Below are 57,671 nucleotides of genomic sequence, written 5' to 3' on the forward strand. Positions count from 1 at the left end.
CGATAAAAGCTTTCCAGAACACCACAAAGCCAACCCGCCAACCTCATCCGCCACCGGAAATCCAATCCCGTTACACTACCCCTCTAAACCATCAGCCCGCCTCGCTACCTCCCCGAGATCTTCCCTCCTTCAGGCTCATACCTGAAATGGAAAATACTCCTTCTTACCAGGCAACAGCGCTTCGATCCGCGAAAACTGATCGTCCCTCAACCACATTCGTGCCATCCTGACTCTGCCCAAAAGCCAGGATATGACCATAAATCAACCTCTGTGAACAGCCCCTTTGTAAGTGATTGATGGTGAACGATTTTTGAGTCCATTTGTTGACAATGGCATTCCAGGGACAGGCGGAACGTCAACGCGCTCTAGCACGACCACGCTCTCGCAGCAGAGCTCCAGCTTTCAAGGCTCAATGCGAGCACTACGCCCCGCCAAGCTCTCACCCCGCTGAAAGCGCACCGCCAATGAGTATCGCGCCCCAGGCGATCAGCAGCGCACCACCAGCGGGAGTCAGCCAGCGCGCGCCGGACCAGGTCTTTTCGATCAGGACGAAAACGGTCAGCGCGGCAATCCAGACCACGTTCATCACGCCGAGAACGAACAGCAACGCCATCAGCAGCCAGCAGCACGCGGTGCACAACACGCCGTGCCGCAGGCCAATGATCAGCGCGCCAGCGTTACCCGGGCGCCACTCGGTCATCAGGAACGAGAGTGGCGAGCGGCAGGCCGACAGGCAGGCGTGCTTGAGCGGCGTAAACTGAAAAATTCCGGCGGCAAGCAGCAAGGTGCCGCCGAATCCGGGACCGCGCACCTCCATCATCGGCGAGATCCAGCGGGCCTCGAGCAGTCCCCATTGAAGCAGCGTGGCGAGCAGACTGAAGCCGGCCCACACCAGCACATAGCCGATAACGAAGGCCACCACGGACCAGGCGCGGGGCTGCTCCGCAGACGGTCGCGAGCACGACGCGAAGGCGGACACCATCGGCAGCGCCGTCGGCAGCATCATGGCGACCATCATCACCACCCACATCAGGAAGACCAGCGCCAGGTCCACGGCGCCCCAATCGGTCATCCGCGGCATCAACAACATCTCGATGCCGACGTCCATATGCGCCATGCCCCAAGCCATGTACAGCAGGTATGTCCAGGCCAGGGCGATCACCCCGGCCAGCCCGAGCAGGACGGGCAAACGCTGCCCACCGTGCCGACGCTGCCCGGAGCGGCCGCCTGGACGGCCCGTGACGTCGATCAAGGCAGGCATCAGCTGGTGTACCGGAACGGTGAGTAGAAGCCGTTGCGATCAGAGACCTCGCGCTGATAGCCGTGATCGGCGTAACGAAAGCGGCTGGACTTGGCCACCACCGCAGGAAATCCGGGCACTGGCGTGAACGGGTGCCGCTCGATCGTTACGTCGCCGCCGCCCTGGCCGGGAATGGCTTCGATCTCGGCTTCCGCGATGCCGGCGATGCTCAGACTGCGACGCTTGCCGTCGGCGACGTATTCGATAGCCGCGGTGCTCACCCCCATGACTTCACCGATCAGCGGCGCCAGGGCCGCCAACGGCCCACCGGCCTGACCCGAGAAGACCTGCCCAAGGGCCTCCTGCTGCACCGACGTCGCGCGCTGATCCAGATACAGCGCCACCCGCCATTTGGTCTCCATCATGTGGCCAGGCGCGTGTGCGAAGAGAACGACATTCAGCCCGTCCAGCTTGACCGCGCCGAGCGCGCCCTGGTCGATATGCCAGGCAATGAGCGCGGCGCAATCTCCCTCCGTTGGTGCGCTGAGGCAGACGCAACTGCACGGTGCGAAACAGTTGCAACTCTCGAAGTACGTGCCTGAGACGTTCAATGCGTTTTCCATGATTGCTCCTTGAGCTTCGGTGCGTGGCAGCGCGGGATTGCGTCATGCCGACAACTCCACCGTACGCGTCCCCGAGCCGCTGCACATCACCGGAACCGACTATTTTTCCCTCACGATCAGCGCCTGCCCTGGTTCGCCATGCCGAAACAGCCTGACGACAGACTCGCCTGTTTCCAGACCAGCGAAGGCGATGGTCGACACCCCCGAGGACCGTCAGCCGTCGATGTTCTTGGTGTGATGGAAGAGCCTGTCAGGGTCGAAGCGCTTCTTCAGCTCGGCCAGCCGCTTGAGGTTGGTCTTGCCGTAGGCCGCCGCGATGCGCTCGGCGCCCTCTTCTTCGGTGAGGAAGTTGATGTACGCGCCCCCGGTCGAGAACGCCTGCATGGCCTCGAAGCAAGCACGCGCCCAGCGCATGTTGGCGGCGTCGTCGGCGGCGTTCTCCCACGACCCGGCGACGTTGAGCACCAGGGCGGCGTCGCGGTTGCCGGCCGGCGAGTGCTCGGCGGGCAGTTCGCCAAGCGCGCCATCCAGCTGGAACAGCAGGATGGCCGAGTGCGGCGAAACTATCCGTGCCGCGTGCTCGATCAGCACCTCGATGGCCTTGGCATCGACCCCCGGCAGGTAGTGCGACTTCCAGTAGTAGCGCCTGCCCTTCGGCTGCGTCGCGTCGAGCAGGCTCTGCATCTGGGTGTACGGACGGCGGGTGACGATGTCGGCCACCGGCTTACCGAAGGCACGCAAGGGCGCGACGATCTCCTCGCCCTCCTCGATGCCGCCGCTGTGGCAGACGAAGATGGCGACGATCGGCTGGCCATGGATCTCCCTGGGCAACCACGGTGCCGGCGGGGCGACGCGCAGCACCGCGACGCAGGTGGTCTCGCGCGGCGTCGCGGCGGTGAATTGGCGATAGAAGTCGAGGACCTCGCTGGCATCCTCGGCGCGCCAGGCAATGGCGCCGCCGAGGATCTCCGGACCGACCGGGAAGAGACGGTACTCGAAGGAGGTGACGATGCCGAAGTTGCCGCCGCCGCCGCGCAGCGCCCAGAACAGATCGGCGTTCTCGTCGGCCGCGGCGCGCACCGGCTCGCCGGCGGCGGTCACCACCTCCATCGATAGCACGGTGTCGCAAGTCCAGCCGTGCCGACGCGTCAGGTAGCCAAAGCCGCCGCCGACGGTCAGGCCAGCGATGCCGGTGGCCGAGACGAAGCCGAGCACCGCCGCGAGGCCATGCAGTTGCGTCTCGCGGTCGACGTCGCCAAGCGTACATCCGGCCTGCGCCCGTGCCGTACGCGCCGCCGGATCCACCCAGACGCCGGTCATCGGCGACAGGTCGATCATCAGACCGCCTTCACACACCGCCAGCCCGGCGATGTTGTGGCCACCGCCGCGGACCGAGAGCAGGAAGTGGTGCTGGCTGGCGAAACGTACCGCCCGCACGACGTCGGCGGTGCCCGAGCAACGGACGATCAGGCCGGGACGACGATCGATCATGGCGTTCCAGACTGTGCGTGCCGGCTCGTACCCATCGTCGTCGGGGCCGATGACCGACCCTGCGAAGCCAGCCTTGAATGCCTGCAGGATCTCGGGTGAGACCTGCACCGTGCCGCCGTCGGCGGCTTTCAGTTCGATGGTCATGGTCGCTACTCCTCGAAAGGTCTGGACGGCGTCGCACGGGCAGCAGCAAGGGCGGCTCACCGCCCACGCTGCCCGGCGTGGAGTCAAAAGGCGTCGCGCGGCGGCCGGAGAGCCGCACTTGCCTCAGGGCAGTCTGCGGCGTCGACGGCACTCCCGGCAATCGTCAGAACTGACTATTTCGGCGCCATCAGCCCGTGCCGAACGGCGAAAGCCGACGCTTCGGCCCGATTTGCCGCCTGCGTCTTGCCGAGGATGTTGCGCACATGGCTGGCGACCGTGTTCGGACTGCGAAACAACGCCGTGGCTATTTCCTGATTGGTCTTGCCGGCCGCCACCAGCCTCAGTACCTGCACCTCGCGGCTGGACAAGCCGGCCACCGGCGCCGCCCGCGCGTCGCCCGCTGCCGCTTGCCGTTGCAAAGCGACGAGCGTTTCCTCGAGGCCCCGCATGCCCAGTTTTCGAGCCTCGTCGAGGGCCGCATCGAGCAGCGGCTGCGCGCGCTCAAGGTCGTCGCCAAGCGCCCTGCGGATCAGCATCGTGGCGAACGCGCAGCGCGAATGCACCAGCCAGGGCCGACCGCCGGTCTGCTGGTCGAAAACAACTGCCTGCTCGAAATGGGCGCGCGCCACGTCCCAGCGCTCAAGCGTCGTCGCCAGCATCCCGAGCAGGCGGTCGGCGGCGCCGAAGGATGCCGTGTGCGCGCCGAATACGATATTGCGCCCGGCATGGGGCGCGAGCAGTTCGTAAAGGGTGGGTGCGCGCTCGCTGTCGTCCAGCCAGACGCACACCTCGGCGAGATAGGCGATGCTCGCGATACGGATCGCATCGTGCGCCAGGCCGGCAAAGCGGCTGACCGCGAGGGTCTCGAAGATTTCTTGCGCTTCGTCGTGCGAACCGAGTTCGCAGTGCAGAATCGCCAGGCCCGGGCGCCAGGTCGCGCCGCGCGAGTCCTGGTCGCGAAACTGCTTGAGCACCGGTGCCAGTTCGCGCAAGCGGCCCTGATGGCGCCGCAAGGTGAACATCTGAACGCCAAAAATGCCAGCCGCGTTGGCACGATCGAAACGCGTGCCACAACGCAGCGCCTGCACCGCCAGCGGCTCGGCATCGGCAAAACGGCCTTCGTGGGTGGCGATCATCGACAGCGCGGCCAGCGCCGCAGCCTCGTTGAAAGGCTCACGCTGGCGCTCCGCGGTACTCAGATGAAAGCGCGCGGTGGTCGTCGCCGCAACCGTGTCGCCGATCTCCATCAGGTCCCCGACGTGCCAGCCGGAGAGGTAGGCAGACTGGTGACTCGGGTGACCGGCATGGCCAGCGAGTTCGACCGCCTCGCGTGCAGCGTCGATGCGCAGCGCCAACTGTTCGGGGTACCAGCGCCCGGGCAGGATGGCGCACAACGCCCTGAACAGCACCAGTGAATCGCCAAGCTGGCGGGCGATGGCGACCGCCTCACGGAATGTCGTCTCGGCTTCAGCCGGCTGATTGGCGAACAGCAAGGCCTGGCACAAGGCGCTCAGCAGGGAGCTTCGTGCCAGGCTCTCCGCTGGCGCCAGCTGCGCCAGCGCCTCGCGGATCAGCAGCACCGCCTGCGAGCCGTCGACGCCGAGGCGCCACTGCGCGTCGGCAACGCCAATCGCCGCGTGCGTCAGCAAGGAAGAATCGCCCAGACGCCGGGCGCAGGCAGCAGCGTCGCCGAAGGTGGCCATTGCCAGCGCGCTCGCCCCGGCGCTGTTCTGCGCGTAACCCAGTCCGAGCAGCAGCCGGCATCGTTGTGCATCCGTACCGGGACCCGCCGGCAGCGCGCTGCAGGCGCGCAGGTAGTGGCGCGCGGCCTCCTCGTGCGCGTGCATCGCTTGCGCCCGCTCGGCAGCGCGGCTGGCGTATTCGATGGCCTTGGCTGCATCGCCGGCCGGTCCGGCGGCGTGATAGTGATGCGCCAGGGCGGACCAGCAAGCACTCAGGTCGCCCTGATAGTGCGCCTCGAACGCCGCGCCGACCTGCTGGTGCAGCGCCGCTCGCCGCCTGGCGGGCAGTTCGTCGTACAAGGCGTCGCGCACCAGCGCGTGCGCAAACTGGTAGCTGCCAGATTCCGCCGACTGGTCGATCAGGCTGGCCGTCCGAGCCTCTTCAATAGTCGCCATGACCGCGTCCTCGCTGACCGCACCAAGCACCCGGCAGAGCAGCTCGGAACTGAACTCGCGACCGAAGACCGCAGCAGTCTGCAGAACTTCGACGCAGCGCGGCGTCAGGCGGTTCACGCGCGCGCCGATGACTTCGCGCACCCCCCGCGGTACGACACTCCAACCGCTCCCGGGCTTCGCCGCACCGCTGCCGCTGGCCTGCCGAAGGTCGCGCGCCAGTTCCGCCAGGAACAGCGGATGGCCCGCCGTCTGGTCGTGCAAGGCCGCAGCCAGTTCGGGCGAGGCGGCCCCGGCCACCGAGGCGACGAAGCAGGTGGTCTCGGCGAGGCTGAAGCCACCCAGCAGAAAGCGTTGCACGGAGGCATTCCGGTGCAGTTCGGCAAGCGTATCGGACAGGGGGTGCTGACGACTCACTTCCGCGTCGCGGTAGGTGCCTAGGACCATCAGGCGACTGCCGTCAACGTTGGCCATCACGAACTCGAGCAGCCGCAAGGACGGCACGTCGGCGCGATGCAGGTCGTCGGTCACCAGCAACAGCGGCTGCCGCGCGGCGGCACGTCGCCAGAAACCGGCGACCGCATCGAACAAGCGAAAGCGGGATCTGGCCGGGTCGCTCTCGACAGGAAGTGGCGCGCAGTCGGGCAGCCGACCCGCCAGTTCCGGATCCAGCGCTGCAAGATGCGCCGCTGCCGGACCACTGGTCTCGGCCAACACTTGCCGACCGTGCAGTGCGACGTAACGCCGAAACAGCTGCAGCCACGGCCAGTAGGGCGGCGCGCCCGAATCTTCCGGACAGCGCCCCCACAGTGCCAGCACCTCGCGACGGCCAGCGTGCGCGGCAATTTCCTGCGCGGTGCGGGTCTTGCCGATTCCTGGCTCGCCGGCGAGCAGTACCACCCGCGGCTGCCCGGCAATCGCCGATTCCAGCGCCGAATACAGCGCGTCGATCTCCCGCTGCCGACCGATGAACATACGTTCGGGTTCCGGTTTCATGCCGGTCAGCCCTGCGGGCAGCGCTTCGCTCCCCGCCATCGCTTCCCGCCTGGACGGCGGCGACTCGCGTCCCCGACGTGCACGGCGCTCAGGTGAACGCTTCCGGCCGCAGTTCGGTGACCTCGACGATCACGTCGGCCGGGAGTTGGGCGAGCCGCGCGGCGGCACGGATCGCGTCGGCGTTGGGCGCCTCGTAAAGGCAATAGGTCTTCTTCTGGTCGGCCGACAGGAATGAGAACAACCAATGCACGCCGCTGGCGTCGTTCACTTCGGAGATCAAACGCGCGGCGTCGCTGGTGAGTTGCATCCGCTCGGCGAAATTACGTTCGATGACGAACATGGCCATACGCTTCTCTCCTCCAGTTTGCAGGAAACGTTCGAAGTGAACGCCTACCCTACACCAGGCGGGAGTACTTGCCCAGCGTGCCGCGATCATGGTGGCAGGCGGAGCGTCCGCAGCAGCGCGCTCCTGGCAGCGCGACGACACGGTTTGATTGCCGTTCGCTGGGAGTGGTCGACGGCTGATTGACAGCGGCTTGTCCGCACACTTAACCTACCGCGACTCCCCTGCCGGCAGGGGCGGCGTGTTGCTCCCGACCGCGTGGCGATCCTTTCCCTTCAGCAGACGACGATGCGTGTATTACTGGTCGAAGACGACCCGATGATCGGCAAGAGCGTTCAACAGGGCCTGCGGCAGGATGGCTACACGGTCGACTGGGTGCGCGATGGAAGGGCAGCCGAACTGGCCCTGGCGGCGGCACCCTACGAACTGCTGCTGCTTGACCTCGGCCTGCCCGGCAAGTCCGGTCTCGAGGTCCTCGCCCGGCTGCGCAGTTCCGCCAACAGCATTCCGGTGCTGGTGATCACCGCCCGCGATGCGATCGCCGACCGGATCAAGGGCCTGGACACCGGCGCCGACGACTACCTGCTGAAACCCTTCGACCTCGACGAACTTGCTGCTCGCATGCGCGCGCTGATGCGGCGGCACGCCGGCCGCGCCACCCCGATCATTGAGCACGGCGACTTGCGGATGAATCCGGCGACCCATGAGCTGACCCAGAACGGCAAGCCGGTACCGCTCTCGGCACGCGAGTTCGCGCTGCTGCGGGCGCTGCTCGAAGAAGCCGGAGCGCCACTGTCGCGCGCCAAACTCGAAGAACGGCTGTACGGCTGGGGCGAGGAAATCGAAAGCAACGCCGTCGAGGTCTACATCCACGCCTTGCGGCGAAAACTGGGAGCGGAGCGGATCAGAAACATCCGCGGCGTCGGTTACCTGGTACCGCCGGCCCGATGAACTCGATCCGCCGCCAGTTATTGCTGACCCTGCTGTCAGTGATCATCCTCACTACCCTGCTTGGCGCGCTGGCGACCTACCGGACGGCACGCGACGAGGCCGACGCGATGTTCGACTACCAGCTACGCCAGTTGGCCTTGTCGTTTCGCGATCAGGTCTTCCCGAGTGGTCGGCAGCACGACTTCGCCTTCGACGACGAAGCACAGGATTTCTCGATCCAGGTCTGGCGCCCGGACGGCACCCGGCTCTACCTCTCGCACCCGCGCAAGGGGCTCCCGGAGAAGACGCCGCTCGGTTTCGCAACGGTCGATACGGCGCGCGGCAAGTGGCGGGTGTTCGGCCTGCAGCAGGGCGGCCAGACGATCCAGGTGGCGCAGCCGATGCACTCGCGCGACCGGTTGGCGCTGGCCGCCGCCTTGCGCACCGTCGCCCCCTTCCTGCTGCTGCTGCCGATGCTCGGGATACTGATCTGGGTGGTCGTCGGGCGCGGCCTGCGACCGCTGGACGCCGTCGCCCGGGCGGTGACCACGCGCACCGCGGTGGCGCTGGACCCCTTGCCGGAAAATCGGGTACCGGCCGAAGTGGTGCCGCTGGTGCTGGCGCTCAACGATCTGCTCGACCGCCTCCAGCGGGCGCTGCAGGCGCAGCGCGAGTTCATTGCCGATGCCGCGCACGAACTGCGCACGCCGCTGGCCGCGCTGCACCTGCAGGTACAACTGGCCGAGCGCGCCACCGACCCGGCGGCACGCTCCGACGCCTTTGCCGAATTGAAGGGCGGACTGCGGCGCGCGACGCATTCGGTGCAGCAACTGCTGACCCTGGCCCGCCAGGAACCGGGCGGCGGCGAGATGGGAAGCGAGCCGGTAAACCTTGCCGACCTCGCGGCAACGGTGATCGCCGAGCAGCTGCCGCTGGCCGAAGCCCGGTCGGTCGATCTCGGCGCGACGCCAGCCGGCGGCGAAGTCGTCATGGGCGACCGCGATGCGCTGCAGATCCTGCTCAGCAACCTGGTCGGCAACGCACTGCGCTACACGCCGGCGGGCGGCAAGGTCGACGTCGCGGTCGGCGAGAACGACGACGGCACCTTCATCGAGGTCTGCGACAGCGGCCCGGGTATCCCGGCCGAAGACCGCGAGCGCGTCTTCGACCGCTTCTATCGCCGGGAACAGAGCGACCAGCCGGGCAGCGGCCTCGGACTGGCGATCGTCAAGACCATCGCCGAACGGCATCGGGCAGCGGTGCTGCTCGACGATGCCACGCTCGGTGGTCTGCGCGCCCGCGTCCAATTCAAGCGCTCGCCGCCGCCTTAAGTCAGCTTTAAGTGACGTTCCCCTATCGTACGCCGCACGGGAAGCCACGCGCTTCCAGTCTGGAACGAATCAGGAGACGATCATGCAAGCAATACCCTTCAAACGCAGTCTACTGGCCCTGGCACTGATCGCCGCGGTCGGCGCCGGCTACGCCAGACTCGGCGGGCAGGTGATCAATCCCGCCGACGCGGTCAGCGCGCCCGTCACCACACCGCTGGCCAGGACCGGCACCGGATTGCCCGATTTCACCCCGATCGTCGAACACAGCGGCCCGGCGGTGGTCAACATCAGCGCCAGCGGGCCGTCGAAAATGGCCTATTCCGGTGGCGACCGGAACGATCGCATGCCCGAGCTCTTCCGCCACTTCGGCATCCCCTTGCCCGACGACGGGGCGCCCGCGCGCGGCATGGGTTCCGGCTTCATCGTCCGCGCCGACGGGGTGATCCTGACCAACGCGCACGTCGTCAGCGGCGCCGACGAAGTCACCGTCAAGCTGACCGACAAGCGCGAATTCAAGGCCAAGGTGGTCGGCATCGACAAGCTGACCGACATCGCCGTGCTGCGCATCGACGCCAGCAATCTGCCCGTCGTGCGGCTGGGCAATCCGGGCAGCGCCCGGGTCGGCGAATGGGTGGTTGCCATCGGCTCGCCGTTCGGCTTCGAGAACAGCGTCACCGCCGGCATCGTCTCGGCGAAAGGGCGCTCGCTGGCCAGCGACAGCTACGTGCCGTTCATCCAGACCGACGTCGCGGTCAACCCCGGCAACTCGGGCGGACCGCTGATCAATCTGGATGGCGAAGTGATCGGCATCAACTCGCAGATCTACAGCCGCAACGGCGGCTATCAGGGCGTCTCCTTTGCGATCCCGATCGACGTCGCGATGAACATCGAGGAGCAGTTGCTGCAGCACGGCAAGGTCAGCCACGGCCGGATGGGGGTGACCATTCAGGAAGTGTCGCAATCGCTGGCCGAATCGTTCGGCCTGAAGGGTTCGGCCGGCGCGCTGGTCAGCTCGGTCGAAAAAGGCAGCCCGGCGGCGGCCGCCGGCCTCGAGCCAGGCGACGTCATCCTGAAGCTGAACGATACCGCGATCGCCAGCTCGTCCGAACTGCCGCCACTGATCGCGGCGCTCAAGCCCGGCACCCGGATCACGCTGCAGGTCTGGCGTAAAGGCGGCAGCCGCGAGATCGCGCTGGCGGTCGGTGAAATTCCGAGCCCCGCGCTGGCGGCCAACAAGTCCGGTGAAGGCGCCAATCCGCGCCTCGGTCTGTCCTTGCGTCCCTTGACGCCGCAGGAGCTGGCGCAAAGCGACTCGCGCGCTGGCCTGCTGGTCGAGAGCGTCAGCGGACCTGCCGCCAAGGCGGGCATACGGCCCGGTGACGTGGTCCTGTCGCTCAACGGTCAGCCGGTCGGGGACGTCGCGCAACTGCGGGCGCTGCTCGACAAGTCGGGGCGAACGATTGCGCTGCTGATCGAGCGCGACGACGCCAAGATCTTCGTGCCGGTTGATCTCGGTTGATCTCGGTTGATCACCGCCCAGCCACGTGCTCCAGGTGACCCCGGTGGCGGCGCCTGGAGAGCTTGGGCACCCGCCACGACGCGAAAATGGCCGACAAATGATTGACGCGCTGTTCGACCTTCTCGGCACCTTCTACCAGAGCGGCGACCTGACGCAGGCCGAGTGGATCGCCCGCAGCATCTTCCAGGCGATCCCCGACGACATCGTCTCGCTGCAGTTTCTCGGTCTGCTCTACTACCGGACCGCGCGCCGCAGCGAAGCGCTGCAGGCTTTCGGCGCGGCCGACCGGGAAGCAGCCTCCGTTGCAGGGTCGGACACCGAGCCTGGCGACCTGCTGGCTTCGGCGCAGTGCCTGCGTGCGGCGAGCGGCCGGGGATCGACCCTGGCCGGCGCGTGGTACGACCTGGGGCTGCTGCTGTTCCGCCTGGGGCGTTACCCGCAAGCGCTCAAGGCCCTGCACGCGGCGCAGTCGGCGCGCCCGGATTTCGTCGCGGCGCGACGCGCCATCGCGCGCGTGGCAGCGTTTGCGGCGCACCGCAGGGCTATCGCCCGGCAACCTCACACCCAACTGCCAGAAGTGCTGCCAGCGCAACGCGAGGACTAGACGACGCCGAGCAGTCGAGCGCCGGCTGCCCGGAGCCGCGCAGCGCTCGGCGATTCGCCCGCAGGAGCACGCCAGCAGGATACACTCCGGCCTTTGCGGCGCCCGGCCACGGACGCCGTCGCCACGCGAGACCCCGATGAGTGAACGCGGCATCAAGGTATTGGTCGTCGATGACTCGGCAACGCTGCGGCGCCTGCTTGCCCAGGCGCTGGCCGGCGACCCGGCCAGCGAAGTCATGACCGAGACCTGTGACGCCGTGCTCGCCCTTGGCCAGATGAGGAAGCGCTGGCCGGACGTGCTGCTGCTCGACATCGAGACCCGGCGCATGGACGCCATTGCCTTCCTGCGCCGGGTGATCGCCGAGCGGCCAACGCCAATCGTGATCTGTTCATCGGCGGCGAACCTGCGAGCGCCAACGACCCTGGCGGCGATCGCCGCCGGCGCCGTCAGCGTCGTCGCCAGACCCGCCAGCGGTCGGCAGTCTGCCATCGAACAGTCCGCGACAGAGATCGTGCGCACGCTTCGGGCCGCTGCCGCCGCATCCGCCCGGCCGGCAACACAAGCACCCGCAATACCGACCCCCGCAGCGCTGCGCCCAAAGAATTCGGCCGACGTGATGCTCGCTGCCGCTTTGCCCCGGAGCGTCGAGCGGACCAGCGAGCAGATCGTTGCCATCGGCGCCTCGGCCGGCGGCACGCAGGCGCTGGAGACCGTTCTGACCAGGCTGCCGGCTGCCTGCCACGGCCTGGTAATTGTCCAGCACATGCCGGAGCGCTTTACCGCGATGCTCGCCCAGCGCCTCGACGAGCTCTGCCGGATCGACGTCCGCGAGGCCAGCGACGGCGATCGCGTTCGTCCGGGCCAGGCCCTGATCGCGCCCGGCGGGAAACACCTGCTGCTCCAGCGCAGCGGCAGCCAATACCGGGTGGAAGTCGCCGATGGCCCGCTGGTCAACCGCCACAAACCGTCGGTGGATGTGCTGTTTCGCTCGGTGGCCCGGTTTGCCGGCGGCAACGCGCTGGGCATCATCCTGACCGGCATGGGCGACGATGGCGCGCGCGGCCTCCGGGAAATGCGCGACGCAGGAGCCATGACAGTCGCCCAGGACGAAGCCAGTTGCGTGGTCTTCGGCATGCCCAGGGAGGCGATCAGACTCGGCGCCGCCGAGCAGATCATGGCCCTGCAACAAATCCCCGGCGCGATCGTCGCCTTTGGCATGAGCCGCGCCCAGTCCGCCATTCCGTGGCGTAGCCCGGGCGGCGGCTGACGCCTCAACGCACGGGTCACGCTCAAACCGGCTTCCCGAGTTCGGTGGCATCGCGTATTCTCCGCGGATTGGCGCTGGTGCATCCGTGCACCAGCGCTCTGTCCTCGCTCCGGAAGATGATTCTGCCATATGTCTCAATCCAGCATTCGTGGCGTCATAGCGGCGTCTGACGCGCATACTGCCGAAGCCGGAGCACGCCTGTTGCGCCGCGGCGGCAATGCGGTCGATGCAGTTGTTGCCGCCAAGCTCGCCGCAACCGTTACCGAACTGCCGCTGACCTCGCTTTGCGGCGGCGGCGCCTGTGTCTGGGGCAACGCCGACGACGGCTACGAAGTCCTCGATTTCTTTGCCTCGACCCCGGGGCTCGGCCTCGCTACTCGGCCGCCGCTCGACTTTGCACCGGTGACCGTCGATTTCGGAGAGACCACCCAGACCTTCCACGTCGGCAAAGCCGCCGCCGCCGTTCCGGGCGAACTGGTCGGTCTGCTCGAACTGCACCGACGGGCCGGCCGGGTCCCGCTGCGTGAAGTCGTCGCCCCGGCGGTTGGCTGGGCGCGCGACGGCTTCGCCGTCAGTCCTCAGATCGCCGCGATCATCGGCCTGGTCGCACCGATCGCCCGCCGCTCGCCGGCCGTCGCGCGGCTGTTCTTCCCTGCTGGCGGTCTGCCGCACGCAGGCGATCGCCTGGCCAACCCCGATCTTGGCGACTTCCTGCACGCGCTCGGCGAAGGAGATCCAGCGACCCAGGTCGCCCGCTATTGGGCGTCTCTGGTCGACAACTTCGGGCCTGCGCAAGACGGGCTGATCACCGCGCGCGACGTCGCCGCTTACGCGCCGGTGGTCCGTGAGCCGCTGCGCGTCGGCATCGGCCCGTACACCGTGCTGACCAACCCGCCGCCGTCGGCCGGCGGCGGCCTGATCGGCGCCGGTCTGCGGATCGCCGAGCGGCTGGGTATTGGCGACGAGGAGTTCCTGTCGTCCGAGCACCAGCTGGCGATGGCGGCGCTGCTGGCAACGGTATCGGCGATCCGCCAGTCGGGCTACGACCAGCGGCTGCACGCTGACCCCGATTCGATTCGCGCGCTGGTGGCCGGTGACGGCATCCCGGCCTGGGTCGAACGAGCGCGAGCGCTGCTCACCGAGAACCAGCTCGGCGCCACCACCCACATCTCGGTAATCGATGCCGAGCGCATGGCGGTGGCGATGACCACCAGCAATGGCGAGGGCTGCGGGCAGGCGCTGCCCGGGCTGGGAATACACGTCAACAACTTCCTCGGCGAGGACGACATCAACCCGAACGGCTTTCATCAACTGCCGCCCGGAACCCGGATGAGCACCATGATGTCTCCGACCATCGTCGTCGCCGGCGACCGCCCCTGCTTCGCGCTCGGCAGCGGCGGTTCGAACCGGATCCGCAGCGTCATCCTGCAGGCGCTGCTCAACCTGCTGGCCTATCGCCGCCCGCTGGACGAGGCGGTGAACGCCGCCCGCCTGCACGTTGAAGGCGGCCAGCTGTGGTTCGAGAGCAGTGGTCTGGAGGCCAGCGCGATTGCCGCCCTGCAGGCCGCGTGGCCGGCGTCGACTCGATTTGACCAGGCCAGTGTCTTCTTCGGTGGCGTCAACTGCGTGGCCAGCGGCCATGACAACCTGTACGGCGCCGGCGACCGCCGACGTGGCGGCGTCGTGGTCGTCGCCCGATAAACCGGCGATGGGCAGGGGTCAGCAGTGGAGAGATTGATGAAAGCGATGCTTCTGAGCACCCCGGGAACAAGGTTGCAGCTGGTCGAGGTGCCGCGACCGACGCCGGGCGCTGAACAGATCCTGATCGAGGTACGAGCCTGCGGCGTCTGCCGGACCGATCTGCACGTACTCGACGGCGACTTGCCGCGACCCCGCCTGCCGCTGGTCCTCGGCCACGAGATCGTCGGCGTCGTCGTCGAAAAAGGCGCCCTGGTGCGCGGCTTCGCTCTCGGCCAGCGCGTCGGCGTGCCCTGGCTGGGACGCACCTGCGGCCATTGCCGCTACTGCGCGGGCGGCGCCGAGAACCTGTGCGACACCGCGGAGTTTACCGGCTACACCCTCGATGGCGGTTACGCCGAGTTCGCGCTGGCCGATCAGCACTACTGCTTTTCGCTGCCGGACGAATACGCCGACGCCGAAGCGGCGCCGCTGCTCTGTGCCGGCTTGATCGGCTACCGCTCGCTGGTCGCCACCGCCAGCGCCCGGCGTCTGGGGATCTACGGTTTCGGTGCTGCCGCGCACATCATCGCGCAGGTCGCCCGCTGGCAAGGACGCGAGGTATTCGCCTTCACCAAGCCCGGCGACACCGACGGGCAGGATTTTGCACGGCAGCTCGGCGCAGCCTGGGCGGGCGGTGCCGACCAGGCGCCGCCGCAGCCGATGGACGCCGCGATTCTCTTCGCGCCGGCCGGCGAACTGGTACCGCAGGCGCTACGGCACACGGTCAAGGGCGGCACGGTGGTCTGCGCCGGCATCCACATGAGCAACATTCCGGAGTTCCCGTACGCGCTGCTCTGGGGAGAACGCAGCGTCCGGTCGGTCGCCAACCTGACCCGACGCGACGGCGAAGAGTTCTTCACCATCGCCGCCCGCGCCGGCGTCAGGACGACGGTCGAGACCTTCCCTCTGGAATCGGCGAACGAGGCACTGCAGCAACTGCGCATCGGGCAGGTCCGCGGTGCGGCGGTGCTGATCCCCGGCGGCGCTGCCGCCGCTGGTCAGAAACTGTAGCGCAGTTCTGAATAGACCCGGTCGCTGGCATCGTAGCGACCGAAGAATCCCAGCGGCGGACCGTTGAAGATGTCGACTCCAACCGCCAGACCCCAGTTTTTCTCGAAGTTCCAGTTGACCCGCGGCCGCAGCATCCAGTCGCTGCTGTCGTTGAAACTGGCGATCCACAGCGCCTGCAGCTCGACCTTGTCGCCCAGCTTGTGGTTCACCAGCAGGCTGTAGCCGGTCTCGTTGGTCGCCGGAATGATATCCGGGTCATGGTCGAAGAAATGGCTCTGGAAGATCTGGGTGTTGATCCGCGTATCGGCGAACTGGGTGAAGTCCAGACCGAGCACCCAGGTGAGGGTGTTCTGCGGCACCACCCCGTTCGGGTCGGTCAGGTTGGTGACCTGATACTGCAGGCCGCGCGTATAGACCGCCTCGCCCTTGAGGACCACCGACCCGAAGTCCTTGGCCATGGTGCTGCCGAACTGGGTGATCCGGTCGTGTCGTGCCTGATACACCGCCGTCGGCTGCGCACCGGTGACCAGCTGCCGGTAGAAGGTCGGCGCGACGCTCATGCTGCTGTAGGCAAAGGCCGCCACGTCCCAACCGTTGCTGAGGACCGACAAGCGCAGGCCGTAATTGGTGTTCTCCAGGCTGTTCGACGGAATCTGCTCGTTGCGGAACGAGGTCGCGAAACCGGGCGGTGGCGGCAAGGTGTACGCGTAGAACTGCCCTCCCGGCTTGCCGATGTTGTCGTAGCTGGCGACCGGGATCCAGACCAGTTCGGCGTGAAAGTCGTCCTTGAAGTACTCGGCCCTGGCGGCCCACTGCGGGATCCGCAGGATCTCGAATTCCGGCAGGACGAAATGCCGCATGTCCTTGGCGGAAACCACGTCGCCGAACAGCAGGCCGACCATTTCGCCCCAGATGATATGCTGCCGGCCGAGACGGAAATCCCAGTCACCGGCGCCGATGTCGAGATAGTTCTCGCGCAACATGAAGTTCAGGGTCTGGTTGTTGTTCACCGCCTGCGGGTAGAAATCGCTCAGCGGATAGACCGCGTCAAAGTCCACCCGCGCGCCCAGTTTCCATTTGATTCCGCCACTGAGGTCGCCCTGCGCGCCGAGGTCGGCGCGCATCATCGCCTCCGACCAGTGCGAGGGATTCGGCGTGGTGTAGGCCATCACGTTCTCGACGAAACCCCGGATCCGGGCCGGGCGCTCGGGCGACGATGCGATCAGTGGTATCGCCGCTGGTGCCGCCTGTGGGATCGCCAGCGGCGCCGACGGCGGCGGCAGCGGCTGGTCATCGCCGAACAGTGATTCCCGGGTCGTCGGCGGGGCCGGTGCGCTGGTCGGCGCGGCGGCTGGCTCGTCGTCGCCGAACAGGGCGTCCCTGCTCAGCGGCAGTTCGCTGTCGGCCTTGGCCGCCAGAGCCGACGCCGGCAAGGCCGCCAAGAGGAATGCGAGACACGTGGCGAGACGCGTGCAGGGCTGCTTACCTTTGTTCTGCATTGCTGTTTTCCCCGGCTGGATCAGACGCCCCGGCGGGCGCAGTGGTCGTTGGCTCGTTGCTGGTGACTTCCGTCGGGCGATGGCGAGCGAAAGACCATCTCGATTGCGCACGGACACCGAGCAAGGAGATCTCGCCATCCTCGACACGCACCAGACGGTCGGCCTTGGCAATCACCCGCTTGTCGTGGGTAGAGAAGATGAAGGTCGTTTTCAGGGCGCGGTTGATCTTCTTCATCAGGAGAAGGATTTCCTCGCCGGTCTTGTGATCCAGGTTGGCCGTCGGTTCGTCGGCCAGGACGATCGCCGGCCGGATCACCAGCGCCCTGGCGATCGCCACCCGCTGCCGCTGGCCACCACTCAACTGATTCGGGCGGTGCGTGGCGAATTTCGACAAGCCGACGATATCCAGGAAATAGGCCACGCGCTTCTGACGCTCGGCGCTTGACATGTCCTTGCGGTGCAGCAGAGGATATTCGACATTTTCGGCCGCGGACAACACGGGCAATAGATTGAAGGTCTGAAAAATGAAGCCGATCGTTCTGGCACGCAGGTCAGCAAGCTGGTCCGGCGTCCGACCGCTGACGTCGCGATCGTTGATGTAGATCTTGCCACTGGTCGGCGTGTCGATGCAGCCGATCAAGTTCAGCAGGGTGGTCTTGCCGCTGCCCGAAGGACCGGCAATCGCCAGGAAGACGCCCCGGTCAAACGCCAGCGTAATGTCCTTCAGGGCTTGGACTTTCTGGTCGCCGAGCAGATAATCCTTGCAAACGTGTTCGATGCGGACAACGCTCATACGGTGGCACTTCCTGCCAACCGTCTAGACGATCAGCACAGTGGGGTGAAAATTTTGGAAAGCATGACGATCCGCCATTCTGGTGTCAAGACTCGCCTGGTTCTCCTTGCTGCCTGCTTCTTCGCCGCCGCTGGTTCGGCGTCGGCGGCGGAGAGCGTCCAGGCAGATCCCGCGGACGACGATGCCCAAGCCCGGCTGATCGTCGAAAAAGCCGATCACGTCCGCTTTCCGGCCGAAGGCTTTCAGGTGGACGTAACCATCACCACCACCGGTAGCGACCAGGAAAGCGAGGTGCGCAAATACCGCGTGCTGGCCAAGGGCAACACCAACAGCGTGGTGATGGTCCTGGAACCGGCTTCCGAGCGTGGGCAGATTCTATTGATGAAAGGCCGCGACCTGTGGGTTTTCATGCCTGAGGTTTCACAACCCATTCGGCTCGCTCTCTCGCAACGGCTGACCGGGCAGGTGGCCAATGGCGACCTGGCGCGCGCCAACTTCGCCGCCGACTACAACCCGAAGCTGCTGCGCACCGAAAAAATCGCTGGCGACGACTACCAGGTGCTCGAACTGACTGCGGCCGACCGGGGCGTCACCTATCAGCGGGTACTTTACTGGGTCCGCGAAAAGGACTCCTGGCCCTACCGGGCCGAATTCTATTCGCTCTCCAATCGTCTGCTGAAAACCTGCCGGTACGAGAACTTCAAGACCATGGAAGGCAGAAAACGGCCGACGCGACTGGTCATGGAAAACGCGCTTCGCGGCGGCGAACAGTCGGTCATGGAATATGGCAGCATGCGGCTGCGCGATCTGCCCGACAAGGTGTTCACCAAGGACTATCTGAAGAAACTCGACTAGCCAGGGTGTTGAGGCCAATGCCCGCACCACTTCGTAGTACCATGCGCAGGCTATATCGGCAGCGAGCGATCAGCATAAGGGCGGCAGATGTTTCTTTCGAACTTGACAGAACTGACCATGAGCCAGGGTTACCGGCGGTTCTTCAAGGTCGTGCCGGCGCTGACCGATGAGTTGCGGGCGGAGAACTACCGCATCCGGCACGAGGTGTACTGCCGCGAACTGGGCTACGAGCCACTGCGTCCCGAAGGCCTCGAGGCCGACGATTACGACGAGCGCTCGGTGCACTGCCTGGTGCAGTCGGTTTCGAGCGGGCAGTTCGTCGGCTGCGCCCGCCTCGTGCTGGTCGATAGGGAAAACCCCGAGCAGTCATGCCTGCCTTTCGAGATCTCCTGCGCGGCGACACTTGACCGGTCGATCATCGATCCGATGGCCATCGACCGCAGCCAGATCGCCGAGATCTCGCGTCTGGCGGTGGTCGGCAGCTACCGCCGCCGGCAGGGCGAGCAGGGCCAGCCGATCTCGATTTCGGAACAGGACTTCGGGACCGCCAGCAGGCCGCGTCAGCCGTACCTCGCCCTCGCCGTCTATCTTTGCCTGATCTCTCTGGCCCGTCACTACGGGGTCAGCACGCTTTTTGTCCTGACCGAACCGCGACTGGCGGCCAACCTGTCGCGCCTGGGCGTTCACGTCGAACGGATCGGCGGCGAAATTGAGCATCGGGGTACGCGGGTGCCGTCGATGCTGTCGGTGGATGAAATCATCGGCGGCATGAACTTCGTCGTCCGGGCACTCTTCGAAGTCGTCTCACGAGAAGTCAGGGAAAGCCTCGAAACGGCCGGGCAGCGCGCTGTTCGCGCCAAGCATCACCCTCTCTTATAGCGGCGCACGCGGCCATGCACGCTCCTTTCGCTTCATTGACCGCTGCCAGAACGGCATTCGGCGCCTGTCACGACCGCAATGTATAGCCTGCCGGAGCCGATCCGCCACGCCATCGAGTCCGGGCGCGCGCCTTCGCCGCCACAGGTCCTGCTGCGACTGCTGCAACTGGTGGACGACGACTGTACGACGATGGCCAGGCTGGCCACGCTCGTCGAGCAGGACCCGGGCTTGTGCACCCGGGTCCTGACCGCGGCAAACTCGCCCGCCATTCGACGTGGCAAGCAATTGCGCAGCATCGAAGGCTGCCTGATCGCGCTCGGCACGCGCCTGGTTCGCTCGATCGCGACCTGCCTGTCGGTCCAGAGCCTTTTTGACGAACGGACGGCCACCCGAGCGGTCGATCTGTCGGCGTTCTGGACGCATTCCCTGCTGGTCGCCGAGCTGTCCCGCAGCCTGGCCACGTCCAGCGGCTATCCGCGTCCCGACGAGGCCTACCTGGCCGGCCTGCTGCACGACGTGGGCGAGCTCATTCTGATCTCGGCACTTGGCGATCCATATCTGCAGCTGCTGGCCGGGAGCGCCAGCGAAGCCGAACTCGCCGATCGGGAAACCGAACAGCTCGGCGTGCACCATGGTCAGATCGGCACCTGGCTGGCCGACCAGTGGCAGCTCGATTCGCCGTTTGCCGACGGCATCCTGTTCCACCATCTGCCGGCCGAGCAGATCGTCACCGCGGCGCAGCTGCCGCAAGTAGTCTGGCTGGCACACGCGGCAGCGTCTGGCGACGCGGTGCCAGACGACCTCGAACGACTCGCCGAGAAGCTGTTCGGCGACCGCAGCGGTAGTCCGCTGGCTGCCCTGCGCGACGCCGCCGAGCAACGCATGCGGGTCTTTGCCGACGCGATCGGCATCGCGCCGCTGGAATCGGCTCCCTCTGGCAGCCCGACGGGTCTGCCACGCGTTCTCGGCCTGCGTCGTGGCGCCGCCGAGACCGGCGCCGACGCCGCCGCCGGCCAGCTGGCCGCGATGATCGGCGACAAAGCCCTGCTGCAACCCTTGCAGGAAGATCTGTGCACACTCGAAAGCGATGCCGCGTTGCTGCTCTCGCTGCGTGAATCGGCGCGCATCCTGTTTGACCTGAACCATCTCGCCTTCCTGCTTGCTGATCCGCTCGACGGACGGCTGGCAGGCCAGGGGATTGCAGGGCAGGAACCGATTTTCGGGCAGGTCAGCATCGTCCTCGAGGAGCAGCGCAGCCTCGCCGCGGCCGCCGTGCTCAGTGGCGCGATCCGCTCGTCGTATGACCAGGCGCCAGCGCCCGCGAAATCACTGATGGACATCCAGTTTGCCAGAGCCTTGTCGAGCAGCGGCCTGCTGTGCATTCCGATGCCTGGCCGAAACCGGACCGTCGGGGTCATCGTTGCTGGCCTGACCGCCGGCCAGCACAGCCGCCTGACCCACCGCCTGCCCGGCCTGGCCAACTTTAGCCGGATTGCCGGCGTCACCGTGGAGAACTGGCGCGAGGCACAGGACGCGCGCAAACAGACCGAAGACAACGCCGCGGCACACTTCGCTCGCCAGGCCAGACGAACCGTCCACGAGGCGGGGAACCCGCTGACGATCATCAAGGGCTACCTGAAGATCCTCGACTCGAAGCTGCCGCAGGGCGCTGGCGTGCACCACGAACTGAGCATCCTGACCGACGAAATCGAGCGTGTCGCTAGTATCGTGCGCCGGATGAGCGAAGTCCCGGCCGCCCGCGACAATGACCAGGCGGTCGATGTCTGCGATCTGGTTCGCGAACTGCTGCTGCTCTATCGCGAGGCGCTTTTTGATTCCAGAGGAATCGTCATCGAGACCGCCCTGCCGGCCAGGCCGATCCACGTCGCCTGTGATCGTGACAGCATCAAGCAGATCCTCCTCAATCTGTGGAAGAACGCCTCCGAAGCGCTCTCCCGAGGCGAACGCTTCCAGCTCTCACTGACCGACGACGTCCTGCATCAGGGGCGCCGCTTCGCCGAGCTGAAAATCCGGGACAACGGCCCCGGCATGAGCGAACAGGCGATGGGCGCGCTGCATCGCGCCGCCGATGGCCAGCTGGGCGCTGCGCGTGGCGGGCGCGGCCTGGGCCTGTCGATCGTCGGCACCCTTGCGCACCGCCTGGAGATTGCCGTCACCTGCCGCAGCAAGCCAGGCCACGGGACAATGATCGCACTGCTCTTGCCAGCGCCGGACCGGACTGAGCGCCGGGGCGGCAGCGAAGCCAAACCAAACTGAAGGACGATCTCGTCGCCGAACACGAGTCAGGAGTACCGATGAAGGCCATAGCGAACGTCGAATTCTTGCCGCAGAGACTGGAGCCACCGGGCAGCGTCAGGATCCTGATCGTCGACGACGAGGAACGAATCAGGGCCGCCTACCGGCAGCTGCTCGCGGCCGACGGGCGCTGCATCGAGGAGTGTGGTACCGGCATCGAAGCCCTCCGCCGGCTGGAGAGCCGCGATGTCGACATCGTGATCCTTGATCTCAATCTGCCCGACATCGACGGGCTCGAAATCATGGAATGGATGGTGCACAAGCATGTCCCGACGGCCGTAATCGTCTTCAGTGGCGACGAATCGATCGACTCGGCGATCCGTGCCCTGCGTCACGGCGCGTTCGAGTTCATTCGCAAGAACGGCAATCCGCAGGAACTGATCGATACCGTCGACCGCGTCGAGCGCCGCCGCCGGATCGAACGTGAACACGCGCTGATGACCGTTCAGCTCGAGCACTCGGAACGCTTGCACCGCTTCCTGGTGGAGCAGTCGCCAGACATCATCTATACCCTCGACAGAAACGGCTGTTTCATTTTCGTCAACAGCCGGGTCGAAGCGCTGCTCGGATACTTGCCGGATGAACTGCTCGGCAAGCACTATTCGCTGATCGTTCATCCCGACGACCTGGAGCACGCGCGCTTCGCTTTCAATGAACGCCGGATCGGCGACCGGGCGAGCACCAACGTCGAAATCCGCCTGGAGACGAAGACCCAGGGGGTCCGGCATTTCGAGAACCGGACGATCGTCACCATCCTCAGCTCGCAAGGCCTTTACGCCGCCAATGAAGGGCCCGCGACGCAGCACTTCATTGGCACCTCGGGCGTCGCCCGCGACATCACCGACCGCAAGAAGGCCGAGGAGACCATCGCCTTCCAGGCTTTTCACGATCTCCTCACCGGGCTGCCCAACCGTATCCTGTTCAAGGATCGACTGGGGATTGCCCTGAGGCAGGCGAAAAGGAACGGCAAGCGGCTGGCCGTGATGTTCATCGACATCGATCGCTTCAAGCTGGTCAATGACACCTACGGTCATCACGAAGGTGACGAACTGCTCAAAGGCTTCGCCGAGCGGACCCGTGCCTGCCTGCGCTCCGGCGACACGCTGGCTCGCCAGGGTGGCGACGAGTTCACCGTCCTGCTGCCCGACCTGAGCAGCGGTGACGATGCGGCCACCATCGCCGCCAAGATGCTCGGCGAGCTCAAGCAGCCGTTCAGGATCGCCGGACTCGATTTCTATACCACCGCCAGTGTCGGCATTTCGCTTTTCCCGGACGATGGCGACAGCCCGGAAATTCTCCTGCGCAACGCGGATATTGCGATGTACCAGATCAAGGGACGCGGCAAGAACGGCTATCTCCAATTCCATCCGGAGATGAACAACGGCCACAGCATGCGCATCACGCTCGAGAGCGATCTGCGCCTGGCGCTGGAAAGCGGCGACCAGTTCGAGCTCTACTATCAGCCGCAGATCAACCATCGGCAGGGACTGACGGTCGGGATGGAAGCGCTGGTCCGCTGGCACCACCCCCGGCACGGGCTGCTGGCGCCCGACGCCTTCGTCCCGCTCGCCGAAGAAACCGGAATGATCGTCGACCTCGGCGACTGGGTACTGCAACGGGCCCTCAGCCAGCTGGCAGAGTGGCGCAGCAAGGGCTTTACCAGCCTGCAACTGGCGATCAACCTCTCGCCAAAGGAGTTCGACCGCGCCGGACTGCCCGAACGACTGCTGCAGCTGATCGACTCGCATGCCCTCCCGGCCGATGCGATCGACATCGAGATTACCGAGAACCTGCTGATGAAAGATGCTGAAAAGAACATCGACATGGTCAGGCAACTGCGAAACGGCGGCCTGCGCGTGTCGATCGACGACTTTGGCACCCGCTACTCGTCGCTCAACTATCTGCGTCGTTTCCCGATCAACAGCATCAAGATCGACCAGTCATTCGTTCGCGACCTGAACCCGCACCACGACAGCTCGAACGCAATCATCCACGCCATTGCGTGCATCGCCCGCAGCTTCGGCCTGCGGGTTCTGGCCGAGGGCGTGGAGACCGAAGCGCAGCGGCAAATGCTCAGCGGCATGGCCTGTGACGACATGCAGGGCTTCCTGTTCAGCCGACCGCTGCCGGCCGCCGAATTCGAGGCTTTCCTGACCACCAGCGCCTTCCCCTGCCGCCCGCATTCGCCCGTCTGAGCGAACGCAGGATAGTCGCGCCGGGACTTTGCCGCGCACGGAAACGACTGGGCCACAGCTGGGAAAGCGAAGGATGCGCGCCATCAGCCGGGCTGGGCGGTGCCGTGGAAAGCAGCGAAATCACCACACCGGCACGCACCAGGCAAATGGCGAACCTGCCAGCAAGGGCGGATCGGAAAACGCTCCGCTCTGATCGCTGAACGTCCTACTGAACGAACCGGCGATTCTCCGTGACAACCCGATCGAGCACGGACTTGCTGGCGTCGACGACCTCCTGCCGCTCGTTCCTGGGCAGTCTCTTGTCCAGCGCATCGTAAACGTCGTACCGGAAGAACTCGCTGCCCGTGAAGGGGAAGACGAGCTTGCTGTCGCCGTTCTTGATTCCCAGATAGTTGTAGTTGCCGAGGACCAGGAAATCCTCGCTCTGGAAAAGATCCCCGGCCAGGGTATAGGCGTCCGCCGGAGTGGACGTGCCCAGATAGGTCATCAGCGTTTTCGGAATCTGCAGGTGCGAGGTCACGTGGTCGAAGGACTGCGCCCGGTAGCCGGGGATGCTCAGCACCAGCGGGACGCGAATCTGCTGTTCGGGGAAATAGTTGCCGTGTCCGTGCCCCCAATGACCGTTTTCCATGAACTCTTCGCCGTGGTCGCCGGTGAACAGGACGATGGTGCTGTCGAGCATGTGGTGCTCCTCGAGGTAGTCGAGGATCCGCCCGACCTGCCGGTCCACATGATGAGCGGCGTTGACGTAACGCCGGTGGATCGCGTCGGCGTCTTTCATCAGATCGAGTTTCGCGTAGTTCATCACCTGCTGATAGCCGGGCCGAATGACCGCCGACTCCGGAAAGGTGTACGGGGCGTGCGTCGACTCGAAGAACATGAACATGAATCGCGGCTTGCCGGCCTCGAAATGCGCCAGTTCGGCGAGCATGTGGTCGACGTTCTGCTGATCGCAGCGCCACGGCTCGCCCTCGTTCAGCGCCTGCATCAGGGTGCCTTCGGGCATCTCGGCAAATACGGTGTCGTTCAGTTCGGGATAGGTGAAGCTCTGGCTGGTGCGCAGCGAAAACTGGTAGCCCTTGTCGATCAGCAGGTCCATCAGCACCGGCCGCACGCGCTGCGTCTGAAACGCGTACCAATACGGCGCGTGCAGTCCGTAGAACATTGAGAACATCCCCATGCGCGTGCGGTTGCCGCCGCTATAGTGACGCTTGAAGCTCATCGCCTTGTTGGCGAAGGCCCACAGATTCGGCGTGACCTCGGCGCTGAACAGGTCCCAACGAAACGATTCAGCGGTCAGCCAGATAATGTTCGGGTACTTTTCCAGCGGCCTGGTGGTGATCGCCTGCAGCGGGTAGTTGACTTTTCCCTTGGCAAGGGAGAGAGCGTTGCTTTTTTCTGCCTGCACCACGCCCAGTCGGCGCAGCAGGCCAGTGGCGCTGGTATTCACATGAAAGGGCAGCACCGATGCCGCCTGCAGGTATTCCTCCTGGCCGGTGTAGGAGCTGAAGGCATAGACACCCTGGACCACGCCCAGAGACGTCAGCAGCAGGCCGACTACCGCCAGCCCCCTTCGCCGGGACACATGCCCCTGCCGCGATCGGGCCGCGAACCGGTGGATAACCCTCAGCATGGCCGCCAGCAGGATTGCCGCCAGCACGACCACGCCGGCGACGGTGTACGTCGTCTCATCGGTTGCACCAAGCGCCGCCAGGCCACCCGGCGTGGTCAGCAGGTTCCAGACGAAGGCGTTGAAGTGGTATTCGTACAGCTTGAACAACTGCAAGTCGGTGTACCCCACCAGCACGACGATCAGGCTGACCAGCCAGACGCCCCCGTAGACCAGCGCCAGCTTCCATCTGGGCACCTCGTCGCCGCGGGGACGAACGAAGAGTTCCAGCAATTCGCCGATCACGATCACCGGCGACACGAACATCGTCGCATAGCCCAGCACGGAGAGCGTCGCGAACAGGTAGACGCTCGCCTGAGACGCCTCGATGTATGGCCAGAACTGCACCAGGAGCAGGCACAGCAGGCTGAACAGCACCACGTAGTAGTACCGCAGAGCGCGTTGAATGGGTGTCACCAGCTTACCTCTGCCGAATGCGAAATTCTCAAGTATAGGGGAGGAACCTTAAGTGGTAATCAAGTCCGGCGCACAACGCGAGGCGCCTGGTCGGCGTCGCTCTCGGGGGGAGGGACGCACGGTGATCTGCCGTGGCGCCGACTGCCGGCGCCGTCCACACGGCCCGAGGCGGCCTTGCCCTGGCCTTCGCCTAGTGGTTATCATGGACTGACGCTGAATCCCTGTCGGCGCCGCGGCAGACCCTCGACCCCCTGACGCCAGGCCAATTCCGGACCGGCATCCGTCGTCGGTCAACAAGGCTGACAACCGTTGGCCGCCGCCCTGCCACCCCGTTCCTCCCAAGGAGTGACCCATGAAACGTTCGATCACCGCTGTAGTCTGCATCGTGTTCCCTGCTCTGGCGTGCGCCGCAGAGACGACCGTCACCTTGAACCTGGCTGACGCCAAGGGCGTTGGCGCGGCCGTGGGAACGGTGCGGATCCTTGAAACGCCGTATGGCCTCGCTTTCTATCCGAATCTCAAGGCCCTGGCGCCTGGCCTGCACGGCTTTCATGTGCACCAGAATCCGTCGTGTGCCCCGGCTGAAAAAGACGGGGCGTCGGTCGCGGCGCTGGCGGCCGGTGGCCATCTGGATCCGCAGGAGACCAAGCGGCACGGTGAACCGTGGGGGGACGGGCATCTCGGCGACCTGCCGGGGCTCTACGTTGCCGCCGACGGCAGCGCCACCAGCCCGGTACTGGCGCCAAGGTTGAAGCTTTCAGACGTGGCCAACCGTTCGCTGATGGTACACGCCGGCGGCGACAATCACTCGGACCACCCGGCTGCGCTCGGCGGCGGCGGTGCCCGGGTGGCGTGCGGGGTAATCGGCGGCTAGCGGCCTGCGGGACTTCCCCCGCGCCTTGATCCGCAGATGAACAGTCATGACGCGTCGAGCAGCCGGATCATGGCATGTCCAGCCTCATCGCCGCTGACCGCAAGACCGACTATCTGCCGCCGTGGTCAAGTGGCTGAACCACTACCATCTGGCAGGATTAAGGCCGGTGGCGGCTTTCAACAATCGTACAACGTCCGGGCGGGAGTGCTCGGCGCCGTGGAATGTGCGATCTCCGTCGCTCGCGACCAGCGCCATCCGGCCTGGCGTGACCGCCACCGCCACCCGGCGCCATGGCCCGACGGTGCCACTCCAGTGCCGACCATGGCTCATCGCCTGAACACCCAGGAAGGACGAGGGCCCTACACCCCGCTGTACGCGGCGTAGGCCTGCCACGCGGCGACCAGCGCCAGGAGCAGGAAGAAGGCGCCACTGAGCCGATGCAGCAGCACCAGCGGGATCCGCTGCAGGATGGTGCGACCAGCCAGAATCCCCAGCGCGGAGGTGGCCGCCAGCGCTACCGTCGCCCCGAGCCAGACCGCCGCTGGCGCGTGCGTGCTGCTCAAGGCTACGACCGCGAGCTGCGTCTTGTCGCCGAATTCGGCGACAGTCAACAAGGCGAAGGTGGTGAAAAAGATGCCGTGCCCACTTTTCTCGACAAGCTCTTCATCGTCGCCGTCATCGGTGGTACGCAAGGCATGGACGCCAAATGTCGCAAACAGGATGGCGACGATCGTGCCGACCACGTAGGCCGGCAACCAACTGGCGATCGCCACGCCGAAGACCACGGCCAGGGTGTTGAGCACGGCAAAGGCGGCCAGCGCGCCAAGCATCACCGGCATCGGCCGATGCCGGGACGCCAGCGTCATGCACACCAACTGGCTCTTGTCGCCGATTTCGGCGGCAGCGATCAAGGCAAAGCTGGTCGCGGCCGTCGCCGACCATTCAAACACATCGCCGGCGCCCAGCAGCGTGGTGACGGGCTGTAGAAAGCTCTCTTCCATCCAGGTCTCCGAAAACCTCCCTGGAGGGCGCCAGCAGCCATGGCCACCAGGCACGCCCCCCCGGCGAGGTACGCGAGTATAGCCCCTCAGCCAAACCCCTTGGGCATATTGAAGTCGCCGCAGTCGCCACTTCAGCGCCGCTCGCCGGAGAAAGGTGGTACGGGGCCGGGCGAGGCGGGCGGGTCCGAGCCTGCGTCCGCCTCAGGCCTGGCCTCGGCCAGCAGGCCTGCGCATCATTCTCGCCGTGCCGGCGTCAGTTGGCTCGCGCGATGGACATAGAAGCGTACCGGCGCAGAGGTAATCAGCACCTTGCCGGAGAGGGCGATCACCGAGACCTGCAGTTGATGCTCGACGCTGTCAACCGCCGCCAACTGCCATTCCGCGGCGCTGACGTCGAACTGCAGCGTGCTGCGCGTGGTCGGTAGCGCCGTCTTGTCGAGGCTGACGACGAGAACATCGCCCTGAGCCGCCCGCAGCGCCGGGGTGATGCTTACCCGGACAGGGATCTGGCCGGTATTCGAGTGTACGGTCCCGCCACTTTCCGGCTCGCTGATGCTCAGCGCCTGGTAGGGTACGGCAACCGCTGCCGCCGCTGGCTGAACGGTCGCCGCGGGCAGCGGGCTGGACGCGTCGATCGGCGGCAGCACCATCTCGCGCGACCCTTCGCTCGGCAGGTCCGAGAAGACCGGGCCATCGTCGTCACGGGTTTCGTACACTGGCTGCGCCGCGGTGGTCGCCGAAAAGAGCAACGCCAGGAGAAAGCAATGAATGGTTTTCATGTCCGTCGTCCGGTTGGGTTGTGGCGTAGGGCCAAAAGGAATATAGCATGCACGTTCGTCCAGTGAGCCGGGTCGCCGGGGCGGGCGCCGCGCGGCTTCGATGATCTCTGCCGGTCCGTTGCCTGGCCTGATCGCGGAAGCGGAAGGAGCACCCGCCCTGTCCTCGCGCAACGCGCAGAGGCCGTCAGGATCCGGAGGGCGGAATCGACGGTTTGGCGCCGCTCCAGCACGCCAATGGTCCAGCGACGAGGCGGACAAGGCCGCTGAAGGAGGTCGCGATTTCGATGTGCTTGCATGCCATTGACCGCTTGCCGGTCGCGGAGATATAGTCGCGCCTGAAAAATTCGCTGGTGATTCCGGCCGCTCGTCCGATCGATCAGCGGGAATGTCTCCCCAGAATGAAGAACCAGGCCCCGGATGAAGTCGCTTACCGTGCTGGCTGCGTCGCCGTCGGCGGCCGGCCGGTCGTCGGCAAGGCTGGCGACACGACTGACCCGCACCCAGGAGCAAAGCAATGACGACCCAGCCTGCCGCCACGGACGCCCCTGTCACGTCGAGCAAGATGCGCCTGGTGAGGGACTTGCTGGAGCCCTACCACCGCTGGCTGGTAGTCATCCTGGTGGCGATGGTGGTCGAGACGGCGATGTCGCTGGCCGCGCCGTGGCCGCTCAAGATCATCCTCGACAACGTCGTCGGCGATCACAAGCCACCGCGTTGGCTGGATGCGATGCGTTTCATCGACCTTGGCGGCGACAAGATGGAACTGGCTGCCGTGGCGGGCGCTGGCGTTCTGCTGATCGCCGTGCTCGGCGCCATTGCCAGCTATATCGACAACTACTACACCGAGAGCGTCAGCCAGTGGGTCGCCCACGACCTGCGAATGCGCGTGTACGACCATCTGCAGCGCCTGTCGCTGGGCTATTACGACACTCACCAGACTGGCTCCATCCTGTCCACGCTGACCGCCGACGTGAAGACCATCCAGGGCTTCGCGTCGTCCGGCACCCTGAGCATCCTGGTCGACCTGCTCACGATCTTCGGGATGCTGGGCATCATGCTCTGGCTCGACTGGGATTTCGCACTGATCGCCATCGGCGTAACGCCCTTCCTGCTGATGTTCGTGGCGCGTTTCAACCGGGCGGTCAAGGCGGCCACCCGCGAAGTGCGCCGCTACCAGAGCGACATCGTCGCCTCGGTACAGCAGGGTCTGGAATCGGTGCGCATTGTCAAGGCGTTCGGCCGCCAGGAACTCGAGGCGAACCACCTCGCCGAGGCGAGCCACGCGACCGTCGACGCGGCGCTGCAGGCGCGGCGGGTCAAGTCGCTGCTCTCGCCGGCGGTGTCGATCTCCGTCGCCATTTGCACCGGCTACGTCCTGTGGCGCGGCACCGGCCTGGTGCTGGCCGACCTGATGACCGTTGGTTCGCTGACCGTTTTCCTCACCTACCTGGGCAAGTTCTTCAAGCCGGTGCAGGATCTGGCCAAGATGAGCAACACCATCGCCCAGACAGCAGTCGGCATCGAGCGCATCCAGCTGATTCTCGATACCGACGACTCGCTGCCGGAGAAGGATGACGCGCTGGATCCGGGAACGCTGCGCGGCGAGATCGTCTTCGACCACGTGGCCTTTGCCTATAACGCCGAGGCCAAGGTGCTCAGCGATGTCGTCTGCAGGATCGCTCCGGGTCAGTTGGTCGGCGTCGTCGGCCCGACCGGTGGCGGCAAGTCGACGGTAGTCAGCATGATCCCGCGCTTCTATGACCCGACCGCCGGAACGGTGCGCATCGACGGGGTAGACGTGCGCGACTACGACCTGCAGGCGCTGCGCCGGCAGATCGGCTTCGTCCTCCAGGACACCGCGCTGTTCCATGGCACGATCCGCGAGAACATCGCCTACGGACGGCCCGGCGCAACCGACGAGGAAGTCGTCGAGGCGGCGCGACTGGCCAACGCCGACGAATTCATCTCGCGCATGGCGCACGGCTACGACACCATGGTCGGCGAGCGCGGCATGACCCTCTCCGGCGGCCAGCGCCAGCGCATCGGAATTGCCCGCGCGGTCATCCGCAACGCGCCGATCCTGATCCTCGACGAACCGACCGCGGCGCTTGATACCGAGTCCGAGAAGCTGGTGATCGACGCCCTCGAGAAGCTGATGAAGGGGCGCACCGTGCTGACCATCGCCCACCGCCTGTCGACCATCCGCCACGCCGACACGATCATCGTCCTCAAGGGCGGCGTCGTCGCCGAGCAGGGCAACCATAGCGAGCTGCTGGCTCTGGGCGGCATCTATGCCGACCTGTACCGGGCTCAGGTCCAACCCGCGCCGTCCGCCGACGCCTAGTTTCCGGAGTCCATAGCCATGCACCGCTCGCTGATCGTCCTCCCCGACGACACCTCCCAACCGATCGTCGACGCCATCGCCGCGGCCAGGCAGTCGCTACGGATCAAGATCTTCCTGTTCTCGGACCCGACTCTGCTGGCGGCGGTGATCGACGCGCAGCGCCGCGGCGTCCAGGTGCGGGTGATGCTCAACCCTGCCCGGCGCAGCGGCGAGGTCGAGAACGGCGCGACCCGCGAAGCGCTGCAGGCGGCCGGCGTCGAAGTCGCCGACAGCAACCCCGCCTTCGACATCACGCACGAGAAGTCGATGGTGGTGGATGGCGAGACGGCGCTGGTGCAATCGCTCAACTGGGACACCGAGAACCTCACCGAAACCCGTGACTACGGTGTCTTCACCTCGCACCGGCACGAGGTGGACGAGATCGTCCAGTGCTTCGACGCCGACTGGAACCGCGAGCATTTCGATCCCGGCGAGGACTCGCACCTGGTGTGGTGCAACATCAACGGGCGCAACCGGGTGGCGCGGTTCATCGACGCGGCGCAGGAAACACTGTTCCTGCAGAACGAACGCTATCAGGACGAAGTGATCATCGAGCGCCTGGTGCGCGCCACCTGCCGCGGCGTTCAGCTGCGCGTGCTGGCGCGCCCGGCGCACACGCTCAAGGCCGGCAAGCTCGTCGAGGGGATCGAGGGGCTGCGCATCCTGCAGGATCTCGGCGCCAAGGTGCACAAGCTGCACGGACTCAAGCTGCACGCCAAGATGATGCTCGCCGACGGCAAGCGCGCGATCATCGGGTCGATCAACCTCGCCCCCGGCAGCTTCGACAGCCGGCGGGAACTGGCCATCGAGGTCAACGACGAGGCGGTCGTCAAGCGCGTGCAGCAGGTGGCGCATCACGACTGGGGCAACTCGCGTCCGCTCGACCTCTCCGACGAAGGACTGCTCGCCGACCTCAAGGAGAGCGAAGCCGACGTTGCCGAGATGCTGGCGCTGAACGATGACAACGGCAAGGACAATCACGGGCATAATGGCAAGCATGACGGTGGTGACCACAATGGCCATCACGGCGGCCACCACGGCGGACACTGAAGAGACGCAGCCAGGCGATGCCGACCCGCCACAACCCAGGCGGCGCATACGCTCCGCGCAATACCCACCCCCGAAGGAGAATGTTTCATGAGCAACCTGGTAGTAATCGCCTACGACGACCAGTTCAAAGCCGAGGAAGTCCGCACCATGCTGCGCAAGATGCAGCAGGAATACCTCATCGATCTCGAAGACGCCGTGGTCGCCGTCAAGGATGACAATGGCAAGATCAGACTGCATCAGATGTACAAGCTGGCGGCGGCCGGCGCCTTGAGCGGCGGCTTCTGGGGCGCCCTGATCGGCCTGATCTTCATGAGCCCACTGCTCGGCATGGCTATCGGCGCCAGCACCGGTGCGATCGGCGGCGCCTTGACCGACGTCGGCATCAACGACGACTTCATGAAGGAACTCGCCGCGTCTTTCAAGAACGGCAGCTCGGCCCTCTTCGTACTGGTACGCAAGGCGACACCCGACAAGGTGCTGGCCGAACTGCAGGGTACCGGCGGCAAGGTCATCAAGACTTCGCTCACCCACGAAGAAGAAGAGAAACTGCAGGCCGTGCTCAGCACCGCCAAGGCGCCTGCCGCGGACTGAAACCTGCTTCTGCGGGGGCGCTCCCCTGCGGTCGCGCAACGAGGTGAATGCGCATGGATCCGAGCGTCTACCATTGGCTGCTGATCGCCGCCTTCGCCGGCATCGTGATCCGGGTGTTCGGCCGCAAGCGGAAAGCGCGCTTCGATGACGATGCCCGAATTCCTTTCGAAGAAGGGAAGGACTGAGGCAGGAGCGCGCTGGCTGTGGCACCGCGATCCGGGCGGAGCAAGCGCTCCGTCTACGATGACGAAGCGCATGATTCAACCGTATGACCCAACCAAATCAGGAGAACGTTTCATGAGCAAGCTGGTGGTAATTGCCTACGATGATCAATTCAGGGCGGAAGAAGTACGCACCACGCTGCGCAAGCTGCAGCAGAGCCATCTGATCGACCTCGAGGAGGCGCTCGTCGCGGTTAGGGACGAAGCAGGCGAGGTGACACTGCTGCAGATGTACAAGCCGGCCGCTGCCGCTGAGCTCCGCAGGGGATTCTGGAACACGCTGGTCGGTGCGATCGTGATGAACCCGGTTCTTGGCATGGCGACCGACGCGCGCGGCGGAGCGATCAGAGGCGCGCTGGCAGGCGCTGGCGTCGACGACGAGTTCCTGAAGGATCTCGCGGGGACTTTCCAGAACGGTAGCTCGGTGCTCTTCGTGCTGGTCCGCCAGGCAACGCCCGACAAGGTGCTCGCCGCGCTGCAGGGAACCGGTGGCAAGATCATTGAGACCTCCCTGTCGCATGAAGATGAGGCAACGCTGCAAGCCGCACTCGACGCCGCACCGCCTGTTAGCTGAGAGCCGGCAGCCGGGCTGGGTCGGTACGCGGGCAGCGGGGTGAACAGGGAGGCCTCGCGAAGCGGCCGCATTAGCCGGGTGGCTATACGCGTCGCCGCTCCTGCGCTTGGTGCCGATGGCACAGGGCTGACGCCACTGCCTGCGCTTCAGACGCTCATCACCGCCACCCGCCGCCGCTGATTGCCGAGTCGCCAATACTGCTTGAAGCCAATGACCGACGCGCCCATGGCTCTGGTCTGCGCGCACGTCAGGGCGACGGGTATTACCGCCTCCTACGCCCGCCGACCAGCCACTTCGCCAGGGCGATTCGTCCACGCCAGGATCGCCGCTTTTCTGCTGGCCACGTTCCTGGCCGTTCTCGCGCCGCCGCTACTGGCCGACGCGCCGTCGCGCAATGTCCTCGTGATCTATGCAAACGGCAGACTGCTGCCAGCAAATTTCGAGGCCGATGGCGGGCTCCGCGAGACGATTCGAACGTCGTCGGGGAGGCCGGTAAGCATCTTCGACGAGTTTCTCGACGCACCCAACTTCGGCGGCGACGCTTACGCGGAGATCATCGCCAACTACCTGCGCGAGAAGTACGCGTCTCGGCCACCCGACGTCGTAGTCGCGGCCGGGGCCGAAGCGCTGTCGTTCCTGCTGCACCATCGGAGCACGCTTTTTCCGGGAGTTCCGCTGGTTCACCTGGCGATTCCCGTAGCCTTGCTGCGAAGCATGCAACTGCCGCGCGACGTCGTCGGCGTCCCCGTCGAGTACGATTTTTCGCTGACCGTCGAGCAGGCGCTGCGCTGGCATCCGCAGGCCAGGCGTCTGGTGCTGATCACCGGCGCTTCAGCATGGGACCGCGAATGGGAAGCGCGCCTGCGGCGCGAGGCAACGCGTTTCAGCGGGCGCGTGACGGTCGAGTTCCTCGCCGGCCTGCCGACCGACGCCGTACAGCGACGGCTGCAGGAGTTGGCAGGCGACGCAGTGGTGTTCACGCCGGGTTATTTTGTCGATGGGGACGGCCACCATGGCACGCCGCGCCAGTCTGTCGAGACCATCGCCGCGGCGGCCGCGGTGCCGGTCTATGGGCCTTTCAGCTCCTTCATCGGCAGCGGTGTCGTCGGCGGTTACCTGCACACGTTCAACGACATGGGGCGGCAGGCCGGGGCCATCGTCAAGGCGCTGCTGGCCGGCAGTGCGCCCGCTTCGCTGCGGCTGCCAGCGCTGATGCCCAACAGCTTGCAGGTCGACTGGCGACAACTGCGCCGCTGGGGGATCAACGCCGATGCCGTGCCGGACGACGCGGTCATCGATTTCCGCCAGCCGTCGCTGCTCGAGCGCTACCGCGCCGAGACGATCGCGGCGATCGTCGCGCTGCTGCTGCAAGCCGGACTGATTGCCAGCCTGCTCTTCGAACGGCGCCGCCGCCGACGCGCCGAAGCCGCCGTGCATCTGCAGCGCCACGAATTGGCGCACGCCTCGCGGCTGGCGATCGCCGGCGAATTGACCGGCGCCATTGCCCACGAGATCAACCAGCCGCTGGCGGCGATCCTGAGCAACGCCGACGCCGCCGACCTGATGCTCGAATCCGGTGGCGATCGGAGCAACGAACTGCGCCAGATTCTCACCGATATCCGCCGTGACGACCTGCGGGCGAGCGCGATCATCCAGCGACTGCGGGCGCTGCTCAGCCGGCACCAGGTCGAGCGGCAAGCCTTCGAGCTCAACGCGGTGCTGGATGACGTCGCCTCGCTCCTGCGTGGCGAAGCTCGCCGGCGGCAGTTGCGAATCGCCTTCAAACACGCCACGAAGCCGGTGATGGTCGCCGGCGACCGTATCCAGATCGAGCAGGTGCTGATCAATCTGATCCTCAATGCCATGGACGCGGTGGTCGGCATTGCCGACGACCGCCGCACGACGGTCGTCGTCGCAGTCGAGCAAATTGCCGACGGCATGGTCGCGATCAGTGTCCGCGACCGTGGCCCTGGTATCGCAGTGGAACATTTGCCGAAAATCTTCGATTCGTTCTTCAGTACCAAACGCGACGGCATGGGACTCGGACTGTCGATTGCCCGGACGATCGTCGACGCGCATGCGGGCCGCATCGTGGCCGAGAACGCCGCCGGCGGCGGGGCGCTTCTCCAGGTCGAATTGCCGACCGCCCGGCTGCAACTGCTGACGGCGGCGCCGGCATGAACGGCGGGCCGCTGATCCATGTCGTCGACGACGACCAATCGCTGCGCACCGCGCTGCTGCGGCTGCTCGCTGCGGCCGGCTTCGAGGCACGCGGCTACGCGTCCAGCGGTGACTTGCTGCTGCAGCCGCTGCCCGAGCGCCCGGGCTGCCTGCTCCTCGACGTGCGCATGCCGGGCCCCTCGGGCCTCGAGCTGCAGGCCGCTCTGCAGCATCAGGGTTGTGCCCTGCCGGTAATATTCCTGACTGGCTACGCCGACGTGAGCTCCAGCGTACGAGCGCTGAAGGCCGGCGCCGTCGATTTTCTGAGCAAGCCGGTCGAGCGCAAGGCGCTACTCGAGGCGCTGCAACGGGCACTCGAACGCGACGCCCGGCAGCGCCGGGCACGCGACGAAGCGGCACAACTGCGCGCCCGTTTTGCGACGCTCAGCGACCGCGAGCGCGCGGTTTTTGACGGCGTCGTCACGGGTCAACTCAACAAGCAGATAGCCGACGAACTGGCGATTGGCGAGCGAACGGTCAAGTTGCTACGATCGCAGCTGATGGCCAAGCTCGGAGCCGGTTCGGCGGCCGAGCTTGGCCGCCTGGCCGAGCGATTGCGGCAATTGTCCGACGCTTAGTACTTGGTGCGCGGTTCGCCCGAGCTGCCGCAGAGCCGGCGAAGACCTGCCCTTTCGGGCAGGAAGTATTGCCCACTCGTACCATGGTCGGCATCAGCCGTCTATGGGATGATTGCGACATTCTTCACGACGCGTCGTGAACGCCGCTTGCCGCGCTGACGTCCCTTCGCGGCTACACTCGCGGCGGTGGTCCGAGACACGCCAGCGCGCAGGCCAGGGAACGGCGCCTGGCGGTGGTCGCTGCCGGCAAGGCGGCGCGGTCGGCAACGATCGCTTTGAACCATCGGTTCGGCAAAGGAGGAAGAAAAATGACGTTTATTGCGAAATTCGCTACCCGAATCACGGCCCTGCTGGCCATCCTGACGATCACTCTGGGAACGGCAACGCCCGCGCTGGCACAGGCCCCGGCCAAGAAACCCAACATCCTCATCATCTGGGGCGACGACATCGGCTACTGGAACCTCAGCGCCTACAACCAGGGGATGATGGGCTACAAGACGCCGAACATCGACCGCATCGCCCGCGAAGGCGCGCTGTTCACCGACTGGTACGGTCAGCAGAGCTGCACCGCGGGACGCGCCGCGTTCATCACCGGCCAGTCGCCCTACCGCACCGGCCTGTTGAAGGTTGGCCTGCCTGGGGCGAAGGAAGGTCTGCAGGCGGGCGACGTGACGATCGCCGACCTGCTCAAGGCGCAGGGCTACATGACCGGCCAGTTCGGCAAGAACCACCTGGGCGACCTCGACGAACACCTGCCCACCGCGCACGGTTTCCAGGAGTTCAAGGGCTCGCTCTACCACCTGAATGCCGAGGATGAGCCAGAGCACGAGGACTACTTCAAGGATCCCGCGCTGCGCAAGAAATATGGTACGCGCGGCGTTATCCATACCTGGGCCATGGCCGACGGCACGCAGAAGATCGAAAACACCGGCGCGCTCAACAAGAAGCGGATGGAAACCATCGACGACGAGGTGACCACCGAGACCATTCGCTTCATGGCCGACGCCAAGAAGGCCGGCAAGCCGTTCTTCCTGTGGTGGAACTCGACGCGCATGCACATCTGGACCCGGCTCAAGGAATCGTCCCGCGGCAAGACGGGCCTTGGCATCTACCCGGACGGCATGTTAGAGCACGACGCCCACGTCGGCCAGATACTCGACGCGCTCAAGGAGCTGGGCCTCGAAGACAACACCATCGTGATGTACTCGACCGACAACGGCGCGGAGAAATTCACCTGGCCGGACGGCGGTACCTCACCCTTCCGCGGCGAGAAGAACACCAACTGGGAAGGCGGCTATCGGGTGCCGACGGCGATTCGCTGGCCCGGTGTGATCAAGCCCGGTAGCGTGTTCAATGACATTTTCGCTCATGAGGACATGTTGCCCACGCTGTTGGCCGCCGCCGGCGTGCCCGACGTCACGGCACAACTCAGGAAGGGCATGCAGGTCGGCAACAGGACTTTCAAGGTCCATCTCGACGGCTACAACCTGACCGATGCGCTCGCCGGCAAGTCACCGAGCCCGCGTCACGAGTTCTTTTACTGGAACGACGACGGCCAGCTCGTCGGCTTGCGTTACGACCAGTGGAAGATCGTCTTTGCCGAACAGAAGGCGCACGGCGCCGAGGTGTGGCGGCAGCCGTTCACGACGCTGCGCGCACCGAAAATCTTCAACCTGCGCAGCGATCCGTTCGAGATCGCTGAAATCGAAGGCATGGACTGGAATCGCTGGTGGGTCGAGCACATTTTCCTGCTCGTACCAGCGCAACAGTACGTCGGAAAGTTCATCGGCACGTTCCGGGAGTTCCCGCCCAGTCAGAAGGTCGGCAGCTTCTCGCTCGATGGCGTGCTGCAGGCGCTGCAGACCCCCGGCCGCAGCGACTAGCGCTTGACCATCCAGGGCCATTCTTGTTGACCAGGTGGCAATGAAAAGCGCGACCAAGACGAAATCTTCTGCTGCGCGGCGACGGTCGATCGGCAAAGCACCCGCTCGGCCCGCCGCCGCCCTGGCCAACTTGTGCAAGGATGCGCCCGCCGGTGTAATCTGCGGCGCGTCATCACTCCTGGACACAAGCCCCGGCACTTGTGGCAACTGCCACCGCCGCTAGTGATCCGTTTTGAATAGCACCACCACCAAGGAGAGAAACGATGAGGCTCATCACGAGATTCTGCTGCAGATTGCTGACACTGTTCGCGGTGCTGGCGCTGGGCACCGCTTCGGCCTTCGCAGCCACTGCCAACGCGACCGCCAGCGCCAAGCCCAACATCCTGTTCATCATGGGCGACGACATCGGCTGGATGCAGCCGAGTATCTATCATCAGGGCCTGATGGTCGGTGAAACGCCGAACATCGATCGCATCGGCAAGGAAGGTGCGCGATTCATGACCTATTACGCCGAGCAAAGCTGCACCGCCGGGCGTAACGCCTTCTTCACCGGCATGCATCCGCTGCGCACCGGCATGATCCCGCCGCAACTGCCGGGCAGCCCGTCGTGGTTGCGGCCGGGCACGCCGGCGCTGGCCAAGTTTCTGCTGGATCTGGGCTACACCACCGGCGAGTTCGGCAAGAACCACCTCGGCGATCATTTCGAGGCGCTGCCCACTTCGCACGGCTTCCAGGAGTTCTGGGGCTACCTGTACCACCTCGACGCCATGCAGGGCGTGAGCTTCGTCGACATCAACAAGACACCACTGGTGCAGGGCATCGCGCCGCCGTGCAAAAACACGCCGATCACCGGCTTGCCCGAGGTGCCCGGCGCGCTTGATCCGAAAACGGCAACGTGTCTGACGCCGCCGCGCCCGGTCATCTGGTGCAAGTCCAGCGACGGCACGCAGAAGAACACGAGCTGCAAGGACGAAGGCCCGCTGACGCTGGATCGCTCGCGGACCGTCGACGAAGAAATCTCGGCCAAGGTCATCGACTTCCTCGACCGCAACGACCCCAAGAAGACCGGCAAACCATTCTTCGTCTGGTACAACCCGGCGCGCATGCACGTCACCACCATGCTCTCGCCGAAGTACGAGGCGATGGTCGGCGAACCCGGCGGCAAGGACTGGGGCACGAACGAAGCCGGCATGAAACAGATGGACGACAACATCGGTGAAGTCATCAAGAAGCTCGAAGCCATGGGCCAGCTCGACAACACCATCATCGTCTTCACCACCGACAACGGCGCCGAGAACATCACCTTTCCGGACGGTGGCAACACCCCCTTCAAAGGTGGCAAGCTGACCACCTGGGAAGGCGGCATGCGCGCCCCGGCGCTCATACGCTGGCCGGGCGTCATCCAGCCGGGCACGGTCAAGGACGATATCTTTGCCTCGCTCGACTGGCTGCCGACGCTGGTACATATCGCTGGCGGGCCCAAGGGCAACGCGCTCAACGAGCAGATCATGGCGGGCAAGTATCCGGGTATCGTCAAGACCAAGCTCGACGGCGTTGACCAGACCGACTACCTCACCGGCAAGTCGGCCAAATCGGCGCGTGAAGTCTTCTTCTACTACACCGGCTCACAACCATCGGCCGTGCGCTACAAGAACTGGAAGATGTACTACACGATGGTGCCGGACACCGCGACCGGCGGCTTGTTTGGAGCCACCAGTTTTCACTGGACCCAACTGCTCAACCTCAAGCGTGATCCCTTCGAGCAGACGGTCGGTGCCGACGCCAAGTCCCTGCTGGGCTACGGCGGTGCATTGGGCTCGCCCGGAAACGCTTATATCTACAACTGGAACATGTTGCCGATCGGCCAGTTGCTGTGGGAGAAGGAACTGTATTCGTACAAGGAGTTCCCGCCGATGCAGGCACCCGAAACCTACAACCTGGACGGCATCCTCAAGGCCATGCAGAAGGGTGGCAACAACGGGCACGATTGAACCGGCAGGCTGACAGCTTGTGACCGTGCGGGCGCCTGTGACACGGCGCCCTTTTTTCTGCCTTCTTGTGAGAAGAACCGAGATGAAGATCATCCGCCTCTTGACGACCTCCACCCGTTCGCTGGCATTGACCCTGCTGCTGGTTCTGGCCATGCCTGCCCAGGCCCAGAGCGACCCGTTGCCTTCCTGGAACGATGGTGCCGCCAAGCAGGCAATCATCGCTTTTGTCGAAGACACCACCTCGCCAGGAAGCCCGCAGTTCGTCCCGCCGGCCGAGCGCATCGCGACCTTTGACCAGGACGGCACGCTGTGGGTAGAGCATCCGATGTACTCGCAGGTGATGTACATCCTCGAGAGCGTGCCAGCGCTGGTCAAGAGGAAGCCTGAACTGGTCAAGGTCGCGCCCTACTCGACGGTGCTGGAGATACTCAAAGGCGACCATGCGGCCATCGCCAGGCTGACGCTGCCCGACCTCGAAAAACTCGCCGCCGCCACGCTGACCGGCATGCCGGTCGACACTTTCAACGCCGAAGTCAAGAAGTGGCTCGCCGAAGCGAAGGACCCGCGCTGGAAGAAGCCGTATCCGGAACTCACCTACCTGCCGATGCAGGAAGTGCTGAAGTACCTGCGCGCCAGCGGCTACAAGACCTGGATCGTCACCGGCGGCGGTCAGGATTTCGTGCGCACCTACTCGGAAGCTGTATATGGCATCCCGCCCGAGCAGGTGGTCGGCACCGCCGGCGGCACCACGTACGGCTACGGCAAGGACGGCAAGCCTTTCCTGACCAAGGCCCCGAAGCTGTTGCTCAACGACAACAATGCCGGCAAGGTCGAGGGAATCCACCTGATGATCGGCCGCCGCCCGACGATGGCGGTCGGCAATTCGACCGGCGACCAGCAGATGCTCGAATACACCAAGGCCGGCGACGGCGCCCGCCTGTCGATGCTGGTGCTGCACGACGACGCAACGCGTGAATACGCCTACGGCCCCGCGCAAGGACTGCCGGCGACCAAGGTCGGACCCTTGACGCCAGAGCTCTACGAGCAGGCGAAAAAACAGGGCTGGACGGTCATCAGCATCAAGGACGACTGGAAGCAGATCTTCGCCTTCGAGTGACAAGAGCGCGCGGGCCTGTGCCGGTCCGTGCCGTCTTCGCAGAGAAGCCAATGAAACGGCAACCGTCGAAGCGGCGATAATTCCGTTTCGTCCAGGCACCAACGCTTTCTTCGGGAGAAGACGCCATGAAAACACGCACCATGATCTGCGCCGCAGCCATTTGTCTCGCTTCGCCACCACTCGCGGCCCAGCAATGGTCCTGGGATCCCATGAAGGACGTCGAGAATGTATTGCCCGCCGGCGTTCCGAATGAAGGAAGGATCATTCAGGCCAGACATCAGGTACGCGAGATGTCACAGGACGCACTGAGCTCGCTGTACGAGATCGCGCTGGGCGCGCAGCGGGCGATCGAGCACTCTGCCGGCTATGCCGTCTTCAGCACCTTCGGGATCAAGCTCTTCTTCGCCGGCGGCACAACCGGCAAAGGCGTGGTCGTCAATCAACTGACGGGTCGCCAGACCTTCATGCAGATGGCGCAAGTGCAGGGGGGACTGGGATTCGGCATCAACAGGAATCGCCTGATCTTCGTCTTCGCCAGCGAACAGGCCTTGCGCAACTTCATTGACCAGGGCTGGGAATTCGGCGGCCAGGCCAGCCTCGCGGCGATGGCCGGCGGCCAGGGCAGCATGTTTGCCGGCGCCGCTTCGGTAGCACCCGGCGTCCACCTCTACCAACTGACCGAGACCGGGCTCGCGGCCACGCTAACCGTCTCCGGGACCAAATTCTTCAAGGACGCCGACCTCAATTGAGTGCTTGTCGCGGGTCAGCAATATGCCCCACAATTTGCCCGGCAAGCGATTCCGGCCGCAGGCCGGACCCGCATACATGAAAGTGCCAGCCACCAGGACGCTGCAAGGGATTTTTCACCCGCCTGTGAGCTGGTTTTTTTGCTACCCCCAAGGAACGATTAATGAGATCGATCAAGTCCCGAGTTCTGCTGGCCAGCGCTGCTTCGCTACTGGTCGTCAGCGCCTGCAACCCCGACCAGACTGCAAAATCCGCGGCACCAGCGGCGAAAGAAACGGCCGTCGCGACGGTAAACGGCATCGCCATCAACAAGAGCCGTGTCGACATGATTGTCAAGCAGGGAGCCAGCGCCGGCCAAGCGGACACCCCGGAAGCGAGAAAGAGCATCATCGAACAGCTGACGATGCAGACCCTGGTTGCCGAAGCCGCGGTCAAGAAGGGCTTGGACAAATTGCCTGAAGTCACGGAGCAAATCGATGTCATCCGACAGTCCGTTCTGGCCAACGCCTATGTGCAGGATTTCCTCAAGAGCAACCCGGTCACCGACGAGATGCTGAAAGCCGAATACGATCGCATCAAGGCGAGCATCACCGGCAGCGAATACAAGGCGCGCCATATCCTGGTGGAGACGGACACCGAAGCCAGGGAGATTATTGCCAAACTGAGGAAGGATGCCGGGTCGTTCGCCAAGCTGGCGATGGAAAAATCCAGAGATGCGGGCTCCAAGGCGGCAGGCGGCGAACTGGGGTGGTTTGACGTGAGCCGGATGGTGCCAGAGTTCAGCAGCGCCGTCAGCAAGCTGGAAAAAGGCACCTTCACTCAAGAACCGGTAAAGACCCAGTACGGCTACCACGTCATTTTGCTGGAAGACTCCAGGCCGATAGAAGCGCCTCCCTTTGAGGAAGTCAAACCCGATCTGGCACAACAGGTGCAGCAGCAGAACCTGAAGAAGCAACTGGACGACCTCAAGGCCAAGGCCAAGATCGAGACCGTTGAAGCGCCCGCCGCCGCCGCCAAGTAACACCCGGTAAGACCCGGTCGTGTAATTCCTTCGCCCGGGGACCTGCGTGATCCGGATCTGTCGCATGGGGAGTCTGACGGCCAGGAGGCGATGGGCGCGTTTCACTTGACCCAGGCGGCAGCTTCATTGGCTGGCGAGGGAGGCGACGGTGAACTTGTTGATACCGCAACACCTGCAAGCCGCGGTTACCGTGGTGGCGTTGGTGAATCCGCTGATGTGCGGCGCCCTGTTCGCCCGCATCGAGGGCCAGCAAACGCGACAGACGCAGTTCGCCGACGCCACCAGGGGCGGCCTCGGCCGTGCTGGTGATTCTGGTTCTGGCGGCACTCTTCGGCGTTCGCATCCTGCACCTCTTCGGCGTGTCTCTGGATGCGTTTTCGGTAGCGGGCGGCGGCGTGCTGTCGTGGATCGGGTTTTCGATGCTGGCCGGCAACGCTGCCACCGACAAGCCCGCGAACGATGGCGACGCCCGGTGGCTGGCGCCACTGATCATCTTTGCCGCCAGCACCGGCACGATTACCGGCGTCATTACCTTGGCCGTTCCCCATGGCCATCGCGAACTACTTCCAGTCACCGCGCTGACAGCCGTCGCCATGGCGCTGCTGGCCATGTGGATCGCCATGCTGCTTGTTGCCCGCATGGGCGGCCGCGGCGGCGCTGGCTTCCTGCGCGAGACCATCGGCCGGTCATGGGCCTGATCCGATGGCAGCGTATCGGTCCCGGGAGCGTTTGCCCTGCACCGACCGGGATTCGCAGTGCGCCGCAACGCACTGTTCCAGCGTCCCCGATCGATGCGCTCCGGTGGTGGCGCTCACCCGGAGTCTGATGGTATATTCCTCCCCGTTTTCGGTTCGGCGCCCACCATCCCCGCAGGCCTTGGAGGTTTATCTATATGCGTAGGCTCGTGATGATTCTGGCAGCGACGGCCTTGCTGGCGGGCTGCGGCAAGAAGGAGGCAGCACCCGAGGTGAGGCCCCCGGCCGAGGTGACGGTGATGACGGTCACCCCGCGCGACACGCCGGTCAGCTACGAGTACGTCGGCCAGACGCAAAGCTCACATCAGGTGCAGATCCGAGCGCGCGTCAACGGCTTCCTCGATCAGCGCATCTACACCGAAGGCGCGATGGTCAAGGCCGGCGACGTGATGTTCCAGCAGGACAAGAAGCCGTTTCAGGCGCAGCTGGAAGTCGCGCGGGGCGGCCTGGCGGAGCAGCAGGCGCGCCTGCAGACGGCGAACGACAATCTCGCGCAGGTCAAGCCGCTGGCGGCGCTCAATGCGTTGAGCGTCAAGGATCTCGACGACGCGACCGGGCAGCAGCAGGCAGCGGCCGCGGCCGTACAGTCGGCAAAGGCCACCGTCGTGCAGGCGCAGCTCAATCTCGGCTACACGACGATCACCACGCCGGTGACCGGACTCTCCAGCTTCGCGCGCGTGCAGGACGGCGCCTACGTCAACGCCGAGAACAGCCTGCTCACCTACGTCGAGCAGATCGATCCGATCTGGGTGAATTTCACCCTGTCCGAGAACGACCTGCTCGCATTGCGCACCGAGCAGGCGGCGGGCGCGCTCAGGCTGCCTCCGAAGGACGAGTACACGGTCGAGCTGGTGCTGGCCGACGGCTCTATCTTCCCGCAAAAGGGCAAGATCACTTTCGCGAATGCCAGCTTCAACTCGCAGACCGGCACCTTCCTGCTGCGCGCAACGTTGCCCAATCCGTCGGGCGAGCTGCGGCCGGGGCAGTTCGTCCGGGTGCGGGTGTCGGGCGCCGTGCGCATCAACGCGATCAGGGTGCCGCAGCAGGCCGTGCTGCAGGGCGCGAAAGGGCATTTCGTCGTGGTGATCGACAAGGAGAGCAAGGCGGAGATCCGCGGTGTGCAGGTGGGGCAGTGGTACGGCGACGAGTGGTTCATCACCGCCGGCTTGAAGCCCGGCGACGTGGTCGCGACCGACGGCGTCGTGCGCCTTACGCCCGGCGCGCCGGTGAAGATCGTCCCGCCCGCGGCGCCGGCCGCCAGGCAGTAAGCACCGGAGCCCGCGCCCAATGTTCTCCCATTTCTTTATCGACCGCCCGATCTTCTCGGCGGTCATCGCGCTGATCATCTCGGTCGTCGGCGTGGTGGCGATGGTGAAGCTGCCGATCGCCCAGTACCCGCAGGTAACGCCGATCCAGATCCAGGTGACGGCCACCTACCCCGGCGCCAATGCCACGCTCGTCGCGCAGAACGTCGGCGCGCCGATCGAGCAGCAGGTCAACGGCGCCAACAACATGATCTACATGTCGTCGACCAACTCGTCCACCGGCAACTACACGCTGACGGTCTATTTCACCATCGACACGGACCCGGCGCTGGCGCAGGTGGACGTGCAGAACCGCGTCAGCCAGGCGATGGCACAGCTGCCGCAGTCGGTGCAGGCGCAGGGCGTCGACGTACAGCAGAAGACCTCGACCTTCCTGATGGTGCTGGCGTTCTACTCGCCCGACGGGCGCTACGACGCGGACTTCATCTCCAATTACACCAACGTCCAGATCCTCGGGACGATCAACCGCATCAACGGCGCCAACCAGGCGTCGATCTTCGGGGTTCCCGAGTACGCGATGCGCGTCTGGCTGAAGCCCGACCGGATGGCGCAGCTCGGCATCGGGACGAGCGAGATCGCCAACGCGATCAAGAACCAGAACCAGCAGTTCGCGGTCGGCCGGATCGGCGCGCCGCCGACGCCGTATCCGGTGAAGCAGACGTTCCCGGTCACCACCAGCACCATCACCGAGCCGTCGCAGTTCGACAACATGATCCTGCGCAGCCAGAACGCCGACGCCGCGCTGGTGCGGGTGAAGGACGTTGGCTACACCAACCTCGGCGCGCAGAGCTACTCGCTGCGCACCAGCTACCAGGACAAGCCGGCGACGCTGATCGCGGTCTACCAGCAGCCCGGCGCCAACGCGCTGCAGGTCTCCAAGGAAGTGCGCGCCACGCTCAAGGAGCTGCAGAAGAGCTTCCCGGACGGCCTCGACTACGCGGTCGCGCTCGACACCACCTTGTTCGTGCAGGCGTCGATCGACGAGGTGGTGAAGACCTTCTTCGAGGCCGTGGTGCTGGTGGTGCTGGTGGTGTTCATCTTCCTGCACAGCCTGCGCCTGACGATCATCCCGACGCTGGCGGTGCCGGTGTCGATCCTCGGCGCGCTGGTGGGGATGCTGGTGTTCGGCTTCTCGATCAACATGCTGACGCTGTTCGGCATGATCCTCGCCATCGGCCTGGTCGTCGACGACGCGATCGTGGTGGTGGAGAACACCGAGCGCAATATGGTCCAGTTCGGCCTGTCGCCGCGCGACGCGGCGAAGCGCGCGATGGACGAGGTGTCGGGCCCGGTGATCGCGGTGGTGCTGGTGCTGAACGCGGTGTTCATCCCGGTGGCGTTCCTGGGCGGCATCACGGGCGCGCTCTACAAGCAGTTCGCCGTGACCATCGCCATTTCCGTGGTGTTCTCGGGCCTGGTCGCGCTGACGCTGTCGCCGGCGCTGGCGGCGATCCTGATCAAGGCCAAGCACGGGCAGAAGAAAGGCTTCTTCAAGTGGTTCGACGACAGCTTCGAGCGGATCACCAACGGCTACGTGAGCGGCGTCAAGTGGATCACGCGCCACTACCTGATCGGTCTCGCCGTGTTCGTCGCCGTGGTTGCGGGCACGGTGTTCATGTTCAGGCTGCTGCCCACCGCGTTCGTGCCGCAGGAGGACCAGGGCTACATCTTCGTCGCGTATTTCCTGCCCGACTCGGCGAGCCTCGACCGCACGGGCAACGTCGGCAGCGCTGCCGCGGCGATGGTGCGCAAGCACGAGGCGGTGGCCAACGTCTCGCAGGTCGACGGCTACAGCCTGATCGACTCGCAGATGAAGACCAACTTTGGCGTGCTGTTCGTGGCGCTGAAGGATTACGAGGAGCGCAAGACGCCCGCCCTTTCGGCCGACGCGCTGATCGCCGACCTGCGGCGAGAGTTCGGCGCCATCCAGGGCGGCCTGGTGGTGCCAGTGAACCCGCCGGCCATCCCCGGCCTGGGCGTCACCGCCGGCTTCCAGATGTGGATCGAACAAAAGGGCGCGGGCAACTACCAGCAGCTCTCCGACGTCGCCGAGAAGATCATCGCCAAGGCGCGCACCCGGAAGGAGCTGACGGGGGTGAGCACCACCATCCGGGCCGACGGCCAGCAGCTGCTCGCCGACGTCGACCGCGAGAAGGCCGAAGTGCTCGGTGTGGCCGTGCAGGACGCCTACAACACGCTGCAGACCATGTTCGGGTCGCTCTACGTGAGCCAGTTCCCGAAGGACTCGCGGCTCTACCAGGTGGTGCTGCAGGCCGAGCCCAAGTATCGGATGACGCCGGAGGACATCGGCCGCTTCTACGTCAAGAACCGCCAGGGCGACATGGTGCCGCTGTCTGCGCTGGTCACCACGCGCTTCGTCACCGGCCCCGACCTCGTCACCCGCTTCAACAACTATCCGGCGATCGCGATCAACGGCTCGCCGGCACCGGGTGTGAGCTCCGGCGAGGCGCTGGCCGCGATCCGCGAGGTCGCGGCGGAAATCATGCCCAACGGTTACGGCTACGAATGGGCGGGTGAAGCGCGCGAGGAGGTTTCGTCGGGCTCCACGTCGGCCATCGCGTTCGTCTTCGGCCTGCTGTTCGTGTTCATGATCCTGGCGGCGCAGTACGAAAGCTGGTCGCTGCCCATCGGCGTGATGATGGCGGTGCCGTTCGCCATTCTGGGCGCGCTCGCCGCGATCGCACTGCGCGGCATTCCCAACGACCTCTACTTCCAGATCGGCCTGTTGACGCTGATCGGCCTCGCCGCCAAGAACGCGATCCTGATCGTCGAGTTCGCGGTGGAGATGAACCGCAAGGAAGGCAAGCCGTTCTTCGACGCGGCGGTCGAGGCGGCGCGGCTGCGCCTGCGGCCGATCATCATGACCTCGTTCGCTTTCGTGCTGGGTACCGTTCCGCTGGCGATTGCCACCGGCGCCTCGGCCAACAGCCGGCATTCGATCGGTACCGGCGTCATCGGCGGGACGCTGGCGGCGACGATCATCGCGATCTTCTTCATCCCGATGTTCTACTGGCTGCTGGAAACGGTGAGCGCGAAGCTCTTCAGCGGCGCGCAGAGCCAGGCGATCGACACCGGCGAGAAGACGCCGGATGATGGCGCCGCCGTCGCGCCCACCGCACCGCGCGGGGGCGAATAGGATGAAACGGCCCCCGAGCTCCGCCCCGCTCGCCGCCGCCCATGGGGGCGGGATACGCCGCCGCGCAGCGGTAGGTGCGATCGCCTGCAGCCTCATCGCCGGCTGCATGATTGGCCCCGACTACCGCCGGCCGGAAATCGCCGCTCCGGGTGCTTACCTGTACGAGCCGAAGCAGACCGCGGCGACCGCGAACGTCGAGTTCTGGAAGCAATTCGACGACCCCGTGCTGGATGCCCTGATCGCCGAAGCGCTCGCCAACAACAAGAACGTCAAGATCGCCGCCGCCAACGTCGAGCAGGCGGCGGGCGTCCTGACCAGCACGCGCTCGCCGCTCTTTCCGCAGCTCAACTATCAGGGGAGCGCGGCGCGCGAGCGCTTCTCGCAGGGTGGCCTCGACAAGCTGCCTGCCGGCATTTCCAACCCGACCAACGCCTACCAGCTGCTCGCCGGGGCGAGCTGGGAGATCGACCTGTGGGGGCGCGTGCGCCGCCTGACCGAGTCGGCGCAGGCCAGCCTGCTGGCCAGCGACGAGGCGCGACGCGGCGTGATCCTGAGCCTGGTGGCGTCGGTCGCGAGCGGCTACCTGCAGCTGCGCGGCCTCGACGAGCAGCTCGTCATGGCGCAGCGCACGCTCGCAAGCTACGCCGAGTCGCTGCGGCTGATGGAGCTCAAGTTCAGGTATGGTCGCGTCTCGCAGATGAACGTCGAGCAGGCGAAGGCGCGCTACCAGACCGCCGCGGCGCAGCTGCCGCGGATCCGGCGCGACATCGCCCTGACCGAGGATGCGCTGTCGGTCCTGCTCGGCAACTCGCCCGGCCGCATCCCGCGCGGCAAGGGAATCTTCGCGCTGACGCTGCCGCCGGTTCCGCCGGGAGTTCCCTCGGAGCTGCTCGAGCGCCGCCCCGACCTGCTGCAGGCGGAGCAGCAACTGATCGCGGCCAACGCGCTGATCGGCGCGGCCAAGGCCCAGTACTTTCCGACCATTTCACTGACCGGCGCGCTCGGCACCGCAAGCACCGACCTCTCCAATCTGTTCACGGGCCCGGCGCGGGCGTGGAGCTACGCCGGCGCGCTGGCGGGGCCGATCTTCACCGGCGGCGCGATCGCCGGCCAGGTCGCGCAGGCGGAGGCGGCGCAGCAGGCCGCGCTGCTGTCCTACGAGCTCGCCATTCAGAGCGCCTTCGCCGACGTCGACAACGCGCTGATCTCGCGCGAGACGCTCATCGATCAGGTCGCGGCACAGGCGCAGCTGGTCGATGCGCTGCGCGGCTACTCGCGGCTCGCGCAACTGCTGTTCGACGGCGGGCGCGCGCCATACTCGACCGTGCTGCAGGCGGAGGAGCAGCTCTTCCCGGCCGAGCTCGACTGGGCCGCCGCACAGGCGCAGCTGTGCGTTTCGCTGGTCAACATCTACAAGGCGATGGGCGGCGGCTGGGTAACGGCCGCCGATAAACTGACCGCGAAGCCGCCGTCCAATTGAGCACCAATGACCATCTATCGCGTCAACGAGAGCCGGTCGGGCCAGCGGCACCTGCAGGAGTGGCGTCGTCGGGCGCTGCACACGCTGGGTCAGCTGCTGTTGGCGACGCTGGCGATTGCCATTGGGCTGATAGTTCTGGATTCCTCGGGCCTGTCGCTGGAAAAAAGGTTTTTTGCTGGGATGTGGAACGCGGCCAACCTGGTTACGACAGTCGGAGACTTCTCTGCCTTCAACGAGCAGCAAAAGGTGTTCATGCTGGTGGCGATGTTCATGTCCGTGATCATCGGCGGCTACGCAATCTCGCAGCTTACCGGCCTGCTTTCGAGCGATGCCGCTTTGGCGGCGCGTGAGAACAGAACCATGAAACGCATCCTCGACGGTCTGGCAAACCACGTTGTCGTCATCGGCTTCAGTCCGCTGGGGCGGCTGGTTGCCGGCCGCATGCGAGCTGCCGGCGATCAGGTGATCATTGTCGAGAAACTGGACGATCTGTCGGCGCAGGCCTCCGAACTCGATTATCTGGTGGTTCAGGATGACGCCGGGCTGGATGACGACGTCCTGAAACGGGCGGGCGCGGACAAGGCGAGGGCGTTGGTGGTCATGACCGAAGATCAGGATCGCAAGCTGGCCATCACGCTGATGGCGCACGCCCTCAACCCCAGGCTGCACATCGTTGCGACCGGCCAGAACAGTCAACGCGGCGCACTACTGGAGCGGGCGGGCGCATCGGAGGTGGTGATCGCCGATGATCTCGTCGCCGCGGAACTTGTCGCCCGGCTGGGCGGCAAGGCCGGGCCCGATCGCCAATGAAAAATGAATGGTCATGAACGAACCGCAGGATGAAATTCCCTCGGTTTAATGCCATCCTTCCCCTTGATCACTCCCGGCTGCCGGGGGATATTGCAGCTGTCACCACCCTCAGTGCAATCGCATGAGTGCCGATGTCGTAAAGCTGCGAAAATCAAACGCGCCGCGCAGCGGGCTTGTCCTCGTCCAGCGTGCTACATTAATCCATCGATGCCGTTTTCCACTTCTTGACCCAGGAGGACCGTATGGCCGACCTCACCGAGCAGTCAGACACTCCCGCCGCCAGCGGACCGGATCTCGAGAAAATCCCGGTCGAGCAGGTGCTGGCGGCGCTCGCCGTCAAACCCGAGCAGGGTCTCAGCACGACCGAAGCGCAGCAGCGCGTCGCCAAGTACGGCCCGAACGCGATCATCGTCAAGGAAAAGAGCCTGGGCGAGCAGATTCTTGGCTACTTCACCGGCTCGATGGCCTACGTCATCGAGGCGGCGGCACTGGTCTCCGCGCTGCTCGGCCATTGGGACGACTTCGTGATCATCGGCTCCCTGCTGCTGTTCAACGCAGCGCTCGAATTCTGGCAGGACCGCAAGGCGTCGAACGCACTGGCTGCCCTGAAGGCCGGCCTGGCACCCGAGGCGACGGTCCTGCGCGACGGCCAGTGGAGCACGGTGCAGGCGTCGACACTGGTCCCCGGCGATATCGTCAAGATCCGCCTGGGCGTGATCGTGCCCGCGGACCTGCGCTTGACCGGTGGTGACTTCGCCTCGATCGACCAGGCGGCGCTCACCGGCGAGTCGCTCCCGGCCAGGAAGAAGGTCGGTGACGAGGCTTACTCGGGCAGCGTCGTCAAGCAGGGCGAGATGGAAGCGGTGGTCATCGCCACCGGCACCAATACCTTCTTCGGCCGTACCGCCAAGCTCGTCTCCGGCGCCGGCGCGGTCAGCCACGCCCAGAAGGCGATGTTCCAGATCAGCAACTTCCTGATCGTCGTTGCCGTCTGCCTGACGCTGGTCCTGGTCGCCGTCAAGGTCTATCACGACATCGTGATCGCCAAGGACTGGAACCTCGCCGACGCCCTCGGCATCCTGCAGTTCGTGCTGGTGCTGATGGTCGCCTCGATCCCGGTGGCGATGCCGGCGGTGTTCTCGATCACCATGGCGCTCGGCGCACTGGCGCTGTCGAAACAGCAGGCGATCGTCTCCAAGCTGTCGGCGATCGAGGAAATGGCCGGCGTCGACATCCTCTGCTCGGACAAGACCGGCACCCTGACCAAGAATCAGCTGAGCCTCAGCGAACCCATGCTTTTCGCCGCCACCGATCCGCAGGACTGCATCCTGGCGGCGGCGCTGGCGTCCAAGCTCGAGGACAAGGACGCCATCGATACCGCGGTGATTACCGCGCTCAAGGACCAGAGCGTCCTCAAGGGCTGGACCCTGACCAAGTTCGTGGCCTTCGATCCGGTCACCAAGCGCACCGAGGCGACGGTCACCGACGCCAGCGGCAAGTCGTTCATGGTCGCCAAGGGCGCCCCGCAAGCGATCGTCGATCTTGCCCAGGCGCCTGCGGAGATCGCGCAGAAGGTCAAGGACGCGGTCGACAGGCTGGCATCGCAGGGGGCCCGGGCATTGGGCGTCGCGCGCTCGGCAGACGGCGGCGCGAGCTGGTCGTTCCTCGGCATCCTGCCGATGTTCGATCCGCCACGCGATGACTCAAAGGACACCATCGACAGGGCGGCGGAGAAGGGGGTGCGGGTGATGATGATCACCGGCGACGACACCGCCATCGCCATCGAGACGGCGCGCCAACTCGGCATGGGCACGAACATCATCGCGGCTGCGGATGCCTTCCCCAAGGACATGGACCCCGATAACGTGCCGCCGGCGATCATCGACGGGATCGAGCGCGCCGACGGTTTCGCGCGCGTCTTCCCCGAGCACAAGTACGCCATCGTCAAGGCGCTGCAGTCGCGCGGCCACCTAGTGGCGATGACCGGCGACGGCGTCAATGACGCGCCGGCATTGAAGCAGGCCGATTGTGGCACCGCCGTTTCGGGCGCCACCGACGCCGCCCGCGGCGCTGCGGCGCTGATCCTCACCGCCCCCGGCCTGTCGGTGATCAACGGCGCCATCGACGAGGCGCGCCGCATCTTCGGCCGCATCAACAGCTACCTGATCTACCGCATCGCCTTGACCATCGACATCATGTTCGTCGTTGTCCTGTCGTCGATCTTCCTCGGTTTCTCGCCGCTGACCGCGATCATGATCGTCGTCATGTCACTGCTCGACGACCTGCCGATGATGACCATCGCCTACGACAACACGCCGGTGAGTCCGCGGCCGGTCCGCTGGGACCTGCCGCGGATCTTTGGCCTGGCCACCGTTCTTGGCGTCTTCTCGGTGGCCGAGTCGTTCGGCCTGCTGCTGTTCGGCATCAAGGCGCTGTCACTTCCGGAACTGCAGGCGTATTTCGGGCTGGCGACACACGCGCAGCTGCAAACGATGATGTTCGTGCAACTGGTGGGGGGTGGCCAGGTGCTGCTGTTCATCACCCGCACCGACGGCTGGTTCTTCAAGCCGCCATTTCCTGCCGCACCGCTGTTCTGGGCAATTGTCGCCACGCAGGTGGTTGCCGCGCTGATGTGTGGCTTCGGCTTGCTGGTGCCGGCGATTCCGTGGAAGCTGATCGGCTGGGTATGGGTCTACCTGATCGCCTGGCTGTTCATTCTCGGCGGCGTCCGCATGATCTACGACCGCTTCGCCAGCTACCGGACAGCGCGTCACATGAAGAGCGTCGAGCTGGTCAATCAGTCGCTGCAACCGCACGTTCCTGCTGCATAGGCCAACACACGATATTCACACGAGGAGCAACCACCATGGACTTCCGCAAGCAATTCTTCGTCAGCCCCGGCGAGAAACTGAAACTCGCCGGCATCGACCCGGCGCAAACCGCTGGCCACGCCTCGTCTGAAGAGGCCCTGCCCGAGATCCAGAAGAATGTCATCCGCATGGACGAGCTGCAGGCCCTGCTCTACGCCGACGGCAACCAGTCGCTGCTGGTCGTCCTGCAGGCGCTCGACGCCGCCGGCAAGGATGGCGTCGTCCGGCACCTGTTCAGCGGCATGAACCCGCAGGGCACCCGGGTCTACGGATTCAAGCAGCCAAGCGCCGACGAGGCGGCGCACGACTTCCTCTGGCGCGCCCATCAGCGGACGCCGGCCAGGGGCGAGGTGGCCGTCTTCAACCGCTCGCATTACGAAGATGTCCTCGTCGTGCGGGTCCATCAACTGGTGCCGAAGGCGGTCTGGTCGAAGCGCTACGCCTTGATCAACGACTTCGAGAAGCTGCTGGCCGAGAACGGCACCCGCATCCTCAAGTTCTTCCTGCACATCAGCCCCGAGGAACAGCTGCTCCGCTTCAAGCAGCGGCTCGATGACCCGGCGCGCAACTGGAAGATCAGCGAAGGCGACTACTCCGAGCGCGAGTTCTGGACCGACTACGTCGAAGCCTACGAGGAAGCGCTGAGCAAGACCAGCAGCAAGGAAGCGCCCTGGTACGTCATTCCCGCCAACCACAAGTGGTTCCGCAACCTGGCGATTTCGCAGATCATCGCCGACACCATGGAAGAGATGGGACTCAAGTTGCCGCCGACGCGCGTCGATCTGAAGGAAATCGCCACCAAGTACCACGCGGCGGAGGTGGCGCAGGAAAAGCGGGCGGGCAAGACGCCAAAGCCGACTGGCAAAAAGTAGCTCGGACGACCAACTGAGGCGCGACGATGACGCAAGACAGCGAAGGCAAGGGCTTCCGGCTGCCGATTTTGCAGGGCGTCCTGCCGCTTGATCGGCCAGGGCTTGGGCGCGACATCCTCGCCGGTTTCACGCTCGCGGCGCTGGCCATTCCGGGGACCATGGGTTACACCAAGATCATCGGCACGCCGGTCATCACCGGGCTGTACACCATTCTCATCCCGATGAGCCTGTTCGCCATTTTCGGGTCGTCGCGGCATCTGGCGGTCGGTGCCGACTCGGCGACGGCGGCGGTGGTCGCCGCCGGTCTCGCCGGCATGGCGGTGCGCGGATCGAACGAATGGCTGGCCCTGTGCAGCCTGCTGGCCCTGATGGCGGCGGTTTTCATGTTCGCCGCACGGGTTCTGCGGCTTGGTTTCCTCGCCGATTTTCTCTCGCGCACGGTGCTCACCGGTTTCATGACCGGCGTCGGTGTGCAGGTGGCGCTGCTCGAGGTTTCCGGCCTGCTGGGCCTGCAAGGCACCAGCAACCAGCCGCTCAAGGAGATCGTGCGCGACCTGCGGCTGCTCGGGGAAGCCAATCCCTATGCGGTCTGCGTGTCGCTCGCGGTGATGGTGGTGATCGTCGGCGGCAAGAGGATTTCCGAGAAGATCCCGGGCGGACTGATCGCCGTCGTCGCCGCCATCGGTGTCAGCTGGGCGCTGAATCCCGGCGCCCATCTGGAGACGCTGGGCAGCGTTCCGAGCGGCCTGCCGACGCTCGGCCTGCCGCACGTCGATTGGAGCTGGGCGTTGATCGAGAAGCTGCTGCCGATTGCCTTTGCCTGCTTCGTGGTGATTCTGGCGCAGAGCGCCGCCACCTCGCGCGCCTACGCCGTCAAGTACAGCGATCGCTTCGACGAGAATGTAGACATGGTCGGGCTCGGCATGGCCAACCTCGGCGCCGGCTTGTCGGGCACCTTCATCGTCAATGGCAGCCCGACCAACACGGCGATGGTCGACGGCGGCGGCGGCCGCAGCCAGGTGTCGCAGCTCACCACCTGCGTCCTGGTGCTGCTGGTCCTGCTGTTCCTGACCGGCCCCCTCGCCCACTTGCCAACCGCGGTTCTTTCGGCGATTGTCTTCCTGGTGGCGGTGCACATGATCGACATCAAGGGCATGACCCGGATCTTCGTCGAGGCACGTGCGGAGTTCTGGGTGGCCTTGCTGACCGCCGCGACAGTCGTCGTCGTTGGCGTCGAACAGGGGATCATCCTGGCGATGGTGCTGTCACTGCTTGATCACGTGCGGCGCGGCTACCGGGGAAGCAATTCGGTGATCGCGGCCGACAAGAGAAAGAAGGGCTGGCAGACCGTCCCGCTGAGCGAACCGCAGCAGATCGCGCCGGGACTGCTGGTTTACCTCTTCAGCCACAGTCTGTATTACGCCAACGCCGGCCAGTTCGCCGAGGAGGTTCTCCGTCTGGCAACAACGAAAAAGCAGCCACCGCTGGCCTGGCTGTGCATCGAAGCGGCAGCAATTGGCGATGTGGACTTCTCGGCCGCGGCGATGCTGCGCGACACCTGCACGCTGCTCGAGCAGCAGGGCATCCGGCTGGTGTTTGCCAATGTTTCGGCGCACCTGCGCGACCAGTTCGACCGCCACGGGATCACCGAGATGCTCGGTGCGCACGCGATCTACGGCTCGCTTCATGCCGTGGTGGCCGCCTACGAAAGCCAGTTTGGAACGCCGCCGGCGGCAACCACCGCTGCCGCGGGTGACGAAATACGGCCCTGACGCGGGCAATGCTGGATTGCCGAGCGCGACCGCGGGAGCGCCTCGCACCCGCGAACTTCGGCCACGGTCGACCGCAGACCGTCGTGAACTGGCGGTCGTCGCGCTAATGATCGCTGCCGGTTGGCTTGGCGGGCGCGTCGGTTTGGTCTGCTGTGCCGCGTGCTCCGACCGTTTCCGCAGCCCGGAGTCCACCGCCGCCGCCGGTGGCCGACTGCAGCTTCTTCCTCCGCCAGGCGCCCATCCAGCCAAGACTCTTGAACAAAAGCAGGGTCAGGCCGACTGACAACAAGGGCAGTCCGACACCGAGCAGGAAGAAGTCGTCACGAGTTGCCAGCAGCTGGTCGATGGCCCAGTTGAAGTTCATTCCGAAGTAACCGGTAAGGAAAGTGATCGGCAGGAACACCCAGGAGATCATCGTCAGCCGGTTGATCTGCTCGGACTGGCGGTCGGAAATGCTCGCCCGATAGCCCTCCATCGCCTCGGTGGTGCGCTGGCGGTAAGCATCGATCAGATGCACAAGGTCTGCCAGGCGTTCGCTATAGCCTTGAAACGACGGCCATACCTCGGCGCTGATGCCGGGGATGCCGCCGATCGACGTGACCACGGTCTTCACCCTGTCGCGCAGCGGCACCAGCAGCCGATGCAGCGACGACAGTTCCCGGCGCAGGGCGGCCAGGCTCAAGAGGTGCTCGGCGGCCGGGCTGAGAAAAATCTTGTCCTCCAGTTTGTCGAGCAGCTCGTCGGCACGCTCAAGGCGCGGGTAGAAACCCGTCACCAGTTCATTGAGGACGATCAGCAGCGCGTAGTCGGGATACGCCGTGATCGTCCCGGAAAGCTCGCGAAATCGCTGGCGCGCTGCGTCCATGCGCGAAGCAGCGCCGTCGAATACCGTGATCAGCCAGTTCGGCGAATACAGGAGATGTCCCGCGACGACTCCGCGCGTCCCGGCGTCTGCCCAGGTCGACATGCGCAGATGCTGCGGGCTTGCCTTGAAGCGCGCCGACTGACCAAAGCGCGGCAACCAGGCGCTCAGCGTAGGGTCGAGCTGCAGCGCAGAGGCCAGCGCCGCGATTTCGTCCTCGGTCGCGTTCGTGATGTCAAGCCAGAAAAAACCTTCCCTGGGCAACTGGCCGGCGAGATCCTTCCCGGACAACGGCGTGCTCACGCCATGGGCATCGATAAGCGTCGCTTTCACCTTGAGGTCAGTCTCCCTGTTCTGGCAAACCCCTGACCGGGGCTCGAACTCGCGCTGGTGGAACCTGCGTTTCCCGCGGCTGCCGCGACGGCAGCCAGCAAGCACACCAACCCGGTGAACCGACTAGTATACTCGGCGTTGTTCCGACATCGCCGTTGCACCAGGACGCCGGGAAGCTCCAGCCCGGTTGGGCAGCACCATGCGCCAGCGTCAGGACACTCGCCTGGCGCCCCTGCCGGCAACGGCCGCGCTTGGACGGCGCGGCCGTTGCCGTCGTGAGTTCATCCAGATTCTGTACTTTCAGCGGGAGAGCTGTCCAGGATGGCGGATACGACAACGACCGAGAAGAATGCCAAGGCCCTCCCGCCAGACGCCCCGGCCGATCAGCTGCCACCTGCGGCAGGCCGG

Annotated in this window: 44 protein-coding genes (1 of these 44 running past the window's edge); 33 read left to right on the forward strand and 11 right to left on the reverse strand. The window is 65.3% G+C overall.

Translation table 11 applies throughout. The features are described from left to right. Positions 1-439: 439 nt before the first annotated feature. The 5 genes from Q1L50_RS04755 to Q1L50_RS04775 all read right to left on the reverse strand — a co-directional run bounded on the left by Q1L50_RS04755 (position 440) and on the right by Q1L50_RS04775 (position 6,975). On the reverse strand, positions 440-1,261 hold the full coding sequence (locus tag Q1L50_RS04755; RefSeq protein WP_300336294.1) for a DUF2182 domain-containing protein: 822 nt from the start codon (positions 1,259-1,261) through the stop codon (positions 440-442). Continuing rightward, positions 1,261-1,863, reverse strand: coding sequence for a DUF1326 domain-containing protein (locus tag Q1L50_RS04760; protein WP_300336295.1), 603 nt, complete (start codon positions 1,861-1,863; stop codon positions 1,261-1,263). Before Q1L50_RS04760 ends, Q1L50_RS04755 begins: the two co-directional genes overlap by 1 nt. Before the next feature lie 213 nt (positions 1,864-2,076). Then, entirely contained in the window at positions 2,077-3,498 is a 1,422-nt protein-coding gene (locus tag Q1L50_RS04765) for an FAD-binding oxidoreductase (RefSeq protein ID WP_300336297.1), read from the reverse strand. 173 nt (positions 3,499-3,671) lie between these two features. After that, the gene (locus tag Q1L50_RS04770) at positions 3,672-6,668 is read right to left on the reverse strand and encodes a helix-turn-helix transcriptional regulator (protein ID WP_300336298.1); all 2,997 of its coding nucleotides are present in this window, start codon (positions 6,666-6,668) and stop codon (positions 3,672-3,674) included. 49 nt (positions 6,669-6,717) lie between these two features. Beyond that, a complete protein-coding gene (locus tag Q1L50_RS04775; protein WP_300336299.1) occupies positions 6,718-6,975 on the reverse strand; it encodes a DUF4242 domain-containing protein in 258 nt (85 codons plus the stop codon). Positions 6,976-7,260: 285 nt separating this feature from the next. Here Q1L50_RS04775 and Q1L50_RS04780 point away from each other — a divergent pair, with 285 nt between their 5' ends. The 7 genes from Q1L50_RS04780 to Q1L50_RS04810 all read left to right on the forward strand — a co-directional run bounded on the left by Q1L50_RS04780 (position 7,261) and on the right by Q1L50_RS04810 (position 15,374). Then, the gene (locus Q1L50_RS04780) at positions 7,261-7,923 is read left to right on the forward strand and encodes a response regulator (protein ID WP_300336300.1); all 663 of its coding nucleotides are present in this window, start codon (positions 7,261-7,263) and stop codon (positions 7,921-7,923) included. Continuing rightward, positions 7,920-9,233, forward strand: a complete 1,314-nt coding sequence (locus tag Q1L50_RS04785) for an ATP-binding protein (RefSeq protein WP_300336301.1) — start codon at positions 7,920-7,922, stop codon at positions 9,231-9,233. The genes Q1L50_RS04780 and Q1L50_RS04785 overlap by 4 nt, the downstream gene beginning before the upstream one ends. An 82-nt stretch (positions 9,234-9,315) precedes the next feature. Further along, positions 9,316-10,752 carry a DegQ family serine endoprotease gene (locus Q1L50_RS04790; RefSeq protein WP_300336302.1) on the forward strand — a complete coding sequence of 479 codons (1,437 nt, stop codon included), beginning with the start codon at positions 9,316-9,318 and terminating at the stop codon, positions 10,750-10,752. 97 nt (positions 10,753-10,849) lie between these two features. Further along, positions 10,850-11,356: a tetratricopeptide repeat protein gene (locus Q1L50_RS04795; RefSeq protein WP_300336303.1), complete on the forward strand. Its 507-nt coding sequence runs from the start codon at positions 10,850-10,852 to the stop codon at positions 11,354-11,356. 136 nt (positions 11,357-11,492) lie between these two features. Next, on the forward strand, positions 11,493-12,623 hold the full coding sequence (locus Q1L50_RS04800; RefSeq protein ID WP_300336304.1) for a chemotaxis response regulator protein-glutamate methylesterase: 1,131 nt from the start codon (positions 11,493-11,495) through the stop codon (positions 12,621-12,623). A 129-nt stretch (positions 12,624-12,752) separates the two neighbouring features. After that, positions 12,753-14,324 (forward strand): gamma-glutamyltransferase, encoded by a 1,572-nt coding sequence (locus tag Q1L50_RS04805; protein WP_300336305.1) that lies wholly within the window; start codon positions 12,753-12,755, stop codon positions 14,322-14,324. A 36-nt stretch (positions 14,325-14,360) separates the two neighbouring features. Further along, positions 14,361-15,374 (forward strand): zinc-dependent alcohol dehydrogenase family protein, encoded by a 1,014-nt coding sequence (locus tag Q1L50_RS04810; protein WP_300336306.1) that lies wholly within the window; start codon positions 14,361-14,363, stop codon positions 15,372-15,374. Here Q1L50_RS04810 and Q1L50_RS04815 read toward each other — a convergent pair. Together Q1L50_RS04815 and Q1L50_RS04820 are read right to left on the reverse strand one after the other, a co-directional pair. Then, a complete protein-coding gene (locus Q1L50_RS04815) occupies positions 15,362-16,873 on the reverse strand; it encodes a DUF1302 family protein (protein ID WP_300336307.1) in 1,512 nt (503 codons plus the stop codon). The genes Q1L50_RS04810 and Q1L50_RS04815 overlap by 13 nt on opposite strands. Then, complete coding sequence (locus Q1L50_RS04820) at positions 16,857-17,666, reverse strand: ABC transporter ATP-binding protein (protein ID WP_300336308.1); 810 nt, start codon at positions 17,664-17,666, stop codon at positions 16,857-16,859. The genes Q1L50_RS04815 and Q1L50_RS04820 overlap by 17 nt, the downstream gene beginning before the upstream one ends. Before the next feature lie 54 nt (positions 17,667-17,720). Between Q1L50_RS04820 and Q1L50_RS04825 the strand changes: the two genes are divergently transcribed. From Q1L50_RS04825 to Q1L50_RS04840, 4 genes are all read left to right on the forward strand, one after another. Then, positions 17,721-18,521 carry an outer membrane lipoprotein-sorting protein gene (locus tag Q1L50_RS04825; RefSeq protein ID WP_300336364.1) on the forward strand — a complete coding sequence of 267 codons (801 nt, stop codon included), beginning with the start codon at positions 17,721-17,723 and terminating at the stop codon, positions 18,519-18,521. Positions 18,522-18,608: 87 nt separating this feature from the next. After that, positions 18,609-19,400, forward strand: coding sequence for a PEP-CTERM/exosortase system-associated acyltransferase (locus tag Q1L50_RS04830; protein ID WP_300336309.1), 792 nt, complete (start codon positions 18,609-18,611; stop codon positions 19,398-19,400). A gap of 78 nt (positions 19,401-19,478) precedes the next feature. Then, positions 19,479-21,677: an HDOD domain-containing protein gene (locus tag Q1L50_RS04835; protein ID WP_300336310.1), complete on the forward strand. Its 2,199-nt coding sequence runs from the start codon at positions 19,479-19,481 to the stop codon at positions 21,675-21,677. 38 nt (positions 21,678-21,715) lie between these two features. Further along, positions 21,716-23,911 carry an EAL domain-containing protein gene (locus Q1L50_RS04840; protein ID WP_300336311.1) on the forward strand — a complete coding sequence of 732 codons (2,196 nt, stop codon included), beginning with the start codon at positions 21,716-21,718 and terminating at the stop codon, positions 23,909-23,911. Positions 23,912-24,116: 205 nt separating this feature from the next. On the opposite strand, the gene Q1L50_RS04845 is transcribed toward Q1L50_RS04840, so the two are convergent. Further along, positions 24,117-25,997: a sulfatase-like hydrolase/transferase gene (locus tag Q1L50_RS04845; RefSeq protein ID WP_300336312.1), complete on the reverse strand. Its 1,881-nt coding sequence runs from the start codon at positions 25,995-25,997 to the stop codon at positions 24,117-24,119. Positions 25,998-26,349: 352 nt separating this feature from the next. On the opposite strand from Q1L50_RS04845, the gene sodC reads away from it, so the two are divergent. Further along, positions 26,350-26,871 (forward strand): superoxide dismutase [Cu-Zn] SodC, encoded by a 522-nt coding sequence (gene sodC, locus Q1L50_RS04850; protein WP_300336313.1) that lies wholly within the window; start codon positions 26,350-26,352, stop codon positions 26,869-26,871. Positions 26,872-27,230: 359 nt separating this feature from the next. Here the strand turns inward: sodC and Q1L50_RS04855 are convergent, their stop codons facing one another. Together Q1L50_RS04855 and Q1L50_RS04860 are read right to left on the reverse strand one after the other, a co-directional pair. After that, entirely contained in the window at positions 27,231-27,872 is a 642-nt protein-coding gene (locus tag Q1L50_RS04855) for a TMEM165/GDT1 family protein (RefSeq protein ID WP_300336314.1), read from the reverse strand. A 233-nt stretch (positions 27,873-28,105) separates the two neighbouring features. Continuing rightward, positions 28,106-28,651 (reverse strand): DUF4124 domain-containing protein, encoded by a 546-nt coding sequence (locus tag Q1L50_RS04860; RefSeq protein WP_300336315.1) that lies wholly within the window; start codon positions 28,649-28,651, stop codon positions 28,106-28,108. 514 nt (positions 28,652-29,165) lie between these two features. On the opposite strand from Q1L50_RS04860, the gene Q1L50_RS04865 reads away from it, so the two are divergent. The 20 genes from Q1L50_RS04865 to Q1L50_RS04960 all read left to right on the forward strand — a co-directional run bounded on the left by Q1L50_RS04865 (position 29,166) and on the right by Q1L50_RS04960 (position 56,068). Further along, on the forward strand, positions 29,166-30,995 hold the full coding sequence (locus tag Q1L50_RS04865; RefSeq protein ID WP_300336316.1) for an ABC transporter ATP-binding protein: 1,830 nt from the start codon (positions 29,166-29,168) through the stop codon (positions 30,993-30,995). Between the two features lie 18 nt (positions 30,996-31,013). Beyond that, positions 31,014-32,084 carry a phospholipase D-like domain-containing protein gene (locus Q1L50_RS04870; protein WP_300336317.1) on the forward strand — a complete coding sequence of 357 codons (1,071 nt, stop codon included), beginning with the start codon at positions 31,014-31,016 and terminating at the stop codon, positions 32,082-32,084. 87 nt (positions 32,085-32,171) lie between these two features. Further along, positions 32,172-32,675 carry a DUF1269 domain-containing protein gene (locus Q1L50_RS04875; RefSeq protein ID WP_300336318.1) on the forward strand — a complete coding sequence of 168 codons (504 nt, stop codon included), beginning with the start codon at positions 32,172-32,174 and terminating at the stop codon, positions 32,673-32,675. Between the two features lie 53 nt (positions 32,676-32,728). Then, positions 32,729-32,860 (forward strand): CcoQ/FixQ family Cbb3-type cytochrome c oxidase assembly chaperone, encoded by a 132-nt coding sequence (locus tag Q1L50_RS04880; RefSeq protein ID WP_300336319.1) that lies wholly within the window; start codon positions 32,729-32,731, stop codon positions 32,858-32,860. A gap of 112 nt (positions 32,861-32,972) precedes the next feature. Next, the gene (locus tag Q1L50_RS04885; RefSeq protein ID WP_300336320.1) at positions 32,973-33,470 is read left to right on the forward strand and encodes a DUF1269 domain-containing protein; all 498 of its coding nucleotides are present in this window, start codon (positions 32,973-32,975) and stop codon (positions 33,468-33,470) included. 210 nt (positions 33,471-33,680) lie between these two features. After that, the gene (locus Q1L50_RS04890) at positions 33,681-35,651 is read left to right on the forward strand and encodes an ATP-binding protein (protein ID WP_300336321.1); all 1,971 of its coding nucleotides are present in this window, start codon (positions 33,681-33,683) and stop codon (positions 35,649-35,651) included. Next, the gene (locus tag Q1L50_RS04895; protein ID WP_300336322.1) at positions 35,648-36,268 is read left to right on the forward strand and encodes a response regulator; all 621 of its coding nucleotides are present in this window, start codon (positions 35,648-35,650) and stop codon (positions 36,266-36,268) included. Before Q1L50_RS04890 ends, Q1L50_RS04895 begins: the two co-directional genes overlap by 4 nt. Positions 36,269-36,576: 308 nt before the next feature. Further along, positions 36,577-38,151 (forward strand): arylsulfatase, encoded by a 1,575-nt coding sequence (locus Q1L50_RS04900; RefSeq protein WP_300336323.1) that lies wholly within the window; start codon positions 36,577-36,579, stop codon positions 38,149-38,151. Between the two features lie 263 nt (positions 38,152-38,414). Then, the gene (locus tag Q1L50_RS04905) at positions 38,415-40,142 is read left to right on the forward strand and encodes an arylsulfatase (protein WP_300336324.1); all 1,728 of its coding nucleotides are present in this window, start codon (positions 38,415-38,417) and stop codon (positions 40,140-40,142) included. Between the two features lie 82 nt (positions 40,143-40,224). Further along, complete coding sequence (locus tag Q1L50_RS04910; protein WP_300336326.1) at positions 40,225-41,259, forward strand: HAD family hydrolase; 1,035 nt, start codon at positions 40,225-40,227, stop codon at positions 41,257-41,259. 125 nt (positions 41,260-41,384) lie between these two features. After that, positions 41,385-42,008 carry a YSC84-related protein gene (locus Q1L50_RS04915; RefSeq protein WP_300336328.1) on the forward strand — a complete coding sequence of 208 codons (624 nt, stop codon included), beginning with the start codon at positions 41,385-41,387 and terminating at the stop codon, positions 42,006-42,008. 161 nt (positions 42,009-42,169) lie between these two features. Then, entirely contained in the window at positions 42,170-43,027 is an 858-nt protein-coding gene (locus Q1L50_RS04920) for a peptidylprolyl isomerase (protein WP_300336330.1), read from the forward strand. A gap of 299 nt (positions 43,028-43,326) precedes the next feature. Then, the gene (locus Q1L50_RS04925; protein WP_300336332.1) at positions 43,327-43,725 is read left to right on the forward strand and encodes a MarC family protein; all 399 of its coding nucleotides are present in this window, start codon (positions 43,327-43,329) and stop codon (positions 43,723-43,725) included. A 194-nt stretch (positions 43,726-43,919) separates the two neighbouring features. Then, positions 43,920-45,050: an efflux RND transporter periplasmic adaptor subunit gene (locus Q1L50_RS04930; RefSeq protein WP_300336334.1), complete on the forward strand. Its 1,131-nt coding sequence runs from the start codon at positions 43,920-43,922 to the stop codon at positions 45,048-45,050. A gap of 19 nt (positions 45,051-45,069) precedes the next feature. Beyond that, on the forward strand, positions 45,070-48,264 hold the full coding sequence (locus Q1L50_RS04935) for a multidrug efflux RND transporter permease subunit (protein ID WP_300336336.1): 3,195 nt from the start codon (positions 45,070-45,072) through the stop codon (positions 48,262-48,264). After that, positions 48,218-49,744, forward strand: a complete 1,527-nt coding sequence (locus Q1L50_RS04940) for an efflux transporter outer membrane subunit (RefSeq protein WP_300336338.1) — start codon at positions 48,218-48,220, stop codon at positions 49,742-49,744. The genes Q1L50_RS04935 and Q1L50_RS04940 overlap by 47 nt, the downstream gene beginning before the upstream one ends. Before the next feature lie 6 nt (positions 49,745-49,750). Further along, on the forward strand, positions 49,751-50,554 hold the full coding sequence (locus tag Q1L50_RS04945; RefSeq protein WP_300336340.1) for an NAD(P)-binding protein: 804 nt from the start codon (positions 49,751-49,753) through the stop codon (positions 50,552-50,554). Positions 50,555-50,796: 242 nt separating this feature from the next. Then, entirely contained in the window at positions 50,797-53,385 is a 2,589-nt protein-coding gene (locus Q1L50_RS04950) for a plasma-membrane proton-efflux P-type ATPase (protein WP_300336342.1), read from the forward strand. A gap of 35 nt (positions 53,386-53,420) precedes the next feature. Further along, complete coding sequence (locus Q1L50_RS04955; protein ID WP_300336344.1) at positions 53,421-54,296, forward strand: polyphosphate kinase 2 family protein; 876 nt, start codon at positions 53,421-53,423, stop codon at positions 54,294-54,296. A 26-nt stretch (positions 54,297-54,322) separates the two neighbouring features. Continuing rightward, entirely contained in the window at positions 54,323-56,068 is a 1,746-nt protein-coding gene (locus tag Q1L50_RS04960) for a SulP family inorganic anion transporter (protein WP_300336346.1), read from the forward strand. 103 nt (positions 56,069-56,171) lie between these two features. Here Q1L50_RS04960 and Q1L50_RS04965 read toward each other — a convergent pair whose 3' ends face one another. Continuing rightward, positions 56,172-57,263: a CorA family divalent cation transporter gene (locus Q1L50_RS04965; RefSeq protein ID WP_300336348.1), complete on the reverse strand. Its 1,092-nt coding sequence runs from the start codon at positions 57,261-57,263 to the stop codon at positions 56,172-56,174. A gap of 321 nt (positions 57,264-57,584) precedes the next feature. Between Q1L50_RS04965 and Q1L50_RS04970 the strand changes: the two genes are divergently transcribed. Further along, a protein-coding gene (locus tag Q1L50_RS04970) for a hypothetical protein (RefSeq protein ID WP_300336350.1) crosses the window boundary here: on the forward strand, positions 57,585-57,671 show its start. The gene runs 687 nt beyond the window's last position; the window shows 87 of its 774 coding nt (coding positions 1-87); its start codon is at positions 57,585-57,587; its stop codon lies off the right edge, out of view.

This window comes from Accumulibacter sp. (genome assembly GCF_029255145.1).
Lineage (GTDB): Bacteria > Pseudomonadota > Gammaproteobacteria > Burkholderiales > Rhodocyclaceae > Accumulibacter.

Bases quoted from the DNA above. Each gene is read 5' to 3' on its own strand.
- Q1L50_RS04780 (WP_300336300.1), top strand. From the start codon at position 7,261: ATGCGTGTATTACTGGTCGAAGACGACCCGATGATCGGCAAGAGCGTT.
- Q1L50_RS04855 (WP_300336314.1), bottom strand. From the start codon at position 27,872: ATGGAAGAGAGCTTTCTACAGCCCGTCACCACGCTGCTGGGCGCCGGC.
- Q1L50_RS04865 (WP_300336316.1), top strand. From the start codon at position 29,166: ATGACGACCCAGCCTGCCGCCACGGACGCCCCTGTCACGTCGAGCAAG.
- Q1L50_RS04910 (WP_300336326.1), top strand. From the start codon at position 40,225: ATGAAGATCATCCGCCTCTTGACGACCTCCACCCGTTCGCTGGCATTG.
- Q1L50_RS04860 (WP_300336315.1), bottom strand. From the start codon at position 28,651: ATGAAAACCATTCATTGCTTTCTCCTGGCGTTGCTCTTTTCGGCGACC.
- Q1L50_RS04880 (WP_300336319.1), top strand. From the start codon at position 32,729: ATGGATCCGAGCGTCTACCATTGGCTGCTGATCGCCGCCTTCGCCGGC.
- Q1L50_RS04895 (WP_300336322.1), top strand. From the start codon at position 35,648: ATGAACGGCGGGCCGCTGATCCATGTCGTCGACGACGACCAATCGCTG.
- sodC (WP_300336313.1), top strand. From the start codon at position 26,350: ATGAAACGTTCGATCACCGCTGTAGTCTGCATCGTGTTCCCTGCTCTG.
- Q1L50_RS04875 (WP_300336318.1), top strand. From the start codon at position 32,172: ATGAGCAACCTGGTAGTAATCGCCTACGACGACCAGTTCAAAGCCGAG.
- Q1L50_RS04870 (WP_300336317.1), top strand. From the start codon at position 31,014: ATGCACCGCTCGCTGATCGTCCTCCCCGACGACACCTCCCAACCGATC.
- Q1L50_RS04820 (WP_300336308.1), bottom strand. From the start codon at position 17,666: ATGAGCGTTGTCCGCATCGAACACGTTTGCAAGGATTATCTGCTCGGC.
- Q1L50_RS04890 (WP_300336321.1), top strand. From the start codon at position 33,681: ATGACCGACGCGCCCATGGCTCTGGTCTGCGCGCACGTCAGGGCGACG.
- Q1L50_RS04935 (WP_300336336.1), top strand. From the start codon at position 45,070: ATGTTCTCCCATTTCTTTATCGACCGCCCGATCTTCTCGGCGGTCATC.
- Q1L50_RS04805 (WP_300336305.1), top strand. From the start codon at position 12,753: ATGTCTCAATCCAGCATTCGTGGCGTCATAGCGGCGTCTGACGCGCAT.
- Q1L50_RS04930 (WP_300336334.1), top strand. From the start codon at position 43,920: ATGCGTAGGCTCGTGATGATTCTGGCAGCGACGGCCTTGCTGGCGGGC.
- Q1L50_RS04840 (WP_300336311.1), top strand. From the start codon at position 21,716: ATGAAGGCCATAGCGAACGTCGAATTCTTGCCGCAGAGACTGGAGCCA.
- Q1L50_RS04945 (WP_300336340.1), top strand. From the start codon at position 49,751: ATGACCATCTATCGCGTCAACGAGAGCCGGTCGGGCCAGCGGCACCTG.
- Q1L50_RS04835 (WP_300336310.1), top strand. From the start codon at position 19,479: ATGTATAGCCTGCCGGAGCCGATCCGCCACGCCATCGAGTCCGGGCGC.
- Q1L50_RS04790 (WP_300336302.1), top strand. From the start codon at position 9,316: ATGCAAGCAATACCCTTCAAACGCAGTCTACTGGCCCTGGCACTGATC.
- Q1L50_RS04960 (WP_300336346.1), top strand. From the start codon at position 54,323: ATGACGCAAGACAGCGAAGGCAAGGGCTTCCGGCTGCCGATTTTGCAG.
- Q1L50_RS04795 (WP_300336303.1), top strand. From the start codon at position 10,850: ATGATTGACGCGCTGTTCGACCTTCTCGGCACCTTCTACCAGAGCGGC.
- Q1L50_RS04785 (WP_300336301.1), top strand. From the start codon at position 7,920: ATGAACTCGATCCGCCGCCAGTTATTGCTGACCCTGCTGTCAGTGATC.
- Q1L50_RS04775 (WP_300336299.1), bottom strand. From the start codon at position 6,975: ATGGCCATGTTCGTCATCGAACGTAATTTCGCCGAGCGGATGCAACTC.
- Q1L50_RS04815 (WP_300336307.1), bottom strand. From the start codon at position 16,873: ATGCAGAACAAAGGTAAGCAGCCCTGCACGCGTCTCGCCACGTGTCTC.
- Q1L50_RS04830 (WP_300336309.1), top strand. From the start codon at position 18,609: ATGTTTCTTTCGAACTTGACAGAACTGACCATGAGCCAGGGTTACCGG.
- Q1L50_RS04885 (WP_300336320.1), top strand. From the start codon at position 32,973: ATGAGCAAGCTGGTGGTAATTGCCTACGATGATCAATTCAGGGCGGAA.
- Q1L50_RS04955 (WP_300336344.1), top strand. From the start codon at position 53,421: ATGGACTTCCGCAAGCAATTCTTCGTCAGCCCCGGCGAGAAACTGAAA.
- Q1L50_RS04800 (WP_300336304.1), top strand. From the start codon at position 11,493: ATGAGTGAACGCGGCATCAAGGTATTGGTCGTCGATGACTCGGCAACG.
- Q1L50_RS04900 (WP_300336323.1), top strand. From the start codon at position 36,577: ATGACGTTTATTGCGAAATTCGCTACCCGAATCACGGCCCTGCTGGCC.
- Q1L50_RS04940 (WP_300336338.1), top strand. From the start codon at position 48,218: ATGATGGCGCCGCCGTCGCGCCCACCGCACCGCGCGGGGGCGAATAGG.
- Q1L50_RS04760 (WP_300336295.1), bottom strand. From the start codon at position 1,863: ATGGAAAACGCATTGAACGTCTCAGGCACGTACTTCGAGAGTTGCAAC.
- Q1L50_RS04755 (WP_300336294.1), bottom strand. From the start codon at position 1,261: ATGCCTGCCTTGATCGACGTCACGGGCCGTCCAGGCGGCCGCTCCGGG.
- Q1L50_RS04765 (WP_300336297.1), bottom strand. From the start codon at position 3,498: ATGACCATCGAACTGAAAGCCGCCGACGGCGGCACGGTGCAGGTCTCA.
- Q1L50_RS04950 (WP_300336342.1), top strand. From the start codon at position 50,797: ATGGCCGACCTCACCGAGCAGTCAGACACTCCCGCCGCCAGCGGACCG.
- Q1L50_RS04810 (WP_300336306.1), top strand. From the start codon at position 14,361: ATGAAAGCGATGCTTCTGAGCACCCCGGGAACAAGGTTGCAGCTGGTC.
- Q1L50_RS04915 (WP_300336328.1), top strand. From the start codon at position 41,385: ATGAAAACACGCACCATGATCTGCGCCGCAGCCATTTGTCTCGCTTCG.
- Q1L50_RS04770 (WP_300336298.1), bottom strand. From the start codon at position 6,668: ATGGCGGGGAGCGAAGCGCTGCCCGCAGGGCTGACCGGCATGAAACCG.
- Q1L50_RS04920 (WP_300336330.1), top strand. From the start codon at position 42,170: ATGAGATCGATCAAGTCCCGAGTTCTGCTGGCCAGCGCTGCTTCGCTA.
- Q1L50_RS04905 (WP_300336324.1), top strand. From the start codon at position 38,415: ATGAGGCTCATCACGAGATTCTGCTGCAGATTGCTGACACTGTTCGCG.